The sequence below is a fragment of the Streptomyces sp. NPDC040610 genome (genome assembly GCF_055594065.1).
In genome coordinates this window covers 57,672-115,342 of the sequence record NZ_JBVIXA010000016.1, presented here as the reverse complement: position 1 = coordinate 115,342, position 57,671 = coordinate 57,672, and the positions used below count along the sequence as shown (strand labels likewise).

General features: G+C 69.9%; 46 protein-coding genes and 4 pseudogenes (2 of these 50 cut by a window edge). 34 read left to right on the top strand and 16 right to left on the bottom strand.

Annotation, left to right across the window (positions count from 1 at the left end; translation table 11 throughout):
- The 6 genes from ACZ6AA_RS36055 to ACZ6AA_RS36030 all read left to right on the top strand — a co-directional run.
- A protein-coding gene (locus ACZ6AA_RS36055; protein WP_471462744.1) for a serine hydrolase domain-containing protein crosses the window boundary here: on the top strand, nucleotides 1-538 show its end. Its footprint begins 713 nt before the window's first position; only the last 538 of its 1,251 coding nucleotides appear in the window; its start codon lies off the left edge, out of view; its stop codon occupies nucleotides 536-538.
- Between the two features lie 94 nt (nucleotides 539-632).
- Nucleotides 633-1,664 (top strand): ABC transporter permease, encoded by a 1,032-nt coding sequence (locus ACZ6AA_RS36050; protein WP_468461374.1) that lies wholly within the window; start codon nucleotides 633-635, stop codon nucleotides 1,662-1,664.
- A gap of 66 nt (nucleotides 1,665-1,730) precedes the next feature.
- Nucleotides 1,731-3,500, top strand: coding sequence for an ABC transporter substrate-binding protein (locus tag ACZ6AA_RS36045; protein WP_471462686.1), 1,770 nt, complete (start codon nucleotides 1,731-1,733; stop codon nucleotides 3,498-3,500).
- Nucleotides 3,501-3,504: 4 nt separating this feature from the next.
- Nucleotides 3,505-4,503: an ABC transporter permease gene (locus ACZ6AA_RS36040; RefSeq protein ID WP_468461378.1), complete on the top strand. Its 999-nt coding sequence runs from the start codon at nucleotides 3,505-3,507 to the stop codon at nucleotides 4,501-4,503.
- On the top strand, nucleotides 4,500-5,537 hold the full coding sequence (locus ACZ6AA_RS36035) for an ABC transporter ATP-binding protein (protein WP_468461380.1): 1,038 nt from the start codon (nucleotides 4,500-4,502) through the stop codon (nucleotides 5,535-5,537). Before ACZ6AA_RS36040 ends, ACZ6AA_RS36035 begins: the two co-directional genes overlap by 4 nt.
- A 23-nt stretch (nucleotides 5,538-5,560) precedes the next feature.
- A complete protein-coding gene (locus ACZ6AA_RS36030; RefSeq protein ID WP_471462683.1) occupies nucleotides 5,561-6,688 on the top strand; it encodes an ABC transporter ATP-binding protein in 1,128 nt (375 codons plus the stop codon).
- A gap of 78 nt (nucleotides 6,689-6,766) precedes the next feature.
- Here the strand turns inward: ACZ6AA_RS36030 and ACZ6AA_RS36025 are convergent, their stop codons facing one another.
- Entirely contained in the window at nucleotides 6,767-7,108 is a 342-nt protein-coding gene (locus tag ACZ6AA_RS36025) for an ArsR/SmtB family transcription factor (protein WP_468461384.1), read from the bottom strand.
- 171 nt (nucleotides 7,109-7,279) lie between these two features.
- Between ACZ6AA_RS36025 and ACZ6AA_RS36020 the strand changes: the two genes are divergently transcribed.
- From ACZ6AA_RS36020 to ACZ6AA_RS36010, 3 genes are all read left to right on the top strand, one after another.
- Nucleotides 7,280-8,422, top strand: coding sequence for an FAD-dependent monooxygenase (locus tag ACZ6AA_RS36020; RefSeq protein WP_471462681.1), 1,143 nt, complete (start codon nucleotides 7,280-7,282; stop codon nucleotides 8,420-8,422).
- A gap of 424 nt (nucleotides 8,423-8,846) precedes the next feature.
- The gene (locus ACZ6AA_RS36015) at nucleotides 8,847-9,884 is read left to right on the top strand and encodes an AraC-like ligand-binding domain-containing protein (RefSeq protein WP_468461388.1); all 1,038 of its coding nucleotides are present in this window, start codon (nucleotides 8,847-8,849) and stop codon (nucleotides 9,882-9,884) included.
- 122 nt (nucleotides 9,885-10,006) lie between these two features.
- Nucleotides 10,007-10,381 carry a peptidase inhibitor family I36 protein gene (locus ACZ6AA_RS36010; RefSeq protein WP_468461390.1) on the top strand — a complete coding sequence of 125 codons (375 nt, stop codon included), beginning with the start codon at nucleotides 10,007-10,009 and terminating at the stop codon, nucleotides 10,379-10,381.
- Between the two features lie 1,007 nt (nucleotides 10,382-11,388).
- Here ACZ6AA_RS36010 and ACZ6AA_RS36005 read toward each other — a convergent pair.
- The 3 genes from ACZ6AA_RS36005 to ACZ6AA_RS35995 all read right to left on the bottom strand — a co-directional run bounded on the left by ACZ6AA_RS36005 (nucleotide 11,389) and on the right by ACZ6AA_RS35995 (nucleotide 14,276).
- A complete protein-coding gene (locus ACZ6AA_RS36005; protein ID WP_471462679.1) occupies nucleotides 11,389-12,372 on the bottom strand; it encodes a helix-turn-helix transcriptional regulator in 984 nt (327 codons plus the stop codon).
- Between the two features lie 151 nt (nucleotides 12,373-12,523).
- Nucleotides 12,524-13,651 (bottom strand): FAD-dependent monooxygenase, encoded by a 1,128-nt coding sequence (locus tag ACZ6AA_RS36000; protein WP_471462677.1) that lies wholly within the window; start codon nucleotides 13,649-13,651, stop codon nucleotides 12,524-12,526.
- 97 nt (nucleotides 13,652-13,748) lie between these two features.
- A complete protein-coding gene (locus ACZ6AA_RS35995) occupies nucleotides 13,749-14,276 on the bottom strand; it encodes a DUF4231 domain-containing protein (RefSeq protein ID WP_471462675.1) in 528 nt (175 codons plus the stop codon).
- Nucleotides 14,277-14,629: 353 nt separating this feature from the next.
- Here ACZ6AA_RS35995 and ACZ6AA_RS35990 point away from each other — a divergent pair, with 353 nt between their 5' ends.
- Nucleotides 14,630-15,781 (top strand): terpene synthase family protein, encoded by a 1,152-nt coding sequence (locus ACZ6AA_RS35990; RefSeq protein WP_471462673.1) that lies wholly within the window; start codon nucleotides 14,630-14,632, stop codon nucleotides 15,779-15,781.
- Between the two features lie 43 nt (nucleotides 15,782-15,824).
- Here ACZ6AA_RS35990 and ACZ6AA_RS35985 read toward each other — a convergent pair whose 3' ends face one another.
- The 3 genes from ACZ6AA_RS35985 to ACZ6AA_RS35975 form a co-directional block, all read right to left on the bottom strand.
- Entirely contained in the window at nucleotides 15,825-16,652 is an 828-nt protein-coding gene (locus ACZ6AA_RS35985) for an SAM-dependent methyltransferase (RefSeq protein ID WP_471462671.1), read from the bottom strand.
- Complete coding sequence (locus tag ACZ6AA_RS35980) at nucleotides 16,649-17,932, bottom strand: cytochrome P450 (protein ID WP_468483824.1); 1,284 nt, start codon at nucleotides 17,930-17,932, stop codon at nucleotides 16,649-16,651. The genes ACZ6AA_RS35985 and ACZ6AA_RS35980 overlap by 4 nt, the downstream gene beginning before the upstream one ends.
- A 227-nt stretch (nucleotides 17,933-18,159) precedes the next feature.
- A complete protein-coding gene (locus tag ACZ6AA_RS35975; RefSeq protein WP_471462670.1) occupies nucleotides 18,160-19,488 on the bottom strand; it encodes a cytochrome P450 in 1,329 nt (442 codons plus the stop codon).
- A 341-nt stretch (nucleotides 19,489-19,829) separates the two neighbouring features.
- Here ACZ6AA_RS35975 and ACZ6AA_RS35970 point away from each other — a divergent pair, with 341 nt between their 5' ends.
- The 6 genes from ACZ6AA_RS35970 (at nucleotide 19,830) to ACZ6AA_RS35945 (ending at nucleotide 25,499) form a co-directional block, all read left to right on the top strand.
- Nucleotides 19,830-20,657 carry an SAM-dependent methyltransferase gene (locus ACZ6AA_RS35970; protein WP_468461406.1) on the top strand — a complete coding sequence of 276 codons (828 nt, stop codon included), beginning with the start codon at nucleotides 19,830-19,832 and terminating at the stop codon, nucleotides 20,655-20,657.
- A 59-nt stretch (nucleotides 20,658-20,716) separates the two neighbouring features.
- The gene (locus ACZ6AA_RS35965; protein WP_471462669.1) at nucleotides 20,717-21,139 is read left to right on the top strand and encodes a hypothetical protein; all 423 of its coding nucleotides are present in this window, start codon (nucleotides 20,717-20,719) and stop codon (nucleotides 21,137-21,139) included.
- 234 nt (nucleotides 21,140-21,373) lie between these two features.
- On the top strand, nucleotides 21,374-22,276 hold the full coding sequence (locus ACZ6AA_RS35960; RefSeq protein WP_471462668.1) for an SAM-dependent methyltransferase: 903 nt from the start codon (nucleotides 21,374-21,376) through the stop codon (nucleotides 22,274-22,276).
- Nucleotides 22,277-23,373: 1,097 nt separating this feature from the next.
- A complete protein-coding gene (locus ACZ6AA_RS35955; RefSeq protein WP_468461473.1) occupies nucleotides 23,374-24,627 on the top strand; it encodes a serine hydrolase domain-containing protein in 1,254 nt (417 codons plus the stop codon).
- 212 nt (nucleotides 24,628-24,839) lie between these two features.
- Nucleotides 24,840-25,214 carry a VOC family protein gene (locus ACZ6AA_RS35950; protein WP_468483831.1) on the top strand — a complete coding sequence of 125 codons (375 nt, stop codon included), beginning with the start codon at nucleotides 24,840-24,842 and terminating at the stop codon, nucleotides 25,212-25,214.
- Nucleotides 25,215-25,223: 9 nt separating this feature from the next.
- Nucleotides 25,224-25,499 (top strand): DUF1905 domain-containing protein, encoded by a 276-nt coding sequence (locus ACZ6AA_RS35945; RefSeq protein WP_468461418.1) that lies wholly within the window; start codon nucleotides 25,224-25,226, stop codon nucleotides 25,497-25,499.
- Nucleotides 25,500-25,572: 73 nt separating this feature from the next.
- On the opposite strand, the pseudogene ACZ6AA_RS35940 reads toward ACZ6AA_RS35945, so the two are convergent.
- Nucleotides 25,573-25,823, bottom strand: a pseudogene (locus ACZ6AA_RS35940) (transposase family protein); the annotation flags it as partial.
- A gap of 298 nt (nucleotides 25,824-26,121) precedes the next feature.
- Between ACZ6AA_RS35940 and ACZ6AA_RS35935 the strand changes: the two are divergent.
- Both ACZ6AA_RS35935 and ACZ6AA_RS35930 read left to right on the top strand, forming a co-directional pair.
- Nucleotides 26,122-26,445: a hypothetical protein gene (locus ACZ6AA_RS35935; protein WP_471462665.1), complete on the top strand. Its 324-nt coding sequence runs from the start codon at nucleotides 26,122-26,124 to the stop codon at nucleotides 26,443-26,445.
- Between the two features lie 343 nt (nucleotides 26,446-26,788).
- Nucleotides 26,789-27,279, top strand: a pseudogene (locus ACZ6AA_RS35930) (IS701 family transposase); the annotation flags it as partial.
- A gap of 390 nt (nucleotides 27,280-27,669) precedes the next feature.
- Here the strand turns inward: ACZ6AA_RS35930 and ACZ6AA_RS35925 are convergent.
- Nucleotides 27,670-28,161, bottom strand: a pseudogene (locus ACZ6AA_RS35925) (transposase); the annotation flags it as partial.
- Nucleotides 28,162-28,468: 307 nt separating this feature from the next.
- On the opposite strand from ACZ6AA_RS35925, the gene ACZ6AA_RS35920 reads away from it, so the two are divergent.
- A complete protein-coding gene (locus ACZ6AA_RS35920; RefSeq protein WP_471462663.1) occupies nucleotides 28,469-28,663 on the top strand; it encodes a hypothetical protein in 195 nt (64 codons plus the stop codon).
- Between the two features lie 46 nt (nucleotides 28,664-28,709).
- Here the strand turns inward: ACZ6AA_RS35920 and ACZ6AA_RS35915 are convergent, their stop codons facing one another.
- From ACZ6AA_RS35915 to ACZ6AA_RS35900, 4 genes are all read right to left on the bottom strand, one after another.
- Nucleotides 28,710-29,138 carry a DUF6069 family protein gene (locus ACZ6AA_RS35915; protein ID WP_471462661.1) on the bottom strand — a complete coding sequence of 143 codons (429 nt, stop codon included), beginning with the start codon at nucleotides 29,136-29,138 and terminating at the stop codon, nucleotides 28,710-28,712.
- A complete protein-coding gene (locus ACZ6AA_RS35910) occupies nucleotides 29,135-29,746 on the bottom strand; it encodes a TetR/AcrR family transcriptional regulator (RefSeq protein ID WP_468461426.1) in 612 nt (203 codons plus the stop codon). Before ACZ6AA_RS35910 ends, ACZ6AA_RS35915 begins: the two co-directional genes overlap by 4 nt.
- A gap of 48 nt (nucleotides 29,747-29,794) precedes the next feature.
- Complete coding sequence (locus ACZ6AA_RS35905; RefSeq protein ID WP_468461428.1) at nucleotides 29,795-30,004, bottom strand: hypothetical protein; 210 nt, start codon at nucleotides 30,002-30,004, stop codon at nucleotides 29,795-29,797.
- 136 nt (nucleotides 30,005-30,140) lie between these two features.
- Nucleotides 30,141-31,586, bottom strand: a complete 1,446-nt coding sequence (locus ACZ6AA_RS35900) for an MFS transporter (RefSeq protein ID WP_471462658.1) — start codon at nucleotides 31,584-31,586, stop codon at nucleotides 30,141-30,143.
- A gap of 785 nt (nucleotides 31,587-32,371) precedes the next feature.
- On the opposite strand from ACZ6AA_RS35900, the gene ACZ6AA_RS35895 reads away from it, so the two are divergent.
- From ACZ6AA_RS35895 to ACZ6AA_RS35840, 12 genes are all read left to right on the top strand, one after another.
- The gene (locus ACZ6AA_RS35895) at nucleotides 32,372-32,740 is read left to right on the top strand and encodes a hypothetical protein (RefSeq protein WP_471462656.1); all 369 of its coding nucleotides are present in this window, start codon (nucleotides 32,372-32,374) and stop codon (nucleotides 32,738-32,740) included.
- A gap of 134 nt (nucleotides 32,741-32,874) precedes the next feature.
- Nucleotides 32,875-33,132: a hypothetical protein gene (locus ACZ6AA_RS35890; RefSeq protein ID WP_471462654.1), complete on the top strand. Its 258-nt coding sequence runs from the start codon at nucleotides 32,875-32,877 to the stop codon at nucleotides 33,130-33,132.
- A 785-nt stretch (nucleotides 33,133-33,917) separates the two neighbouring features.
- A complete protein-coding gene (locus ACZ6AA_RS35885; protein ID WP_471462652.1) occupies nucleotides 33,918-34,997 on the top strand; it encodes a polyprenyl synthetase family protein in 1,080 nt (359 codons plus the stop codon).
- A 159-nt stretch (nucleotides 34,998-35,156) separates the two neighbouring features.
- Entirely contained in the window at nucleotides 35,157-36,551 is a 1,395-nt protein-coding gene (locus ACZ6AA_RS35880) for a cytochrome P450 (RefSeq protein WP_471462650.1), read from the top strand.
- Nucleotides 36,548-36,721, top strand: coding sequence for a hypothetical protein (locus tag ACZ6AA_RS35875; RefSeq protein ID WP_471462648.1), 174 nt, complete (start codon nucleotides 36,548-36,550; stop codon nucleotides 36,719-36,721). The genes ACZ6AA_RS35880 and ACZ6AA_RS35875 overlap by 4 nt, the downstream gene beginning before the upstream one ends.
- Complete coding sequence (locus ACZ6AA_RS35870; protein WP_468461440.1) at nucleotides 36,718-37,800, top strand: terpene synthase family protein; 1,083 nt, start codon at nucleotides 36,718-36,720, stop codon at nucleotides 37,798-37,800. The genes ACZ6AA_RS35875 and ACZ6AA_RS35870 overlap by 4 nt, the downstream gene beginning before the upstream one ends.
- A complete protein-coding gene (locus tag ACZ6AA_RS35865) occupies nucleotides 37,797-39,278 on the top strand; it encodes a hypothetical protein (RefSeq protein ID WP_468461442.1) in 1,482 nt (493 codons plus the stop codon). The genes ACZ6AA_RS35870 and ACZ6AA_RS35865 overlap by 4 nt, the downstream gene beginning before the upstream one ends.
- Before the next feature lie 448 nt (nucleotides 39,279-39,726).
- A complete protein-coding gene (locus ACZ6AA_RS35860) occupies nucleotides 39,727-40,071 on the top strand; it encodes a hypothetical protein (protein WP_468461446.1) in 345 nt (114 codons plus the stop codon).
- A gap of 638 nt (nucleotides 40,072-40,709) precedes the next feature.
- A complete protein-coding gene (locus tag ACZ6AA_RS35855) occupies nucleotides 40,710-42,158 on the top strand; it encodes an MFS transporter (protein ID WP_471462742.1) in 1,449 nt (482 codons plus the stop codon).
- Between the two features lie 444 nt (nucleotides 42,159-42,602).
- The gene (locus ACZ6AA_RS35850) at nucleotides 42,603-43,163 is read left to right on the top strand and encodes a transposase family protein (protein ID WP_471462646.1); all 561 of its coding nucleotides are present in this window, start codon (nucleotides 42,603-42,605) and stop codon (nucleotides 43,161-43,163) included.
- A gap of 120 nt (nucleotides 43,164-43,283) precedes the next feature.
- Nucleotides 43,284-44,030: a hypothetical protein gene (locus tag ACZ6AA_RS35845; RefSeq protein ID WP_471462644.1), complete on the top strand. Its 747-nt coding sequence runs from the start codon at nucleotides 43,284-43,286 to the stop codon at nucleotides 44,028-44,030.
- Between the two features lie 254 nt (nucleotides 44,031-44,284).
- Complete coding sequence (locus tag ACZ6AA_RS35840) at nucleotides 44,285-44,752, top strand: hypothetical protein (protein ID WP_471462642.1); 468 nt, start codon at nucleotides 44,285-44,287, stop codon at nucleotides 44,750-44,752.
- A 490-nt stretch (nucleotides 44,753-45,242) separates the two neighbouring features.
- On the opposite strand, the gene ACZ6AA_RS35835 is transcribed toward ACZ6AA_RS35840, so the two are convergent.
- The 3 genes and pseudogenes from ACZ6AA_RS35835 to ACZ6AA_RS35825 all read right to left on the bottom strand — a co-directional run bounded on the left by ACZ6AA_RS35835 (nucleotide 45,243) and on the right by ACZ6AA_RS35825 (nucleotide 48,558).
- On the bottom strand, nucleotides 45,243-45,845 hold the full coding sequence (locus tag ACZ6AA_RS35835; RefSeq protein WP_471462640.1) for a HutD/Ves family protein: 603 nt from the start codon (nucleotides 45,843-45,845) through the stop codon (nucleotides 45,243-45,245).
- Between the two features lie 421 nt (nucleotides 45,846-46,266).
- Complete coding sequence (locus tag ACZ6AA_RS35830) at nucleotides 46,267-47,736, bottom strand: MFS transporter (RefSeq protein ID WP_471462638.1); 1,470 nt, start codon at nucleotides 47,734-47,736, stop codon at nucleotides 46,267-46,269.
- A 191-nt stretch (nucleotides 47,737-47,927) separates the two neighbouring features.
- A pseudogene (locus tag ACZ6AA_RS35825) lies at nucleotides 47,928-48,558 on the bottom strand (transposase).
- A gap of 1,315 nt (nucleotides 48,559-49,873) precedes the next feature.
- On the opposite strand from ACZ6AA_RS35825, the gene ACZ6AA_RS35820 reads away from it, so the two are divergent.
- The 3 genes from ACZ6AA_RS35820 to ACZ6AA_RS35810 all read left to right on the top strand — a co-directional run.
- Nucleotides 49,874-51,037: a cytochrome P450 gene (locus tag ACZ6AA_RS35820; protein ID WP_468461451.1), complete on the top strand. Its 1,164-nt coding sequence runs from the start codon at nucleotides 49,874-49,876 to the stop codon at nucleotides 51,035-51,037.
- 91 nt (nucleotides 51,038-51,128) lie between these two features.
- Complete coding sequence (locus ACZ6AA_RS35815) at nucleotides 51,129-52,478, top strand: serine hydrolase domain-containing protein (protein WP_468461453.1); 1,350 nt, start codon at nucleotides 51,129-51,131, stop codon at nucleotides 52,476-52,478.
- 121 nt (nucleotides 52,479-52,599) lie between these two features.
- On the top strand, nucleotides 52,600-57,671 hold the 5' end (the start) of the coding sequence (locus ACZ6AA_RS35810; RefSeq protein WP_471462635.1) for a non-ribosomal peptide synthetase. 13,723 nt of this gene lie beyond the right edge of the window; the window shows 5,072 of its 18,795 coding nt (coding positions 1-5,072); it begins with the start codon at nucleotides 52,600-52,602; its stop codon lies beyond the right edge, outside the window.

Sequence of the window (57,671 nt, the reverse complement as noted above, 5' to 3'; positions counted from 1 at the left end):
CCTGGCCGGACTGATCGTCACCGAGGTCACCGGGCGCAGCATCGGCACCGAGATCGAGCAGCGGCTCATCAAGCCCCTCGGCCTGCGCGGCACCTACTGGCCCGGAGACCGCGTCACGCTCCGCAAGCCCGACCTGCGCGGCTACGTGGTCCAGGACGGGAAGCTGGTGGACAAGACGGAATGGAACGTCTCGGCGGCCGACGCGTCGGGTGCGCTGGTCTCCACCAGTGCCGACGCGACCGCGTTCTGGACCGCGCTGTGGTCGGGGAAACTGCTGGCTCCGGCCCAACTGGCCGAGATGAAGAAGACCATTCCCGATGACCTGGGCGAAGGCTACGGCCTGGGAGTCGAGCGCTATGAGCGCACTCCGGGCTTCGTCACCTGGGGCCACAGCGGCTATATGGAGAGCGGCCACAAATTCAGGAACGCCGTCACCGAGGACGGCCGCCGGGCCGTGACCCTGATGGTCGGCTCGGAAAGGTTCGACTCGGAAAAGGTGGATTCCATCATCGGGAAACTCATCCACGACATCCGCTGACCGTTTTCTGTCCTCTTCGGTGACGCACGGAAAGCGTGTACCGGCCAGGTTTACCAGAACTCCCGCCAACGCCGGTTGAGAGGGGCCCTTGCCCATGAAAACGCCATTCCCCGAGCCAACCGTGGAAGCAGCCTCCCACGCGACCGAAGGAACGGCGGTGGTCGGCTCGGACGGCCCCGAGGACAGTGCCGCGGACAGCGCGTCCGTGCAGGGGCGCTCCCTGGGCCGGATCGCCTGGGAGCGCCTCAAGAGCGACAAACTCGCCCTCGCGGGCGGCATCGTCGTCCTCCTCCTCATCGTCGTGGCCCTGCTCGCCCCGGTGCTCACCGCCCTGGTCGGGCAGGACCCCGAGACCCACCACGAGGATCTGATCAACCCGCTGTTCGGCACCCCGACCGGCTCCCTCGGCGGGATCAGTGGCGACCACCTCCTTGGCGTCGAACCGGTCAACGGCCGCGACATCTTCGCCCGCATCCTGTACGGCGGCCGGATCTCGCTGCTCGTCGGCTTCCTCTCGGCCGTGGTCGCCGTCGTCCTCGGCACCGTCCTCGGCATCCTGGCGGGCTTCTTCGGCGGCTGGGTGGACACGGTCATCAGCCGCGTCATGGACGGACTGCTCGCCTTCCCGCAACTGCTCTTCATCATCGCGCTGGTCTCCGTCATGCCGAACGACATGCTGGGTCTCACCGGATCCAGCGTGCGCGTCTTCGTGATGATCCTGGTCATCGGCTTCTTCGGCTGGCCCTACATCGGCCGGGTCGTGCGCGGCCAGGCACTGTCCCTGCGGACACGGGAGTACGTCGAGGCGGCCAGGTCACTGGGCGCCGGGCGCTTCCACATCCTCTTCAAAGAACTCCTGCCCAACCTCGTCGCACCGATCATCGTGTACACGACGATGATGATCCCCACCAACATCCTGACCGAAGCGGCACTCAGCTTCCTGGGCGTGGGCGTCAAGCCGCCCACGGCCTCCTGGGGTCAGATGCTCTCGCGGGCGATCGACTACTACGACTCGGACCCCATGTACATGGTCGTGCCCGGCATGGCGATCTTCCTCACGGTCCTTGCCTTCAATCTCCTCGGCGACGGCGTGCGCGACGCGCTCGACCCGAAGGGCTCCCGCTGAACCGCGGTGACCCCAGCGGCCCGTGGCACTCACACGGTGTTTCCCATCAATTCCGGAGGAACCGAGATGGCGACTACCCAACGCACCCCAGGGCGGCGCAAGCAGATCATGGCCGCTGCCACGGTGGCCGCCGCCCTGCTGACCACGGCGGCGTGCGGCGACAGCGAGGAGGGCGGGGCCGGATACGACGCCGCGAACAACAAGGTCCTCAACGCCAGTTCGCACAAGGGCGGTGAGCTGAAGTTCGCCGGTTCCCAGGACGCCGACTCCTGGGACACCACACGGGGCTACTACGGCTTCGCCTGGAACTTCATGCGCTACTACAGCCGTCAGCTGCTGTCCTACAAGACCGAGCCCGGCAAGGCGGGCGCGGAGCTGACGCCGGACCTCGCCACGAACGCGGGCAAGATCTCGAACAACGGCAGGACCTACACGTTCGACCTGCGCGACGGGATCACCTGGGAGGACGGCAAGCCGATCACCTCCAAGGACATCAAGTACGGCATCGAGCGCCAGTGGGCGCAGGACGTGCTGTCCGGCGGTCCGGTGTACCTCAAGGACGTCCTCGACCCCGAAGGCCGGTACCCGGGCCCGTACAAGGACAAGTCCGCCGACAGACTCGGCCTGAAGTCGATCGAGACGCCCGACGACAGGACGATCGTCTTCAACCTGCCCCGGGCCAACAGCGACTTCGCACAGATGCTGGCGACGCCGTCGGCCTCCCCGGTGCGCCAGGACAAGGACACCAAGTCCAAGTACACCCTCAGGCCCTTCTCCAGCGGCCCGTACAGGTTCGCGTCGTACGCGCCGGGCAAGAGCCTGAAGCTGGTCCGCAACACGCGGTGGAAAGCCGCGTCCGACCCGATCCGCAGGGCGTACCCGGACACCATCACCGCCAAGTTCTTCGCGAACGCGGGCGACATGGACCAGCGCCTGATCAACGGCGACTACCACCTGGACATCAACCAGACCGGTCCGTCGCCGCAGGGCCGCACCACCGCCCTGAAGCAGCACAAGGGAAACCTGGACAACCCGCTCAGCAGCTACATCCGGTACGCGGTCTTCCCGCGGAGCGTGGCGCCGTTCGACAACATCCACTGCCGCAAGGCCGTGATCCACGGCGCGGACCACGTCTCGCTGCAGAACGCGCGCGGCGGCCCGCTCGCCGGAGGTGACATCGCCACCAACATGCTCCCGCCGTCGATCCCCGGTGCCGAGGGCCAGAAGTACGACCCGTACGGCATCGCCGGAAGCGGCAAGAAGGGCGACATCGCGAAGGCCAAGGAGGAACTCAAGGCCTGCGGCCATCCGGACGGCTTCCGGACCACCATCGCGGTCCGCAACAACAAGCAGGCCGAGGTCGCCACCGCCGAGTCCCTCCAGGCGTCGCTGAAGAAGATCGGCATCCGGGCCGAGATCGACCAGTACGACGGCGCGCAGACCGCCGGCATCGTCGGCAGCCCCGCCAACGTCAAGAAGAAGTACGGCATCGTCATCGACGGCTGGGCGCCGGACTTCGGCACGGTCCAGGGCTTCGGGCTGCCGCTGTGGAGCAGCAAGTACATCCTGCAGAGCGGCAACAACAACTTCGCCCTGATCAGGGACAAGGCGATCGACGGACTCTTCGACTCCTACGTCAAGGAGCTCGACGAGGCCGGGCAGGCCACGATCGCCAAGGAGATCAACCACAAGGTGATGGCGGGCGCGTACTACCTGCCCTTCACCTTCGAGAAGTTCCTCAACTGGCGGTCCCCGAAGCTGACGAACGCCTACACCTCCGACGGCTTCAGCGGCATGTACGACTTCGTCAACCTCGGCCTGAAGAACGCGAAGTAGCGCCATGCTCGCTTACCTCACCAGGCGCCTTCTCGCCGCCGCGGTGATGCTGGTGGTCATCATCATGGTGGTCTTCTGCATCTTCTTCCTCGTCCCCACCTGGGCGGGCGTCGACATCGCCTCCAGCTTCGTCGGCAAACAGGCCGACCCGGGCGCCGTCGCGGCGGTCCGCGAGAAGCTCGGCCTCAGCGACCCGATCCACATCCAGGTCTGGGAGTTCTTCAAGGGCATCTTCGCGGGCCGCACCTACGCGGCCGGCGGCGAGGTCACCCACTGCGCGGCGCCGTGCTTCGGCTACTCCTTCCGCAGCGAACAGGCCGTCTGGCCGGTGCTCACCGACCGGCTGCCGGTGACCCTGGGACTCGCGCTCGGCGCCGCCGTGCTGTGGGTGATCGTCGGCGTCGCGGCGGGCGTGCTCTCCGCGCTCAAGCGGGGCAGCCTCTGGGACCGCGGCGCGATGGTCGTCGCCCTCGCCGGTGTCTCCCTGCCGATCTACTTCACCGGCCTGCTCTCGCTGGCGGTCTTCGCCTTCGGCCTGAAGTGGCTCGACGCGCAGTACGTGCCGCTCGGTGACAGCTTCACCGGCTGGCTCGGCGGCATGATCCTGCCCTGGATCACCCTCGCCTTCCTGTACGCGGCGATGTACGCCCGGATCACCCGGGCCACCATGCTGGAGGTGCTCGGCGAGGACTACATCCGCACCGCCCGGGCCAAGGGGCTGCGCGAGCACACCGTCGTCGGCAAGCACGCCATGCGCTCCACGATGACGCCGCTCCTCACCATGCTGGGCATGGACCTCGGCGCCCTCATCGGCGGCGCCATCCTGACCGAGTCGACGTTCAACCTGCCGGGCCTCGGCCGGGCGGTCCTGGACGCCACCCGGAACCAGGACCTGCCCATCGTCCTGGGCGTCACCCTGATCACCTCGCTCGCGGTGCTCCTCGCCAACCTCGCGGTGGACGTCCTGTACGCCGTGATCGACCCCCGAGTGAGGCTCGCATGACCGCCTTCCTGGACGTGCGCGACCTGAAGGTGCACTTCCCGACCGACGACGGCCTGGTGAAGTCCGTCGACGGACTCAGCTTCCAACTGGAGAAGGGCAGGACCCTCGGCATCGTCGGGGAGTCCGGCTCCGGCAAGTCCGTGACCTCGCTCGGCATCCTGGGCCTGCACACCGCCGGCCAGTACGGCAAGCGCAAGGCGCGGATGTCGGGCGAGATCTGGCTGGACGGCACCGAACTGCTCTCGGCCGACCCCGACCGCGTACGCAGGCTCCGCGGCCGCGAGATGGCGATGATCTTCCAGGACCCGCTGTCCGCGCTGCACCCGTACTACACGATCGGCCGGCAGATCGTGGAGGCGTACCGGATCCACCACCACGTCACGAGCAAGGCAGCCCGCCGCAGGGCCGTCGAGATGCTCGACCGGGTGGGCATCCCGCAGCCGGACAAGCGTGTCGACTCCTACCCGCACGAGTTCTCCGGCGGCATGCGCCAGCGCGCGATGATCGCGATGTCGCTGGTCAACAACCCCGAGCTGCTCATCGCGGACGAGCCGACCACCGCCCTGGACGTGACCGTGCAGGCGCAGATCCTGGACCTGATCCGGGACCTGCAGAAGGAGTTCGGCTCCGCCGTCATCATCATCACCCACGACCTGGGCGTCGTCGCCGAGCTGGCCGACGACATCCTGGTGATGTACGGCGGCCGCTGCGTCGAGCGCGGCCCGGCGGACGAGGTGTTCCACGAGCCCCGGCACCCCTACACCTGGGGTCTGCTCGGCTCCATGCCGCGGCTCGACCGCGACCAGCAGGAACGCCTCATCCCGGTCAAGGGCTCCCCGCCCTCCCTCATCAACCTCCCGTCCGGCTGCGCCTTCAACCCGCGCTGCCCGTACGCCGACGTCCCCAAGGACGACGTCACCCGCACCATCCGCCCCGAGCTGACGGAGGTCGGCGGGCGGCACTGGGCCGCCTGCCACCTGTCGGCCGAGCAGCGAATGCGCATCTGGGACGAAGAGATCGCGCCGAAGCTGTGAGCGAGAACCCCAAGGACGCAGCCATGACCATTTCCGAGCGGAGCGACGGTGCCGCCCCTGCCGGGTCCGGCGGGGCGGCACCCGCCAAGCCCCCGGGTGAAGCCCTGCTGAAGGTGACGGGACTGCAGAAGCACTTCCCGATCAAGAAGGGCCTGTTCCAGCGGCAGGCCGGTGCCGTACGCGCGGTCGACGAGCTGGACTTCGAGGTCCGGCCGGGCGAGACCCTGGGCGTCGTCGGCGAGTCCGGGTGCGGCAAGTCGACGATGGGCAGGCTGATCACCCGGCTGCTCGAACCGAGCGCGGGGACGGTCGAGTTCGAGGGCACGGACATCACGCACCTCGGCGTCGCCGCTATGCGGCCGCTGCGCCGCGACGTGCAGATGATCTTCCAGGACCCCTACTCCTCGCTGAACCCGCGCCACACCATCGGCACCATCGTCGGCGCCCCCTTCGCGCTGCAGCACGTCTCGCCCCGCGGCGGCGTCAAGAAGGAAGTACAGCGGCTCCTCTCGGTCGTGGGGCTCAACCCCGAGCACTACAACCGCTACCCGCACGAGTTCTCCGGCGGCCAGCGCCAGCGCATCGGCATCGCCCGCGCGCTCGCCCTCAAACCGAAACTCGTGGTCGCCGACGAGCCGGTCTCCGCCCTCGACGTGTCGATCCAGGCCCAGGTCGTCAACCTGCTGGACGACCTCCAGCAAGAGCTCGGCCTCACCTACGTGATCATCGCGCACGACCTCTCGGTCGTCCGGCACGTCTCCGACCGGATCGCGGTCATGTACCTCGGCAAGATCGTCGAACTGGCCGACCGGGACTCCCTCTACCAGGCCCCGATGCACCCGTACACCAAAGCCCTGATGTCCGCCGTCCCCATCCCGGACCCCCGCCGCAAACACACCAGGAACAACCGCATCCTCCTCAACGGCGACGTGCCCTCCCCGATCTCCCCACCGAGCGGCTGCCGCTTCCACACGCGCTGCTGGAAGGCGACGGAGCTCTGCGGAACGACCGAACCACCCCTCCTCGAGCTGCGGCCCGGCCAGCAGGTGGCCTGCCATCACCCGGAGCCCGCGGACCGGCTTTCGCCGGTGCGGGCCGTGATGCCTCCGGCCGGTCGGGGGTCATCGGCATCGCGCCCGGCGCCGTGTTGACGGCCATGCTCGCGCGCTCGGCGCCCAGGGGAAGCCGCGGACGGAGGCGGCCCTGGGATCGTGCTCACGGGGTACGTCTCACCGTGGCCGCGGAGCGGTATCGCCCGGAGGTTCTGCTCCCAGGAGGGCGAGCAGCCCGGGAAATCTCTTCTCGATGTCCGCGCGTCGCAGACGGACGCCCTTGCGGTTGCCGTAGTCGATCTCGTCGATGAGACCTGCCTCGCGCAGGACGCGGAAGTGGTGGGTCTGGGTCTGCTTCGAGATCGGAAGATCGAACGAGTTGCAGCCCCGCTCGCTGTCGCCGCGGTCGGCGACCAACTGCGTCAGCACCGAACGGCGGTGCTCGTCGGCGAGGGCGCGAAACACCGCACCCAGATCGAGCGCGTCGGCCTCCGGGCCGACCAGGTTCTTCCCGGTCACGCGGCACCCCCTTCAGGTACGACTTGAATCGTACCTGAAGGCTGTGCTCCACTGAGGTACGAAATGTTTCGTACCTTGGTCCGATCGCGCTGCCCCGTGCCGCCGCTCCCTGAGACCCGGCCCGGCGCTCACCGGGGGACCTGGCCATCGACACTCCGAGAGGTCATCGTCATGAAGAAGCCCGAGGTGCTGATAGTCGGTGCCGGAATCGCAGGGCCCGCACTCGCGTACTGGCTCTCCCGGAACGGCTACCGGCCGACGGTCGTCGAACATGCCCGGCAGCTGCGCTCCGGTGGCAGCGCGATCGTCGTGAAGGGGCCCGCGATCCCGGTCGCCGACCGCATGGGCATCCTTCCGCAGCTCCGGGGGCTCGCCACCCGCAATCGGTCACTCACCCTGCTCGACCCCGGCGGCAGGCGAATCCTGCAACTCCCGCTCCCCTCGGACGAGGCGCCGACGGTCGAGGTGACCCGAGCGGACCTGTCCGAGGTGCTCCACCGGTCGGCGCAGACCGAGGCCGAGTTCTTGTTCGACGACACGGTCACCGCTCTCGACCAGGACGGAAGCGGGGTCGACGTGACCTTCCGGCGGTCCGCGCCCCGGCGCTTCGACTTGGTGGTCGGTGCCGACGGGATGCACTCCACCGTGCGACGCCTGGTATTCGGCCCCGAGCGGCAGTTCGCGGGCGACCTGGGCCTGTACGGCGCGACCGTGCCGCTGGAACCCGACGCCATCGAGGACCCGAGCGAGATGACGATGCTGACGGTGCCGAACCGGATGCTGGTCGTCCACCCCTCGCGGACCACTCCGCTCGCGATCTTCACCTTCAGGGCCGCACAGCCGACGCCCCACGACCGCAGGAACATCGCCCTTCACAAGCAGACCGTGGCCGACGCCTACGCCGACGTGCGGTGGCGGGCACCGGAACTCGTGGCGGCGTTCCTCGACCACCCGGCTCCGTACTTCGACCCCCTGACCACCGTCCGGGTGCCCTCGTGGTCCCGCGGACGGGTCGTACTGCTCGGGGACGCGGCGGCGGCGACAGCCCTGCTGGGTGACGGGTCCAGCATGGCGATGGCGGGCGCGTACGCCCTCGCGGAAGAGCTCGCCGCCCATCCCGGTGATCACGCCCGCGCCTTCGCCGCCTACGAGTCGCGGCTCCGCCGTGAGGTAGGTCCGCGGCAGCGGCGCGTCGGTCTGCTCTCCAGGCTCATGGTGCCCCGCACCCGGCCGGGCCTCGCGGTGCGCAACGCGGTGGGCCGCGCGGTCGGTCGCACGAACCGGTTCGCCTCGCGCGAAGCCGCGAACCGGTAGACCGCGTCCGCACCGACCGGCCACCGGTCGGTGCGCGGCTCCGCGGCAGCTCTCAGCCGGGTCGGAGCCGCCCGTCCGCCGAGCCCGGTTCTTGACGCGGTCAGCCGCTGGTGCAGGGGCATGTGGGGCCTCATAACCGGCCTACCCCCGTGGGACTGGTGCCGTATCTCCGTACCTCTCTGGAGCATCCAGCCCAGATCCTCGATCGCCTGAGGAAGGTCCACGAGCCCTCAGAGCCGGTCTATGAACCCCCGTCGTTCGCGCGAAGCGCGGGCGCAGCGGCGGCCGGTGCGTGCGTCGGCGTGCGCGCCGGGCGTCGGGGCGCGGGCGGAGGTTCAAAGACCGGCTCTGGGGCACGGTCGGGGCGATGAGCGACCGGCGGAGCCACTTGGTGCCCGGTCCGACTGTGCGGGATCATCGTGGGATGTCCACTCTCGATGAGACGTCAGGGCAGCAGGGGGACGTGGCGGGACCGGTGCTGACGGTGAGTACCGACAGCATCCCGGCACTGGACCGGTTCGACTGGTGGGTCGAGATGGTCGGCAACGAAGTCATGCCCGTGACCGTGCGCAGCACGCACGCGGCCGTGTTCCAGGGCCGGGCCAACGCCGTCGAACTGCCGGACAGCCAGGTGGCGTTCTTCAGTTTCTCCCCGATGACAGCCCATCGCTCGCCCGCGCAGATACGACGGTCCGACCCCGAGGCGTACTACCTCGTCCTGGTGCACGGCAGTCCGATCCGCCTTGAGCAGGAGCGTGGCATCGCCTGCCTCGGGCCGGGCGACATGACCTTGTTCTCCACCTCGCACCCGCTGGCGTGCGACTTCCTCGACCACGGCCGGCAGATCCGGCTCACCCTGATGAGGCTGCCCCGGTCCCTGCTGCCGTTGGCGAGCGGCAAGGCGGACCGCTTGCTGGCCGAGCCCCTGTCCACCCGGGCCGGTTCGGCGAGGCTTCTTGGCCCCTACCTCGCGGGGCTGCCCGACGCCGCCCGCGCCGGCGGCCCAGGGGAGCGGGCCCGACTCGGCCACATCGGCGTGGACCTGGCGGCCGCCGTGCTGGCGGGGCATCTGGGCGCCCAGGACCGCCTCCCCGCCGCGAGCCGTAGATCGGTGCTGCTGGCCCGCATCAACGCGTTCATCGACCACCACCTCGGCGACCCCGAGTTACGCCCTGCCGCCATCGCCGCTCACCACCACATCTCCTTGCGAACCCTCCATCTCCTCTTCCGCGAAGAACCGGACACCGTAGCCACCACGATCCGACGCCGCCGTCTGGAGCGCTGCCACGCCGACCTGACCGACCCCGGCCAGCGCCACCGCACGATCACCGAGATCGCCACCCGATGGGGCTTCCACCGCCCCGCCGACTTCAGCCGGGTGTTCCGCACCGCCTATGGATTTCCTCCGAACGAGGTGCGGGCGCTTGCGCTGGATGCGAAGGATTCCTGCGCTGGTTGCTGAAGACCCCGTGGCCGACGCCGGGCCACAGTTGAGCCAGGCGCGGAGCACCCGTACACCGACACCGGAACATCGCACCATCCGGATCCGCGCCCCAACCCGCAGTCGAGGAAGGGAAGTCACCTATGCGTGCGACTCGTTCGCTGGTCGTCGCCTCCATGGCCCTGGCCGCCACGCTCGGCACCGTTCCACTCGCGTCGGCGTCCCCGGCCCCCGCCCCGGCGGCGTACAACTGCCCCGCCGCGTACTTCTGCATCTACAGCGGCTGGAACGGCACCGGTGAGCGCTGTATCTGGCAGAGCGCTCAGCGCGCCAACACGGCCGATGACTGCGGCTTCATCCAGCGAGGGGCGAACGTGTTGTCGGTGGCGAACAAGACCACCCATCGCAAGCAGTACTACAAGGCCACGAACTACAACGACCGTGTGGGCTCCACTCCGTCGAACGCGGAGGGAAACCTCATGGGCAATTACCAGATCCGCTCCTTCAGGCCGCAGTAACCCGCGGCACCGGACCCCGGGGGGCTTGTCCGGGGCCTGCTCAACCTCTGCCACCCCTCTTCGCGGTCTTGCTGTGCAACCAATTGTGAGAGGCCGGGTCGCCCGGGATGAGATTCCCCCGGGCGACCCGACTTCCGTATGTCAAGTGCCATGGCCACCGTTGTGCCATGTCGGCCTTCTGGGGCTTCTTGGAGTTCGGTACGTGAGTAGTTGTCAGTTTCGCAGTCGGGCTTGAGCGAGGACTGCTGGTCGACCTGGAATGCACAGGCAAGCCACAGCCCTTCCAGATGATGGCTGAGCGACGCGGCGGTCTCAGCGCCTATCGCCACTCCTGTGTTGTTCGCTCGATGGTCTGACGGCGGGGTATCACTACGGGTTGTCAGTGGGACTTCCTGCCCACGACATGCCGCCGCCAGGCACGGTGAAGTACTACTTCTGTCTCTGGCGCGACGGCGGCACCGACCGGACCGTCCATGACCTGCTGCGCTGTCAACTACGGGAGAATGAGCAGAGGTTGGCCGACCCGAGCATGGTGGTCCTGGACAGGCGGAGCGTCCACGCTGCCGTCGGCGTCCCCGCCGAAACGACCGGACGGGACGCCGCGAAGAGAGTACCGGGCAGGAAGGGGTGCCTGGCCGTGGAGGTGTCGGGCCTGGTCGTCGAGGCCGTTGCGCTGCCGGCCTCCGCGCACGACAACGCCCCCAGGCATCGCCCTGCTCGACGGGGTGGCCAAGCAGACCGGCACGGTCGAGAAGGCTCTGGTCGACCAGGGCTTCAAGCGGCGCGTCGTCGACCACGGCCAAAGCCACGGCATCGCCGTTGAGATCGTCGACCGCAACCCCGCCGGCCAAGAGCTTCGTCCCGAAGAACACCGAAGGCATCCGCTCCAAGCTGAAACGCCTGGTCACCAGGGGCATCCTCACCGAACCCGAACCCGGCCTGTTCGCCCAGCCCGGGCACCTGAGTTGCACCGCATCCCGGCCAGCGGCCCGCGGGAGGTCGTCGGGTCATCTGCGGCCTGCGGTGTCGGAGGGCAGTTCGGCGAAGCGGGCGTGGTAGTAGCTGGCGAATCGGCCAAGGTGGGAGACACCCCACCGGTAGGCGATCGTGCCGACCGGGTCGGTGGAGGCGAGGATGTCCTGGCGGATGCGGTCGAGCCGCAGGTTGCGGACGTAGGCCATGGGGGAGAGGCCGAGGCGGTCGCGGAACGCGGAACTCAGGGTCCGCGGGCTGCAGCCTGCGGCGGCGGCGATGCCGTCGAGGCTGATGCGCTCGGCGAGGTTCGCTTCGATGAACGCGAGGGCTTCCCGCAAGGGGCGCGGATAGCCGGGGCGCGGAGCGTCGTGCAGCGCGCCGGTGTGCGAGTGCGGCTGGGCCAGGAGCAGGGCGGTGACGAGGCAACGCAGCTGGCCGCGCTGCAGCTCCGGGCGTTGGAACAGGGGGTCTTGCGAGTCCAGCTGTTCGAGGAGGGAGCGGACGAGGAGCCGCACCGCCCGCCCCTTGGGCTTGGCCAGGTCGAGGGCGAAGTCGAAGCGCACGGTGGACACCGGCGGCTGCCCGGTCAGCGCGGCGTACTCCTGGTCGACCAGGGCGGCGTCGATCCGCAGGCCCAGGAACCGGGATCGCCGACCTCGCAGGGGGCGTAGTTCCTGGGTGTCTCCGGGGTTGGCGACGCCCGCCGTCGCCGCGTCGAGGGTCGCCCGCAGACCGCCGCACGAGGCCGAGACGGCACCGGAGACACCGATGTTGACGAAGTAGGAGCGACGGCTGCGGCCCCTGGCCGAGGCGACGCGGACGCCGAGCGGCGAGACGAAGTAGCCCACCGCGAAGTCGTGTGCGGCGACGCCGCGCAGTTCGTGGACGCCGTCGCCGGACAGCTCGTCCAGAGGCGATGTGGTGATCGAGCCGCCGAACAGGCGGGTGGCGGCGTTGAGCAGGTCAGCGGGGTTCTGGGAACTGGTGATGAGGTGGTTGCGCAGCGGCGTCGGCACGATGGTGGGGTCACCTCCCTGGGAGCCCATGGTGAGGGATGCCTGTGCAGTGTGGCTGAGCGGGCCGGTGCAGCGGCTTGGCCCGGACGGGCGGCGGGGCCACGAACAGCCCCGGGGCGACGTCGTTGTGGGACTTGGTGGCGGAGGGGGGTTACGCGGGCTGAGCCATGAGCTGGTGGCAGGAGTCGGTCAGCGCGTACGTCTCCTGGTGGCGCCCCGCCTGCTCCAGGCCGACGATCGCCTCGGAGGTCTCCACGAGCGTGCGGCACCGTCGCGTGCGTCTGCCGGCGAACGCCTGGAGCGCCGCGCCGACAGAGCCGTGCCGCCCGAGTTCCTGGGCAAGGACGAGCCCGTCCTCGATGGCCAGGGCGGCGCCGCTTGCCATCTGCGGCGCGGGCGCGTGCGCGGCGTCACCGATGACCACGGCGCTGCCCCGGCTCCAGGCGCCCTTCAGGAGGGCCGTGAGGACCGGGCGGCGTACCACCGATTCCGACGCGGACACCAGGGAGCGGATCTCCTCCACCCGCCCCGGCAAGGTCTGCAGGAGCTGACGCAGGCGCGGGGCGAGTCCGGCATCGGGCAGGACGCTCTGCTCCACTCCGTTCTCCGTCAGGAACACGTACGCCTGCCCGGGGGAGAGCGGCACGAGTCCGGCCGTGTCGTACTTCCCGGCGAAGTGATGGATTCCGGTGGCCCACGACGGTCGGGGCACCAGAGCCCTCCAGACCATCTGCCGGTGAAAGGCGAGCGAGGCCTCAAGCCGCAGCAGGCCCCGCGTCGACGAGCGGATGCCGTCCGCGCCCACCAGCAGCGCGACCCTGTGGACCGTCCCGTCCGACAACCGCGCCCGGACCAGCTCCCCCTCCTGATCCATCGAGGCGACGGTCACTTCATGGCGTACCACTGCGCCGCACCGCTCGGCTTCCGCGTACAGGATGCGGTGAAGGACGGGGCGCGCGATGCCGGCCATCGCCGGGCGCCGTGCCCCGATCAGGCGCGGCAACCGCACCTCGCCCGCAGGTTCCCCGTTCACGTCCACATGCGTGACCGTGCGCATGCCGTAACCCTCGGCCAGACACGCGCCCGCGAGCCCCAGCTCGTCCAGCACGCGCAGCGAAGGACCGGTCAGACACAATCCCCATCCGGAATCCGCCCGGGGCGGGTGGATCTCGGCGATCTCCACCTGCCATCCGCCGCGTGCCAGGGCGATGGCCGCTGTCAGACCAGCCACTCCCGCACCCACGATCAGGGCCGTCCGCTCACCGCGACAACTGTCCATGTACGCCTCCAGAGCACCGATTTCCCCGAAACCGTAGGACGCGTGGGCACTCGGCCTTGTCCGCATCGGGCGGCCGTCATCCGCTGTCGGCAAGCGGTCATCCGACGGGGACGCCGGTGTGGTGGGCCACCGTCGGCCCTGTGGTCGGGCAGATCGTCCTGCGCATTCCATGGCGGCCCCGGCCTGCGTCCGGCACCGCGCAACGACCCTGGTTCTCGGCGTTGCTCCAGCCACACGCGACACAGGTCATCCCACATATCCTGATAGCTGGGGAAGATGGCGTTGACTTGGGCGTGTGTGAGATCGCCGGGAGGTGTTGATGCCACCAGGTGTTCCAGTCGTCGGCCAGACGCCGGAATCGGTACTGCGTCTCCTCCATCAGCGCCCATCGGGAGCGCCAGTTGAAGAACGGCTCGACGGCCCCCAGCAACGTCCCTGGAGCCACCAGAGCAAAGGCAAGACCGGCCCATGTGTCGAGGCTTTGCAGGCCCCGGATGATGGTGGACGCCGCGGACAGCGTCAGTGTCACCAGCTTGATCACTGAGGCGAGTCGGCGGAACTGCTGCTTCCTCCTATCGGCGTAGTCGTCGCCCCGACGAATCTTGCCCAGCAGGAGAGCAGCCACCTCCTCCGGGCTGAGGCCTGCGCTCAATTCGCCAGTCGGCTGCACTCTGTCCGCCCCCAAGACAACCCGCCGTCACCTCGCGACTCCCTACGTCAGACACTGCCTGGCGACAGCCGAAGGCTGGCCAGGGAACGGACTGCCGAGTGTGACTGCTGGGTGGGGAAGCGAGCTGGCCGTACGCGGGGAATTCCCCTCTGGCCGCCGCGAACCCTCGCTGGCCTCGGTGTTCCCGCGTGCTCCGATCGCGTGCGGGGTACCGGTATGACAGAGGGCTTCGACGAGGGGAAGGCAGCTCAAGGGTGAGTGCTGTTCCTGGGGATCTGTCGGTGCATCCTGTCTTTCGTCTGCCGGACATGACCCGTCTGCTGCCGGGGCGGCTGCACCCTGATGCGGCGCGGATGCATGAGGCGGTGCACGAGTGGTGTCGGTCGGAGCTACGTGCGTTCTTCTCCGACCAGGTGTCTTTCCACCAGTTCCTCGAGCACCACGTCGACTTGTGGACGTATCTGACGGTTCCGGTGGGGGACACCGATGTCATCGAGGCGACATGCGAGCTCACCTTTCTTTTCCTTGTCCTGGACGACAAGCACGGTGGCGACGTTCCTGGGTCCGCGCACGGCGACGAGGGGCTCAGTTTCCGTGGCGACGCCAAGGCGTCGTGGACTGTCGCCGACCACCTCGCGGCGATCATGCACGGAGGCGCCGCCGATCCCGCAGTGCCGTTCGCGGGGGTCTTCCAGCGGCTGTGGAAGCGGCTGACCCGCGGGATGCGCGAGCCGTTGCGTGAGCGGTTCGCCGACTGCCTGAACGCCTTCATCGGCGGCGCGGCGGCCGAGGTGGCTCCGCGGCCGCAAGGCTCCCATCCCGACTTCGACCATTTTCCCCAGTACACGCGGGCCGGCTTGGGGGAGTACCGGAGTTTCGAGGAGTACCGCTCGGTGCGGGAGCACTCCATCGGCGCCCGCTATCTGTACGTCCTGCACGAGCACGCGCTCGGCATCGACATGACCGAAGTGCTGCGACGAAGCGCAGACTTGCAGCGCGTGGAGCGGGCGGTGGTGCACCAGCACTTCCTCCACAACGACCTGTTGTCCTATCGCAAGGAACTGCTCGCAGGACAGCGGGACAACACGCTGGCAGTGCTACAGGACACTGAGGGGCTGTCCCTTCAGCAGGCAGTGGACCGTCTGTGGGCCTGCGCGGAGGAGGCCGAGGACGTTTTCCTGCGGGTCCGGGAGCGAATTCTGCACAACGCGCTCGGGCGGCGCGGGGATGTACGCCGGTATCTCGAACAGATGTGGTGGATGATTCCCGGGAGCATCGAATACCAACTGATGTCGCCCCGCTACCACGGCCTCGGCTATTGCTGGAGCGGTTACGCCTGCGGGGAGTTCGTCCTCCACCCCGAGCAGACCGTTCTGGTGCCTCCTCCCGGGGCGCGTCCGGTCGTTCCGGCCTGGCGCTCCTTCATCCGCATCACGCCCGCGCCCGGACACGCTGGCTGACCTTCCCTCTGCCGGGAGTGCCGAATGCTTCCCGCGACAAAGGTCACCTCGTGTTCCTGGAGGCGGACGTGGTGATCACGGCGTAGCCGTAGACGGCGCCGACGGCCGGGATGGTCTTTCCCAGGATGCGGGCGAGCGCGTCGGCTGCTGGACCGCCCGCGTCGGCGACGTGCTCGCGATGGTGGTCGAGATCGGTGCTCAGACGTTGGAGCGAGCGCAGGAGGTGGTCGTCGAGATCGGTGTGTCCGGTCACCTCGAAGCCGGTCTCCTCCAGCAGGGACAGCAGGGTTTCGAGCGGTTCGACCGAGGAATGGGCGTGGGGTTCCGGATCGGGCGCTCGCAGGATCATGTCACTGATGACGAAAGGACCGCCGGGCGCCAGGATGCGGTGGATCCCGGTCAGGGCCCGGCGGGTGTCGGGGATGTGCAGGAGGGACTCGATGGCCCAGGCGGCGTCGTAGGACCCGTCGGGGAAGGGCAGGGCGGTGGCGTCGGCGAGCTGAAAGCCCACAAGGTGGTCCAGGCTGGCCGCGCGGGCCTGGTCGGTCGCGAGACGGACCTGGATGCCGCTGATGGTGATGCCGGTGACCTCGGCTCCGGTGGCGCGGGCCAGACGCAGGGCGGGCCGTCCGACTCCGCAGCCGACGTCAAGGAGCCGTTGGCCAGGGGCGAGCGAGAGTTCTTCCACGAGGAGGTCGGTGAGGCGGTCGCTGGCCGTGCTGGCCTCGGCGAGTCGGCCGTCACGATCGGCGTCCTCAGGGGGCGTTGCCCGATCGGGCCAGAGGCCGATATGGAAGTTTCCGCCCCACAGCCGCTGAAGGAGAGGGGTGAGCAGGTCGTAGTAGGCGCCGACGTCTTCGGTACGGGTCATGCGGACTCGCCCTCCTCAGGGACGGTGGCCGGTGGCGAGTTGTCGAGGGTGATCTCCAGACTTGCCGGGATCGTCATGGTCGGACCGTTCTTGAGACGCCGAAGGCCCCGGTCCGCACCGAGCAGCCGGAGACCGGGGGTGCGCAGCAGGCGGGCCAGGGCGATGCGGAGTTCGAAGTCGGCCAGTTCGGCCCCGGGGCAGCGGCGGGTTCCGGTGCCGAAGGGGAGGTAGCGGCTGCCACTGGGCTTGTGGCGCAGGAAGCGGCCGGGATCGAAGCGGTCCGGGGCCGGGTAGAGGTCCGGCCGGTGGTGCACCAGATGGATGGCGGGGACGAGTTCGGTGCCGGCCGGGATGTGGTGGCCGTCCCAGTCGAAGTCCTCGGGGACGACGCGCGCCAGACCGGCGGGGACGACGGAGCCGTGCCGCAGGGTCTCGGCGCACACCGCGCCGAGGTAGGGGAGGCGGGCGATGTCCGCGTGGGCAGGGTCGGCACCCAGGGAGTCGATCGCCCGCACCAGCCGCCGCCGGATGCCAGGGTGGATTTCGAGCTGGTACAGGGCCCAGGCCAGGGCGCTGGCGGTGGTGTCATGGCCCGCGATGAGCAGGGTCATGATGTGGCCGCGGATCTGTTCGTCGGGTTGTGCGGGCTCAGCGGTGGCCAGATGGAACAGCAGATCGGTGCGGGAGGAGTCAGGGACGGTCCGCGCTGACGCGGTCTCCTCCGTCACGATCTGCTGGAGCCGGGCCAGCAGCGGGTCCATCCGGTCGAGCAGCTGCCCGCGGTCGGCGTCCCGTGCGGTGCCCGGCTCATACATGAGGTCCATGACGTCGATGAGCAGGCCGGCGCACTCCTCGCGACGGGCCTCGGGCAGCGGACCGAAGCACACCCGGACGATCAGACGCAGGGTGATCTCGTGAGCGAGACGGATCACCGGGCGGGTACGCCCGCGCAACCGGGCCATCACACCGTCGACGATCTCGTCGACGGCGGGCCCCAGCGCCCGCAGTGGCACCCCGTGCAGCGGGGGCGCCAACAGCAGCCGGACCGCCCGGTGCTCCTCCCCGATGAGATAGGGCAACGCCTGAGCACCGATCACCGGACGGAAGTAGAGCGTGCCCCGCGCGTCCCAGGGCGTGCGATCACCGATGAACAGCGCCCGGACGGCGTCGGGATCACTGATATAGACCCGGGGTGGCTCACCCTCGGCCCGCAGAGTGAACACGGGTCCGAAGACGCGGGCGTACTCCTCCCAGGCCAGGAGTTGCCGTTCGCTCTCCATTCGGCTCAGCTCGCGGGACGTCAGGCGCGGTCCGTCGGGCAATCCCGCCCCGGCCGGGCACACCGCTGACGCACCCGGCCCCGGACGGGACCGGGAAGGAAACCTGTTCTGCTCAGCCATGAGCGGGTCTCACCTCCGTAAGAACAGCACCCACAGGGCCGCCCCCACCCGCCCGCTTCAACGCCCTGCCACACCGTTGGAACCCGAACTGCCGGTGGCACGGGTGTCTACGTTGCTCGGGGTTTCGCCACCAGGCGGATACGGGCGTTCGCGGGGCTCTGAGTGATGCGCACATGGGGCCTGACCGCCCGCCCGGAGGCCGGATGGATCTGCCAGCGTTGCAGGAGTGCGGCCAGCACGATGCCGGTCTGGGTGAGGCCGTAGGCCTCTCCGATGCACTTGCGGGCGCCGATACCGAATGGCATGTACGCGGCGCGCTGCGGGCGGCCGGTACGGCTCTCGGTCCAGCGGTCGGGGTCGAAGCGGCCGGGTTCGGGGAAGGTTGCGGGATCCCGGTGCAGGACGTAGGCGCTGAGGAACACGTCGGAGCCGGCGGGCAGCAAGTGCTCGCCGAGCGGCGCCTCGGTGCGGGTGGTCCGGCTGACCAGCCAGACCGGAGGGTAGAGGCGCAGTACTTCGCTGACGATCCGCTTCAGCAGCGGCAGTCGTGCCAGGTCGTCGTAGGTGGGCGGTTTGCCGCCGAGTACGTCGTCGATCTCGTCGTACGCGCGGGCTGCTGTCTCCGGATGGGTGGCGAGGAGGTGGAGCGCCCAGCCCATCACCGATCCGGTCGTCTCGATGCCGCCGATCAGGAAGCCGAAGAGCTGGTCGCGCAGGGCGGTGTCGTCCGGGGCGAGATGGGTGTGGCCCTCCGGGGAGAGCAGGAGTGACAGGAGATCGGGGTGGTCGGTCGCGTCGGTGCGGCGCATCGCGATCATGTCGGTGATGGCCCGGTGGATCGTGTCGATGGAGTGCCGGAACCGCCGGTTGCCGGGGGTGGGCAGCCGTCCGGCCGCGGGCGCCAGCATCTGGGTGGCCAGCCCGGAGATGACCACGGGGAAGTGGCGCTGGAACACCTCGGCGGCCTCGGCCGAACCGGGCCCCAGGAAGAGTGTGCGGGCCAGGGCGTCCATCGACAGTGCGGTCATCTCCTCGGCGGCGTCGATGACGGTGCCGTTGGTCCACCGGGTGACCCGGGCCAGGGCGACGTCGCGGAAGGTCTCGGCGTAGCCGGGCATACGGGAGTGGCGGAACGCCTGCTGAAGGATGGGGCGCTGGCGGCGGTGGGCGGCGGCCGGGCAGGTGGGCAGGCTGTCGCCGACCAGGCGGATGAACAGGTCGAGGACGGGTCCGCCCACGTCGAAGTACGTTCCGTTGCTGTCCAGTTGGACCTGCCGGGCCAGGGCCTGGGCGGTGATCACGTAAGCCGGCCTGCGGCCGAGAGAGATCCGCACGAGCGGGCCGTGACGGCGCTGGGCGTCGAAGAACCCCATCGGATCTCGGGCGAGGGAGAGGACGTGTCCGACGAGGGGCAGCCCGCCGGGGGACCTGGGCACGGGCACTGTGGAGTTCACATGAACCTCCGCCTCGGTTGTCCGCAGGCGTCCGCGGGAAGACCCGGTCCGGGAAGGTGCGCGAGCTTGGCTGCTCCCAGATCCGGCCCTACCCCGTTCCCGACGGCCGTACATGTCCAGCGGGAAATACTCGGACGCACGATGGGCGCACAACCCGTCATATTCGTACGCCCGTTGATGCCACGGTGCGCCGTTGTGTGCGCATGGCTCCGGTTCGGACGGTGGTTTCCCTGGCTTCGGTTGTCGGCGTGCAACCGCCACATGCCAAGGCCGACGTCGGTTCACTGCCTCTTCCCTGTCTCCAGCGACGAAGGGCGACCGTCATGTCCGCACCCGTACCCCCCACCCCCGAGGACGTCGGCGCCATGTACGACGCCCTCACCGATCTGCTGTCCCAGGCCCTCGGCGACAACATCCACGCCGGCTACTGGCAGGACGCGCAGGACCCCAGCGATGTGGCGCGGGCCGCGGACCGGCTCACCGAGCTGGTGGGACAGCGGCTGCGGGCCGGTGCCGGGCGGCACGTCCTCGACGTCGGCTGCGGCAGCGGCCGTCCCGCCGTCCGGGTCGCCGCGGCCTCGGGTGCCCGGGTCACCGGCATCACCGTCAGCAGGCACCAGCTGAGCCTGGCCCAGGCCCGGCCCGAGACGTCAGGCCCGGACGGCATGCTGGAGTTCCGGCAGGCCGACGCCATGCAGCTGCCCTTCCCCGACGCCTCGTTCGACGCCGCGTACGCCATCGAGTCGCTGCTGCACATGTCCGACCAGCGCGCCGCCCTGGCACATCTGGCCCGGGTCCTGCGGCCCGGAGGGCGGCTCGTGGTGGCGGACCTGTGTCTGAGCGGTGTGCCACAGGGCACGGACGCGGACGACGTGGCCGCCGCCACTCAGGTGTTCCGGGTCTCCTCGATCGCCTCCCCCGACGAGTACCGCGCCCTCCTGGAGGAGGCGGGCTTCAAGGTCGAGGAGTTCTCCGACATCGCCCCGCACGTCCGCCGGACCTACGCCGTCGTCGCCCGCACCATGCGCCGAGCGGGCGAGAGCATCGGCGGTGAACTCGCCGCCCAGCTGGACGGCGCGGCGGCCTCGGTCGAACGGTTCGGCACCCTGGACTGTGTCGGCTACGCACTGGTGACCGCTGTCCGCTCCTGACCTCTGCCCAGGACAGGCCCAGTCCTTCCCTCCTGCCGCCGATCGCTTGAGAGGGCGCAATGCCCACCGCTCCATCGCCGTTCCACTGCCCCTTCCCCTCACGCACCCACCCGAAGAGCGAACTCCTGGAGTGCTCGGCGGTGTCCCGGACGGTCTCCCACGGTCTGTACGCCGACGAAAGTCCCCTGGGCCATGACCCCGGCGTGAGTCCCCTGGGCCGTGACCCCGGCGTGCTCGCAGTGGCCCTGGCTCTGCTGCACCACGCCGAGGCCCCTCAGCAGACCCCACAGGATGCCGCCGGACACGCCACCGCACTGCGCGAACTGCAGCTGCGAATCGAGGAGTACACGCCTGCAACACACTTCTACGCGCGCTCCCCGCCGGTCCGCACGCTCACTGAGGCAGCCGCGCTCTCGCGCAGCCCGCGCACCGACATCGCCTCCTGGGGGCGTACATCCGAGGTGCGGTCGCCTGGAGCCTGAGCGCCCTGCGCTACACCCGGCCGACGGTGACGGCGATGGCGCGGCCCCGGCCTTCCGTCCTGGCGGTTGGGCCGACTGCCCCTGCGGCCGGCTGCCCGAGCCGCTGCCCTACCCATCGGTGTCCTGTTGGTGGCGGCACGCCCCTGGCGTACCCGGGTGAGCACACCCACCCCACCAACGACCAAGGGAACCTCCATGCCCCAGAGCTCTCGGTCGGCCTTACCGGCCGTACGCGTGATCGACAGCCCCCGCGTCGATTCGTATCGGGCGAAGGTCGAGTACACCTACGACGACCCTCCCTGGATGTGGGAGAAGGCACTCGGCCCGGATAACCTGCTCTTCCAATTCGGCCTCTTCCCGCCGGAGGAACTCGCTGCAGGGCCGGTGCGCGGCTCGGTCGGGCCGTCCGAGGTGCGGCACTTCGAGAAGCAACTGCAGATTGCCGGTCTGACCGGCCCGGGCCGGCCCCACCTGCACCGGATTCTGGACCTGGGCTGCGGCTGGGGGTTCATCTCCCGCTACCTGGCACGCCGCTTCCCCGAAGCCGCGCACATCGACGCGGTCAACATCAGCGCACGGCAGCTGGAGTACTGCGCCGGGAAGCTCGCCGCCGAGCCGGAACTCGCCGACCGGGTACGGCTGTTCCTCTGCAACGGGCAGGACGTCGATCTGCTCCCCGACCCCGAGCTCCCCTACGACCTGGTCGTGGTCCGCGGCGTCTACACACACTTCCTCCACGACGTCTTCGAGGCATCGACCGACGCGGTCGCAAGACGGCTGCGCCCCGGCGGCCTGCTGGTGGTCTCCGACACCCTCTACAAGACCGACCTGCCCGCCTACAGCCCCGCGATCCCCGACACCGTCGACCGGCTGGCCTGCGGCAACCGCAAGTCACCCGCCTACTTCGCCCGGGTCCTGGAAGAGCACGGCCTGATCCTTGAGGACATGCGGATCACACCGTCCAACGCCGAGATCATCCACTGGTTCGGCAAGGTCCGGCTCAACATCGACCACCACTTCCCCGACGGCGCCACCGGCCCCATCGAGGAACTCCGGGAAATGTCCATCAGCTTCTCCGCCGCCCTCGCCGCAAACAAGGCATCGGTGTACTCGATCATCACCAGGCGCACGGCATGACCTCCGCAACCACCACCGCGCAGGCCGCGCACGGCCCAGAGCCGTCGGCCGCACGAGATGCCACCGCCCTGCTCACGATGGCCCGCGCCGCCGTAAGGCCGGTACCGCGGGTGGCAGTGGACACCCTGCCATCCGCCATGAGGCTGGTCGCCGGAAACCACCCGGGTTGGAACGACGAGCACGGCACACCGGACACGGCAACGCGCAAGCTTGCGCAACTGGGTGCCGAGTAGGCAGCCGAGTCCGAGCGTTGGCCGGAGTCCCCAGCGGGCTGTCGCCCGCGCCTGGACTAGTGTCAGATCCCAAGTTCGGGAGACGGAGCAACGCGCGAGGGGCGAAGTCAATGCGCGTCCGCGTGCCGAGCCAACACGGCCCCTGGCACTGACCGCACCACAGCGATCTCTGCTCTCCTCACGCAGGAGCGGCGTGGGCGAGCGGGTGCCGATGTGCACGGTTAGGTTCGGTTCATGGCGTACGACAGGGCGTTGGCGGAGCGGTCCGGGTGTCGAAGGGCTGGGTGTACGTGGCCGGGGAGGCCCTGGACGACGACGTGCTGGAGGGGTGGCTGCGGGCGGCCTTGGACGCGACGGCCGAGCCGCCGCCCAAGTGATCCGGGCGGCGGGCGTGGGCGGTCCGTGATTGGCCCTTCGTGGCAGGGGCGTGGGGCTCGTCCGGTGCGCCGGCAGTGGTGAGCGCGCGGGTCACGTCCTGCAGGAGCTGTGCGAACTCCGCCAGGTGCGGGGCGAGTTCGGAGCTTCCGTGGAAGGCGCTGCCAGGGTCGGTGAGCCGGTCCACGCGGAAGGTGCGCCAGTCGGTGTCGTAGGCGATCAGGTCCTCCAGCCTGCGGGCGGCAGTTCGATGTGGCCCTCCGCCGACAGAGCGACGGGCAAGTACCCGGTGCGGGCCACGGCGATGGCGTACGACTCGTTCGGTGACAGCGGGCCCAGGCCCCCAGGTCTGGCCGTCGGTGTTCCAGGTGCTGGGGAGTGGGGGCGGGTGTATCGCGGGTGTATCGAAAAACGCATACGTCACCGCGACAGTCGTCCGTCTTGAGTGGGGGGCACGGCCGGTTCGTCGATCAGAAAAGGACCGTGATCATGGATTCGGATTTCGTAGGTGGCGTCGACCGGCGGCGGCTGCTGGGATGGGGCGGGCTGGCGGCCGCCGGGACGGTCGCGGCGGGCGCGCCGCTGGTGGGCGCCCAGCCAGCCCGTGCCGATGCGGCCCCGACGGGCTCCGGCGTCCCGCCGGACACCCGGCCCGGCGGAGCCTACGACCGGTACGTGGCGAAGCTGGCCGCCGAGGGCAGGTTCTCCGGCGTGGTGCTGCTGTCGCACCGGGGCCGGACGGTGCTGTCGCGCAGCTACGGCATGGCCGACAAGGAAAAGGGGATCCCCAACGGCGAGAACACCGCGTTCAGCCTCAGCTCGGCGGGCAAGCCGTTCCACGCGGTGGCCATCTTGCAGCTGGCGCAGCAGGGCCGACTGAAGTTGTCGGACACGGTGGGCACGCACCTGACGGGTTACGCCAAGGAGATCGCCGAGCAGATCACCATCCACCAGATGCTCACCGGCACCTCCGGGATGAAAACCCCGGATGAGGACGTGCAGCGCATCTTCCAGAGCCGGAAGGAGGTGCACGAGTTCTACGAGCGGTGGGCCCGGCAGGCGACGCAGGAGGCCCCTCCCGGCACACCCAGCAGCCACTCCGGCGCCGAGGTCGCCATTCCCGCGCAGATCATCGAAGCCGTGACCGGCCAGACCTATTGGGACTACGTCCAGGAGAACATTTTCAAGCGCTGCGGCATGACCGGTTCGGGGTTCTACACCAGGCCGCAGTGGCTCACCGATCCGAACATCGCGCACCCGTACATGGTGCTGGCCGACGGCAGTCACGTCGACGCGGTCCGCAATCTGGACAAGGGCAGTGCAGACCCGTATGTACGGGGCAAGAACCCGGGCCGCGCCTTCATCGATGCCCCTGGGGACGGCGGCTTCGCCACCGCGCCAGATCTGGTCCGGTTCGCGCGTGCGCTGGGCGACGGCACAGTGCTGGACCGGCACTACGCCGAACTGTTCACCGGACCCAAGATCCCCCTGGCTCCCGAGGGGGGCGGTCTGGCCCGCCGGGCAGCCCCCGCCGACGCGTCGTTCGGGGCCTACCAGGTGCCGGTCAGCCTCGCCGGCGGCCAGTGGGTGTGGAGCCGCGCCGGCGCCAACCCCGGCGTCGGCGCCAGCTGGACCATCTATCCCGACACTGGCTGGGTCGGCGTCATCCTCACCAACCACGACGGCGCACCGTTGTGGGAGATCGTCGAGCAGGAGACCCGGGCCGTCATCGCCCCAGACTGATGCGCGGCCACCGCAGACTGACACGCGTCCAGTCAGCTCCGGGGCTCGCGTCGACTCGCTCGAACATCGGATGCCCTGCGTGGCAGTGAGCGGCCGCCGACGGCCGGGATATTCCGGTGATTTCGTGGGATGGATTTCGGGGGTCGGAGCGATGAGTTCTGCCGGGCCCGTCGGTCTTAGAGGGTGAATCCACCACACCGGGGAGAGCACAGATGACTGAGCACGACCAGGCCCGTATCACCGGCATCGGCACCGTCGCCGTTCCCGTCAGCGACCAGGACAAGGCCGTCGAGTTCTACGTCGTCGTCCTGGGGCTGGAGAAGCGGATGGATGTTCCGCTGGAGCAGATCGGCGGGCGCTGGATCACCGTCGCCCCCGTCGGGGCCGTGACCAGCATCGCGCTGATCCCCGGCGAGTCCACCGGCGTCGACACCGGGATCAGGCTCAACGCCGGCGACGTCCCGGCCGTCCACACACGTCTCAAGGAGCAGGGGGCCGACGTGGACGACCTGCTCCAGTGGCCTGGAGTGCCGCCCATGTTCACCCTTCGGGACCCTGACGGCAACATCCTGGTTGTCGTCGAATAGGAGCGCGCCATGACCGCACTGGACAAAGAGTTCACCGCGACGCTGCAGAAAAGCCCGAACAAGGGCGGCTGGACCTATGTGGTGATGCCCGGATCGGCCGAATACTTCGGCACCCGCGGGCTCGTGAAAATCCGAGGGACGATCGACGGTCACCCATTCCTGAGCTCCTTCATGGCGCTGGGCGACGGCACGCACAAGCTGCCCGTCAAGACCGCCGTACGCGAGCTGCTCGGAAAGGGCCCCGGTGACGAGGTCACCATCCACCTCGAGGAACGCATCAAGTGACGAGTTCCCGGGCCACGGCGGTGACCGTCCTGCCCGCGGAATCGACGGGCGCGATCGCGTCCCGCTCGAACTGGGCACGGGCCGCAGTGAGGTCGTGCGTACGGCCCGGCAGCGCGCGGGAGCACCACAGCGGGGTGCCATCCGGGCGCGCGACGACCTGCACTGTCATGCCGTGCTTCTGGTGTTTCCGGGAGTGGTGCGGCTCGTCCACCTTGACGCGGTCGGCGGGAACGAGTGTCCCGTCGACAATGACGAAGTCGCCTTCGCCGAGCCCGACGAGCGCCTCGCTCAGACCGGGGCCGCCCAGGACACGAGGACCTCGATTCGGCCTCGCGCCGCTCCGCGTCGGCGATCGCCTCGTCGAGCCTCCGGATCCACATGGCGTGCCAGGTCCGCACGGCGCGGAGGTGCAGCAGACCTGAAGGCAAGTCGATCGCGCGTTCGGTGACATGCCGACCCTCACCCCCACGTAATCCAAGGTTTCGGCGCAGACGCATCTCGCTACCCCGTCGGCAGAGCGAACCTCACGCTCTGTGCGGCTATGTTGAGACTCGCGCACACAACGTAACCAGACGAACACGTGGAGAGTCCTTTGCGCCGCTCGCTCACCGTCCTTGCTGCCATGACCACCGCACCCCTCATCGCCCTGACCCTCGCGGCCGCTCCAGCTCAGGCGGCTCAGGGCACCGCCAACTTCCGTAACACCAAGGGCATGGACATCACCCTCACCGATCCGGTCAACGGCCAGTGCTACAAGCTGGCAGAACCCTGGGAGGAAGGCGCCGCCTGGCGAAGCAACGACACCGACACCGACGCCACGCTCTATCACGGGGCCGACTGCGCCCAGGACATGCTGACGGTGACGCTGAAGTCCCACCGTCGGCTGGAGCCAATGTGGGGGCACAACACGATCATGTTCCCGCCCCATTCGGTGAAGTTCGGCTAGCCGCAGACGCGCGGGCGCCCCCGCCGCGCGAATCGAGGCGGGGGCGCACGCATGCTCAGCTACTCGACTGGGTCCCCCCGGCGCGCCGGACGGCCTTCTACGTGGCCAGATCTTAGGCCTCGCCAGCCGCATCGCCGGTACGGCTTACCGCCGACACGAGTGCCACTCCTCCAGGATTCGCCCGACGGGCAAAAACCCCGGTCAGACGCCTTCTTTCGTGCCTCTGGAAGAAGCCGGGCTTCTTCGGCGAGTACGACAGCAGGAGGTTCTTGGGCTACTGGCGGTACAGCCGCTGCGCCCGTGTTGACCAGGCCAAATGGTAGTTGGTGCAGCCTGCGAGCAGCACTACGGCTGGGCCCAGGTCGACATCCACGGCCAGACCGATCGGCACGGCCACTGGCGCCTGCTGGTCCGCCGCAACCGCCGGACCGGTGAAGTCGCCTTCTGCCGTTGCATCTCACCCCGCCCGATTCCGCTGTCCACCCTGGTACAGGTGGCCGGACGGCGTTGGACAGTGGAAGAGACGTTCCAGTCCAGCAGGGGCCTGACCGGCCTGGGCGAGCACCAGGTCCGCCGCTGGACCTCATGGCATCGGTGGGCCACCCTCGCCATGCTCGCCCACGGCTTCCTTGCCGTCACCGCAGCCGCCGAACGACAGACCGTTCTACCGCCGGCGGCCTGTTTCCCTTGGCCGGAAATGAGATCCAGCACCTCTTCGCGGCACTGAACAGTCCGGTCCGTGACCTCTCGCACCGAGTGCGCTGGTCACAGTGGCGACGACGCCACCAAGCCCGCGCCCGCGACTGTCACTACCGACGGCACGCAGCCGCCCAACGACGAGGATCACGATCTGCAGCTGGAGTGTTAACAGGCCGTCTCGTTTGGTTCAGCGTGTGGACCGGGGGACGGTGCCCGCGATGTGGAGTCCGGCTCTGCGAGGGGAGACGAAGCGATGACATTGCGTTCCGATGTGGCTGAGTTGCTGGCGGGGGCCGGCATCGTCGACGTGGATGTCGATGGTGCCCTCGCGGACGAGCACGTCCGGTCGTCTGCGTACCAACGTGTCGTCTCGGTGACGGCTTCCTCCTGCTCGCCGGGTCAGGCTGCAGCAAGAAGATACGAAACATCGCGACAGGCCGGGCCGGAAACCGCACGCTGAGAACGCGATGAGTCAAAAGTGGCGATGGGCGGGCGCGGAGAGTCCGTCTCACCACGTGACAACGTCTAACTCAGCGTTTGTTCCGCTGATGGGTGTCTGGTCCCGGTAGGTCGGGTGCCACGCCAGTTTGGGGTGGTTTCGCTGGTGAGGCGGCGGGTCATGGGGTCGATCATCGCGAGGTGGATCATGGCTTCCGAGCGGTGCGGGTGTCGCTCGTAGTCACGGGCGAGGCGGCGGTGGTGCATGAGCCAGCCGATGCCCCGCTCGATGGTCCAGCGGCTCGGAATGATCGTGAACCCGCGGACGCCCGGCGGGTTTTGGGCGGGCTGGACGTCGAGGCCCAGGCGGGCGCCGTGCTCGATGGCGGTGGTGCGGTAGCCGGCGTCCACCCATGCCTTCGTGATGCGAGGGTGAGCCGCGGCGATGCGCGAGAGCAGGTGCACGCCGACCGCCGTGTCGGAGACGCTTGCGGCGGCGACCAGCACGGTCAGCAGCAGGCCGAGCGTGTCGCAGCCGAGGTGGCGCTTGCGGCCGCCTGATGAACCGGCAGTTCCGTCTCCTGCGCTCCCTCCTGGACGAGGTCCTCGCCGCGAGTAGTCAAGGCGCCTGCCGTAAGGCGGTGTTGCAGCAGATCTGGCAGGCCACCGGGCACCCGGAACGCGCCGGGCCGAACGTCTGGCGCCCCTTCGAGCAGCTGCGAGAAGACGTCCGTGAGGCGATGTGGGACGCCGCCGCGTTCCAACTGGCCGCCGACGGGCTGATCAGCGCCCGGGGGCGCCTGGGGTCCGCGCTCCAGTTCCAGTTCCCCTACGTCTGCGACGGCGACGAGCCCTCCCCGTTCCAACACACGCCTGGCAGGGCGCTATGGCCGCGTGGGAGGAGACACTCACCCAGGCCCGGTCCGACCCGGCCACCGCACGGCAGCTCCTCGGCATCCCCACCGGCGGCTGCCGCACCCTCGCCGACTACGAGAAGGAACGCGCTTGCCTGTACGGGGAGGGAATGCCCGCCGATGTCCTGCCCGGCGCCCGCGAACTGGGCCGCCCCGACCTCATCTGACGGTGTTCCACTTCCATGGAAGTGGAACACCGTCCCCGGCGGTTCGTCAGGAGACCCGCATCCTGGGCCACCTAGCGGCATCGGCTCCTGCCCCGGGGGACCTGCCGCCCAGCCCCGGGATCAGCACCGCCGCCACCGCCAGATGCATCAGAGCGAGGGAGACCCGGGTGCCGCCGTCCATGCCGTCGCCGATCAACGGCAGGAAAGACACGGCCAGTACAGCGCCGGCCACCCCGGTCCAGATGGCGCGGGCACGCCGCACCCCAAACCGCTCCAGGGCGGCCAGCAGTCCCCAGCCGGAGAGCGACGCGAGCAGGGCGACCACCGCCACGGGCACGGCGCCGATGTCGAGTGTCTGCTCGCCGTCGGCGATCCGCAGTCGGTGCCCCAGCAGTGGGTCCGCGACGAGCCACACGAGGACGGGGGCCAGTACGGCGAGGGTCGTAACCCGCAGGCGCCTTGTCCGCGCGCTCACTTGACGCCCCCCGAGAGCGCCCCGTGCAGGAAGACCTCCACCAGCTCCTGCGGGGTCAGGTCGGGCTCGTCCTCCGTACGCGGCTGGGTGAAGAGCAGCCCGAAGAAGAGGGCCGCGATCTGCTCCGGCGGCCGACGCAGGGCGGCCTTGTCGGGCTCCAGCAGCTCCGCGAGGGCCGCCCGGATGCGGGTCGTCGACTCGTGACGGCCCGCGCCGCGCACCGGGCCGGGGTGCTTGCCGCCACCATGCCCCAGCGAACCGAGGATCGCGCCCATCCTGTCCATGTGTGCCTGCAGCGCCTCGGCCGCCTCCGCGAGCCGGTCGGGCAGCGGCTGGGACACGTCGATCGCGTCGAGCTCGCGGATCGCGTGCTCGGGGGAGAGCGCCTCGGCCACACAGGCTTGCAGCAGCTCGTCCTTGTCGGCGAAGACCCGGAAGATTGTGCCCTCGCCGATGCCCGCGGCGCGGGCGATCTTCGCAGTCGTCACCGCGGCGCCGTACTCGGCGATCAGGGGGATCGCGGTCTGGATGATCATCTCGCGGCGCTGCTCCGGCGACATGCCGGGGGCGCGGCGGCGGGTGGTCTGGTTCTCCTTGGGTGCTGTCATGACCGCAAGAGTACGGAGTGAGTACTCACTCCGTCAATGAGTGAGTACTCACTCCGAGGGTCGTGCCGACGGCTCGCTCCCGGCGGGGGCCTTCGCAAACCAGACGGGTTCGCGGTGATCCCGCGCGACAAATGTCGCCGAAAGAATCGCGACATGAGTGGCCAGGGCGTAGGCGGCGTGGATCCACTGGAGAGCCGCGGTGGTGGCGGCGATGGAGGGCGGCGCGGTGTAGACGACGGACCCGTCGAGGGCGTTCATCAGCTCGGTAGTCAGGACGACGGCGCGGGCCCGGCGCGGGGCCGGGGCTCCGGCGCGCGGTGGGTCGCTAATGGTGCGCTCAGACCCTGCGGGGGTCGGCGGCCCCGCCCGCGCAGGACGGGCCGCCGACCGTGATTCAGGCGGCCTTGACCGGCTTGGGCAGTAGGAACATCAGCGCCCACATCACCACGAGCGCGGCAATGACGTACCAGATGCTGTCCGCGAACGCCTCGGTCACGGTGGTGCCGTGGCTGCCCGCGGGGGCGTGGTTGAAGAACACCACGGAGGCCATCGCGACACCGAGTGCGGTACCGAGCTGCATGGCGGTGTTGAACAGTCCCGCCGCAGATCCGGGGTCCTCATGGCCGACCTGGCTGAGGGTGAGACCGGCGAGACCCGCGCCGACCATGCCGAAACCGGCTCCGACGAGGATCATCGGGGCGAGGGCGGCCACGAACGGCATCGAGGTCTCCTGGGCGGAGACCAGCAGCTGGTAGCCGACCAGAGTTGCGGCGATGAGCACCGCCCCGGCCTGCGGTACGCGCCGCATATGGGTGCCTGCCCACTTCGAGGCGAGCATCGCGCCGGCCATGCCGCCGATGGAGATGGCGACGGACGCCGGAGCGAACTGCCCGGGCGAGAGCCCGAGGCCGGACTGCATGAACAGTACCCACGTCAGCAGGAACACGCCGGACATGAGGCCGAAGACCAGCTGGGCGGCGAGCCCGCCGGCGACCGCCTTGCTCTGGAAGAGGGACAGCGCGACCAGGGCGGAGCCGTCCTTGCGGGTCTTCGCCCGCTGCTGAGCCACGAATGCCGCCAGTACCAGGGCACCCGCGACGAGCATGACGAAGCTCCACATCGGCCAGTGCTTCTCGCCGCCCACGGTCAGCGGGTAGGCGAGAAGGAGCAGGCCCGCGCTGGAGAGCAGCATCCCCAGCGGGTCAAGACGCCTGGCCTGCTGCTCGCGGGACTCGGGGATGAACCGGAGGGCGAACAGCACGGTGGTCAGGCCGATGGGCAGGTTGATCAGGAAGATCGCCCGCCAGCCCAGACCGGCGATGTCGGTGGAGGTCAGGACGGCGCCCAGGACGGGCCCGAGGACGCCGCCGAGCGACATGATCATGCCGTACATGCCGAACGCCTTGGCTTGCGACTCGCCCTGGAAGGTGACCGCGATAGTGGCCATGACCTGCGGCACCATCGCCGCCGCGCCGGCGCCCTGCAGGGCCCGCGCGACGATCAGCAACTCCGGGCCGGTTGCGATCCCGCAGAGCAGCGACGCCAGCGTGAACAGCACGGTGCCGGCGATAAAGACCCGCTTACGCCCGAAGAGGTCACCCAGGCGCCCGCCCGTGATCAGGGCGAGGGCGAAGGTGAGGGTGTAGGCGGCGGGGACCCACTGCACCGCGGCACTGGAGGCGCCGGTGTCTGCCTGGATGGAGGGCAGGGCGGTGTGGACGATCGAGCCGTCGAGCGCGTTCATCAGCTCGGCGATCAGCACCACGGCCAGGATGGTCGTGGCGGCACGGCCGGCGCCTGTGGGGCGTGGCTGACCGTGGGTACGGGTGTCGGTTGACACGAGGAAGATTCCTGTTCGCGTACAGAAGAAATAGGGGCAAGGGCAGGCCTGGGCATGCCCCTGCGCGCCTACAGCGCGACAGGGGAAAGCAGGGTGCAACGAGCCCAGGCCATTGGGGAGCACCGCCGTCGAGGCACGCGTCGGAAGCCCGCCATCGCGGACAGCCGGAAAAGAGCCTCGGAACGAGCGGCTACTTACTTGGCCTGGGAGATACGTCATCACCTCGAAACACAGCGCCGGGCCCCGGAAACGGGCACCGACGGAACCACACGAGGCTAAAATCTTCCCGGGCATCCCCGCAACGCAATAACGACTCGGTACGCGATTGAGGTCGGGGTGTGCTGGCCTGGCGGTTCGGCTGGCGGGTGATCAGTAGGCGGTCTGCCGCGCGAGTACGAGCTCGGTGCTCGTGCTCCGCCGGGCGGGCCTGCGGGCCTGCGGGCAGCGCGGTCGCAGTCCGGTCCGGCGACGACGGCGTGCGTTTCGGCGTAGGACTCGCGGCGGCCGAGGTAGCGCTGGAGCGGCCGCCACTTCTTCTCCTCGCCGATGGTGTGCTCCGCGCAGGCCCGTGCCGAGGACTGACGGCGGTGCTCCTCGCGCCAGGCGTACCTCTCGCCCAGTGGCGCCCCGTCCTGACGTCCGGGGGGAACCGCAGCTGTTCGGCGATGCCCTCGGTGCGCATCGCGGTCTGGTCGTGTATCCGGCCGGGCCGGTCGGCCCCGGACCACAGCAGGCGCCCCTATCCGTTGTGGTCTCTCGGGGCTCTCATCATCACGGCACTCGTCATGGCGGTCATCGGAGCCGGTTTTAGGGGAAGACGGTCCTGCACCGATGCCCGTATCTACGGGTCAGGTTTGTGGGCGGCTCTGGTCCAGCTGCTGCGCCTGTCGGGCGAGGACCAGGCGCGCGGTGCGCGGCACTGGATGCGTTTGTCCGACGACCTGGCCGCGAGCACCGCGTGTGTGGTGGTCCGTCTGCCGCTGCACTGGCTGGGTTCGGACAAGGAACGCGCGGCTCTGGCGCATGCCGTTCATGCGCGGCTGCCCGGTGAGTGGCTGGCGTGCTACAGCCAGCGTGGGCACGACCCGTACGTGACGTTCACACCGCGCCGGCCGGCCCCGCCCGCGCCGGAACTGCCCACCCGGGTGGAGTGAATGCCCTCGGCGGACCCGGCCCGGGTGTATGTGGGGGAGACCTTCCGCGGTGCGCGTTATGTCGACACCGAGACCGAGACGCCGCACTGGGGCATTTCCGGCGGTACGGGTGATGGTAAGACGACCTGCCTCTTATGCCGGTTGTCCACGGCCGCCAGCACGGCGCCCTGGTCGACTGCATCACCATGAAGGCCGCGGCGTTCAAGGACATTGAGGGGGAGAGCGGTATCCGCGTCCACAAGAGCGGACGCCGGGCCGTCTCTGCTTTGGCGGAGTTCTACGTCTCGATGAAGGCCGCTGAATCCCTGCAGGGCACCCCGGCGGGAGACGAACTGTCCGGCCGGATCTTGGTCAGGCTGCGGGTCCAGTCCGGTACGGCAATTCCGTTGTGATGTGCTCGCGGTCGAGGACCTGGACCAGCCGGGAATGCACGCTGGAGGACACCGCCATGACCACCGGGGACACGTCGGCCCCGGCCATCAGATCCACGTCGACGAGCGGGCGGGTCTCAGTCCGCGCGTTCCATGAGCTGGACAGGAGCGGACGGCGGCGTCGTCTGGTACCGCGCGGGATGTGCGGCAGCGCAGAGCGTGTACCGCGCTCAGCGGTGATGCGGTCGTTGGCCTTCCGCGAGGGGAGACCGTTCGGGCCGTTCGAAACAGACGAGGGTTGGGCTGCCCACCAGCTGTACCGACCGGCACGGGTACGGGGGTGAAATCCCGGTGAAACCGCATGTGAAACAGGACCGGGGTCTACCGACTGGACCCAACCGCATCAGGCTGGTCCGTGTGCCGTGAGCAGCGCCTGCGTTCGCCTGGACAGAGATGGTCAGGCTGCCGCGGTGATCGAGTCTGCCCCGCTCCCCGGCCACCCGCCGATCTGCATCGTCGTCGTGTGCCCGACAATCATCGATGCCCTGTCCGGCGAGGCGAATGCGCGCGGAGGGCCGCCCTCATGGTCAGTGGTCACTCCGCAGAGCGACCGCAGGGCCGGGCGAGACGTTGTGGATCAAGACCGAGGCTCGAGCCCCTTTGTGTATCGCGGGTGTGACGCGCCGCTTCGGGCGGCGGTGTGCTTCCGTGCGACCCCCGTGCCCAGCGTGTCGTGCGCCGGTCAGGGGGGAGGTGCAGGGTGTCCGGATGTGTGCTCGCCGGTTTGCTGGTCGAAGGAGAATCGATTGTCCGAGACCACTGTCGCGCTCCCTGCCTGTGTGTTCGACCCTGCCGGTGTGCGGAGTGCAGTCGAGGAGCGGCTGGCCGCCTTCCTGGATACCAAGGCGCGTCTGGCGGCCGCGCAGGGCTTCCCCGCAGAGATCGTCGAGGTGCTGCGGGATCTGGTGCTGGGCGGTGGTAAACGAGTCCGTCCGGTGCTGTGCGTGGCTGGCTGGTGCGCGGCCGGTGGACGCGGTGATGAGGGCCCGATGTTGCAGGTGGCCGCGTCGCTGGAGATGTTCCACGCCTTCGCCCTCGTGCACGACGACGTCATGGACCGCAGCGCCACCCGCCGGGGTCGGCCCAGCGCCCATGAGGCCTTCGCCGCCCGCCATGTGGGGCGTCCCGGCGCGGCGCGGCTGGGCGTGGATGCGGCCGTGCTGCTCGGGGATCTGGCTCTGGTGTGGTCCGACGAGCTGCTGCACACGGCCGGACTGGGTGCGGACCGGTTCGCTGCGGCGGCCGTGGTGCTGGATGGGATGCGCACGGAGCTGATGTACGGGCAGTACCTCGACCTGCTGGGTACCGGCTGCCCGAGCACTGATCTGGAGGGGGCGCTGCGCATTGCCCGGTTCAAGAGCGCGAAGTACACCGTGGAGCGGCCGCTGCAGCTCGGGGCGGTGCTGGCCGGAGCGGATGCCGGGGTGTGCGCGGCTCTGAGCGCGTTCGGTCTGCCCCTGGGCGAGGCGTTCCAGTTGCGTGATGACCTGCTCGGCGCGTTCGGCGACACACCGCAGACGGGAAAGCCAGTGGCCGAGGATCTGCGGGAGGGGAAGCACACCGTGCTGCTTGCCCTGGCCCTGCGCCGGGCCGTCGGAGGCGAGCGCGATCTGCTCACGAGCCTGAGCGGGGGGATGCCGCCCGGGCCGGGGCAGGTGGGGCAGATCCGTGCCGTGCTGGAGGGCACCGGTGCACGCGCCGAGGTCGAGCGGCTGATCGAGGAGTGCCGCGGCCGGGCCTTGCGGGCGCTGGAGGACGTCGGCCTGCCGCCGGACGCGGGTGCCGTTCTGCGCGCGGCCGCCTCCACCCTGATCGGATCGCCCTGATGGCCATGGGCGAGTCCTGGCCCCCGCAGGGTGGGGGAGGGCGTCCGGTCCGTGCCGGGTGGCCCGCACGCACGGCCGCCGCCCCGGATCATCGTCCGCCGCGCAACTCCTCGATCCGTTACGCGACTTCACCTGTGCGCAGCTCCCGGAGGCGACGCCATGACAATGACCTGCCCCCCGCCCACCGCCCCCATTCCCCGCGCCGCCGGCGCGCTGCCGCTGCTCGGACACGCCGTTCCGCTGCTGCGCGATCCGCTGGGCTTTCTGCGGTCGCTCCCGCAGCAGGGCGACCTGGTCGCCGTCCGCCTCGGCTCCCACCCGGCGATCGCTGTGTGCGATCCCGAGCTGCTGCACCAGGTTCTGGTCAACGACCGCGTATTCGACAAGGGCGGCCCGATCTACGACCGGGTCGGCGACTTCCTGGGCAACAACGTGGCCCTCTGCCCCCATGCCCAGCACCGCCGACAGCGTCGGCTCCTGCAGCCGGCGTTCCACCCCGAACTGCTGCGCGGCTACGCCCGGACGATGGCCGTGCAGATCGACGAGGCCACCAGCGCCTGGCACGAGGGCCAGATCATCGATGTCCTGCACGAAACCACACGTATCACCTCCCGAGCGCTGATCGCGACGCTGTTCGGCACCGGACCCGACACCACCGCCATGGAGCAAGCGACCGCCGACATCGCCACCCTGGTGGCCGGCACCTACCGCCGGACGCTCCAGCCGGACTGGCTCAACGCCCTGCCCACCCCGGTCAACACCCGGCACCGCCGCGCCTCCCGACGCCTGCGTGCCATCATCGCCGCGTACATCGCCGAGCAGCGCACTCGCGGGGGCACCGGTCGTATGCTCTCGATGCTCCTGGAAGCCCGCGACAGCGAGGGCGACGGTCAGGGCATGTCGGATGCCCAGTGCATCGACCAGGTCATGACGTTCTTCTTCGCCGGGACCGAAACCACTGCGGTGGCACTGGCCTGGTCCCTGCACCTGATCGCCGCGCATCCCGCCCTCGCACAGCAGGTGCGCGATGAGGCCGACCGCATGCGCGAGGCCGGTGACGCCGACGCCGACCAGCTGCCCCTGACCCGCGCCGTCGTCACCGAAGCCCTGCGCCTCTACCCGCCCATCTGGCTCTCGACGCGACTCACCACGGCCGACACCGCCCTGGGCGGCCACCCCATCCCGGCCGGCACCACCTTCGTCTTCAGCCCCTACCTCCTCCACCACCGCCCCGACCTGTACCCCGATCCCGAACGCTTCGAGCCCGGACGGTGGATCGGCGCGGCGCAACCCGCCGCGGCGCGCCACGCCTTCGTGCCGTTCGGCGGCGGCGCCCGCAGGTGCATCGGCGACCAGTTCGCGCTCGCCGAATCCGTCCTCACGCTGGCTGCCATCGTCGGTCTCTGGCACCTGGAACATCCCGGATCAGCTGGCTTCCGCACGCCCAAGCCGCGCATGACGTTCCAGCCCAGGGGCCTGCGACTGCGTCTTGTCTCCCCGCCAGCCCGTCCTGGCCCGCGCGGCCAGGCGCCGTCGGCGCCATCGCGGGGATGAGAGCCGACCACAGCGCCGCGCCCCACGGCGCCCTGGCCGGTACTGCTCCGGGCAGCCGGACAGTGTTCCCGCCCACGGCCCGCGACAACCTGCGCCCCGCACGCCAGCAGCGGCACAAAGGCCTCACGAACCCCACCCACCCGCACGGCCGCGGCATGGAGGACAGATGACCACGGACATCACCATCCCCACGATCGACCTCCCCCTCGCCGTCTCGCAGAACAACCCCCTGCAGGACCAGCTGTACCCCGCCACACTGGAGTGGGCCCGCCGCTTCCACCTGGTCACCACCGAAGCAGCCGCGGAACGCCTCAGGCGGTACCGCCTCGAACTGTGCTCCTTCTACGCCCCCACCCTCGACAGCCGGCCCGCGCTGCAGCTGCTCACCGACTGGATTACCTGGGCCGTGGTGTTCGAAGACCAGATCGATGAAGCCACCGCCGGCCTGCGCCCCGACCGACTGGCCCCGGTACTGGACGAATTCCGCGCCGTCCTTCGTGGCGACGCCGGCCCAAAGACCCCGCCGATCCCCGCCATGGCGGCATTGGCCGACCTCTGGCAGCGCACCGCTCCTGGCAGCGGGGCCCGGTGGCGCCAACGCTTCTACGATCATCTCTCCGAGCAGTTCCGGGCCGAGCTACGGGCTTCTCTCCACCGGGCCACTCACACCCCGATGGACATCGCCACCTGCATCGAACTCCGCGCCAAAACGGGCTGGGTCACCCTGGTCCACGACCTTCAGCACCACATCCACCAGGTATGGCTTCCCGACACCGTCTACTGCAGCACCCCCTACCAGACCCTGCTGTGGAGCACGGCCGACATCGTCATGTGGACCAACGACATCTTGAGCTACACCAGGGAGTCAGCCTTCGGAGAACTGAACAACCTGGCAATCGCCCTCCAGACCCAGCGAGCCCTCACCCCCCAGCAGGCGGTGGACCACGTCCGCACCATGATCGCCAACCGGGTCGAGGACTTCCTCAAAGCCGGCCAGGAACTGCCTGATCTCGTCCGTTCCCTGCAGCTTCCCCCCGACGTCGAACATGCCGCTGAGCACTGCCTGACACACATGAGGACGCTGCTTCGCGGCAGTCACGACTGGCACATGAGCTGTGAGCGCTACCACCACGGACCCGACATCGCCGCGAACCTCCACACGCTCGAAGATGTCTTCGGGATCGCTCAGGACACCACCAACGCCCACAGCGAAGGTGCCCCGCAGAAGGGGAAGGGTGAGGCGCTGTGAAGAGCGAAGTGCCCCAACTCCTCGACCTGTCACCGTCCGTGTACGACATCGCGGCCGTCTCCCTGGTCTCCGGACCTCAGCAACCCCTGTGCCTGGACTGGCTGCTGACACACACGACGGGCCCTGATACCTGGGGAGCGCCGGCACACCGGTGCTGGTTCGACGCCTACATCTCCACCTACGCCGCCGCCGTCGCCCTGCGCAACGCCGGAATGCACCAGTCGGCCGACCGGGCCTGCGGCTCCCTGGCGGGCATGGTGCCCGCCGGCCCTCCGCCCGGGCCGGAAACCCTGACGTTCGGCGGGCTCGTTGACGTACTCGACCGCATCAGCACCGCACGAGGCTGGCCCGCCCCCGCCCACCCGGCCCTCGTCCGCAGCATCACCGAGCGCGAACGCGCCAAGTGGGAACACATGCGCATATGGCCGGACTTCTACGATCCGTCGCTGTCCATCGCCGGCTACTGCGCCGAACGGGTCTACGGAGACCCGGCCGTCGACACGGCCCGGTTCCTGGAGGCATTCCAGGCCCCCAACGGCTCCATCGCCAACTCCCCGGGCGCTTCCGCGGTCTTCCTCCTCGAATACGAACGCCGTGGCCGGCCGCTCAACGGCTGCCGCCTCGCCCAGCTCCAGGAATACCTCCACTCACGGGTTCCCGAGAACACCGCCTATCTGGACCAGGTGCCGCACTTCGTCACCGCATGGACAGTCATGTTCCATCACGAACTGGACACCCCGCAGGACCCTCCCTGTGCACCGCGCGCCCTGGACGAACTCTCCCGGGACCTACACCATCCCTCCGGGCTGCTGTGCACCGTCGGCGCCGGAACCACGATCCCCGGCGACACCGACAGCACCGCATGCGCAGCCGTCGCCGCCCGCATCACCAGCCGGCCCGCGCCCAGCGCCGCGACCCTCGACCGCATGATCGAGCCCGGTGGTGACGCATACCGGACCTTCCTCTTCGAACACGACCCCTCACTCACCACCAACATCCACATGGCCGCGCTCCTCAACCTCGAACAGGACCACGAGCGACTGCTCCCTGTACTGCGCTGGCTGCAGACCCAGACCACCCAGCACCGCGCCCGGACCTGCAAGTGGCACCTCTCGCCGACCTACGCGCTGGGAGAGATGGCGCGCGTCATGTCCAGAATCGAGCACCCCCTGGCCCACTCCCTGTGCGCCAGCGCATCGGCACAGATCTCCCGCACCCAGAACAGCGACGGCGGATGGGGGGCCGACGGCTCAACGGCCGAAGAAACCGCCTACGCGGCCATCGGCCTGGCAGCGGCAGCGGAACGGGGCCTCGCCGGCGCGGACTGGGAAAGCACACTGCGAAGAGCCCACACCTGCCTCTCCACACACCCGCCACAGTTGACGCCCCTATGGCTGGGCAAGACCCTCTACTGCGTCCAGCCGCTCGTGCACCTCCTGCACACCGTAGCGATCCGCCGCATCGACACGATGAGCTGATGCGGGCGGTCATCGGGGCGGCCCCGCACACGCCGCAGCCGCCCGCCGCCTCAAGGACTTCCGCACCTGCCTCGGTCTGCCCACCCGGCTGGCGAACGTCTCCTGGGCGCCCCCGCGAGCAGCACATTCCGCCGCGCGTCGAAGCCACGCTGCGTGCCCGGGCCCACGGCTCCGCCATCAGCTCCGGGCCACGGCTGCCGCCGGGGTGTTTGGCAATCAGGATGTCTTCGCGAACTCGAACCCGGCCGCACGGCGACACCGGGAAACTCGTGCCGTCGCTCACCAGCGACGAACTCGTCTCCTGCGAGCAGGTCGCGGGGGAACTGGACGACGTGACGTAGCGCGGCGGCTGCTGGGGGCCTTCGCCGGCCAGTGCAGTCGCCTGAGGTCCGGGGGGTGAGTATCCGTACTCATGCCTTGCTGCCCGTGTGGGGGCAGGGTGACTGTCATGTACGAGACGGGCACGACGGGGGACGGTGTCGGCTGGTACCGGCGCATACGGCGCGCTGACGCCCTGGTGGCGGTGTTGGTCGGGGTGGGCGACGTCCTGCTGTGCGGGATGCTCCTCATGATGGTCATGGCTTCGGGGATCACCTTCGGTGCGCCCGATGCGACCCAGCAGGCAGAGATGGACGCCACCAACCACCTGGCCAGGCAGCTGTACCTCGGCTGGCTCGCGGGCGGCCTGCTACTGCTCGGCCTCTTCCGTCTGCCTCGTTCGGCCCTCGCCCACCTGCTGTGCATGGTCGTACCTCCGGCCGTGCTCTTCGCCCTCGTCGCGGTGGACGGGTGACGGCCACCCCGTAAGAACCTGAATTCAGACCCAGACTTGCAGGCCGTGAGGCAGTGGCTGTACTGGAAAGCGGCGGCATGACGAGGATCTGTGAATTCGGCCAGTGATGTTCTTCCTTCCCCAGTTAGTCGCTGTCGGCAACGAGGGTCGGGGGCGCCGGCAGGAACCGTGTCACCAGCCGGAAGGGAACGGTCAGGGTTTCGTACCCGCAGCCTTCTCGGCTGGGCACGGCGCGATCTTTGCTTGTCGAAGCGTGAGGAGCCCGTACCGCGCCGGGTAAATCTGTTTGCGTCCCCGGCTGGCTGACCTACTCTGTCGGAGGTCATGTGCGGCGGGGCCCCTGCCGCACCACTCGGCGCGTTCGGCGTCGATGCGTACCGCGTGCCCGGCGGGGAGGAGGTGGGAAACATGGACTGGAACTGGACAACGAGTGTTGCGGCCATAGTTGCCCCCGGCCGTGTGCCCCCGTTCGGCGCGCGGTAGGACTCTCCCCCCCCCCTTGCGGCACCTCATGGTGGTGTCCGCTGCTCTCGCGATCCCTTGTGTCGCGTCCCGGGGTGTAGGACCGCGCGTCTGCTCCTACACCTTCGACACGGAATGTGATCGCCTTGACCGAGAAGTCCTCCCCCGGGGACACCGTGCCCACGCCGGTCCCTCACACCACCGCGAACGCGGCCGAGTTGCCCGATCCGAAGCGGTGGTGGGCCCTCGCCGTCATCGCAGGCGCCCAGCTCATGGTGATTCTCGACGGCACGATCGTGAACATCGCCCTGCCCTCCGTCCAGAACGGACTGGGCATGTCGGATGCGAACCGGCAGTGGGTGATCACCGCATACTCCCTGGCCTTCGGCGGCCTGCTCCTCCTCGGCGGCCGGATCGCCGACCTGGTCGGCCGCAAACGCACCTTCATGATCGGCCTGGTCGGATTCGCCGCCGCGTCTGCGCTCGGCGGCGCGGCCGACGGCCCCGGGACGCTGTTCGCGGCGCGGGCCCTGCAAGGGGCCTGCGCGGCCGTCCTGGCCCCCTCCGCACTGTCACTGCTGACGACGACGTTCACCGACCCCGCCGAGCGCGGCAGAGCGTTCGGGATCTACGGCGCGCTCGCCGGGGGCGGCAGCGCCATCGGGCTGCTGGTGGGCGGCCTGCTCACCGAGTACGCGACCTGGCGCTGGTGCCTGTACGTCAACGTCCCCATCGCGCTGGCTGCCCTCGGCGGCGCGCTGGCCCTCCTCAAGGACAGCCCCGGCCAGCGCGGGGTGCGCCTCGACGTCCCCGGCGCGCTGCTCGCCTCCGGCGGGCTCGTGGCGATCGTGTACGGCTCCAGCGACGCCGAATCCGCCGGTTGGGCCGACCCGTCGGTCCTGACCCTGTTCGCGGCCGGTGTGGTCCTGCTCGCCGTCTTCGTGTGGTGGCAGTCCCACGCCGAGCATCCGATGCTGCCGCTGCACATCGTCAGGGACAGAACCCGTGCGGCGGCGCTCGCGACGATGGGCCTGGCCACCGTCGCCATGTTCGGCGCCTTCCTGTTCCTGACCTACTACCTCCAGGCCATCCTCGACTACTCACCCGTACGGACCGGACTGGCGTTCCTGCCGATGTCCGTCACGATCGTCATCGGCGCGACGCAGATCGCCGCCCGGTTCCTGCCCCACACCGCCCCCCGCAACCTGATGGCCCCCGGCATGCTCCTCGCGGCCGTCGGCATGCTGCTCCTGACCCGCCTGAGCATGAACTCCGCCTACACCACCGGGGTGCTGCCCGCGCTGGTGCTGCTCGGCCTGGGTATGGGACTGACGTTCATGCCGGTTTACGCGACGGCGACCGCCGGGGTCGCCCCGAAGGACGCCGGAGTGACGTCCGCGACCGTCTCCACCTTCCAGCAGATCGGGGGCTCCCTGGGCATCGTCCTGCTGAACACGATCGCGTCGTCCGCCGCCACCCGCTACATCGACGCCCACCCGTCCCTGAGCCGGGGCCTGGGGGAGGGTATGGTGCACGGCTTCACTGTCGCGGCCTGGTGGTCGGCGGGCGCCCTGCTCCTTGCAGCGCTGGTCGCGGCCATGGCCAAGACGCCTGAGAAACCCTGACGAAGTGATCTCCGAGGTCGTTGGACCACTCCGGATCGGATGGTGTTCCATGGCGTCCCGTTCGCGCTCCACCCCGGGATCGCCGGGGAGCACCTGCCGCAGGAAGTCGGTGTCGGCTCCGGCATGACCTGCTGACGCCGTCTGGCCAAGTGGCCCGAGTGGGCCGACGCGGGAATGTGGCCCCGGAGGGCCTCTTCGCCGAGCTCCGCAGCGCGAACGTCGCGGACTTCCCCCGGGCCACGGTCGACGGCTCTCCCGCCCCGCGTTGAAGGGCGAGCCAAGACCGGACGAAGTCCCGTCGACCGGGGCAGGACGGGCAGCAAGCATCACCTGATGCGCCCACGCCATACCGGCGGCTTTGAGGTGGGGAGTCAAGGTGGGCAAGTCTGTCCCACCCTCGAGCGCAGGGTGGGGAAGTTCAAGGGTCTGCCAGCGATCTCGTGAATGCCGAGGTCAAACGGCTACGCAGACGGGAATGCCCTGGCGATGGGGGATGTCTGCTTATCGGCCGAGGGCGTGTTCTTTCCCGGGACTCGTGGGGTGCGGGTGGAGTATGTGGAGGCGCTCGGGACTTTGGTCCAGCTGTCCAGTACATGCTCGTCGAGAGCGTGTCCGGACTGCGGTGTCACATCCCGCCGGGTCCACAGCCGTTACGGTCGTCAGCTGGACGACCGTCCCGTTGCCGGCAGGCCGGTGCTGGTTCGGCTGACCGTCCGCCGGTTCTTCTGCGATACCCCAACCTGCGGGCGGAGGAACTTTGTTGAACAGGTCGACAGTGTGAGTGAGCCCTACCAGCGGGCCAGCTCCGGCCTGCGCGTCGTGCTTCGTTCCGCGGCGGCAGAGCTGGGTGCACGGCCTGGTGTCGGCGTACTAGCTCATCTGCAGAGCGGAGTACGGGGTCAATTGCAGAGGTGTGTACGAAGCTTTTTGGCCGGGTCGAGGGCGTCAGCCCTCGTGGTCAGCGTCGCGCATGCTCAGTCGGGCGATCGCCGCAGTCCCAACTGACGCCTCTTATCGCCCCAACCTCCATCCGCAGCCCCCGGCCACCAGTTCCGGCCGCAACCAGCGGGGCGGGCCCGGCGTCCGGCATGGTGTGCGAGCACACGCTGATCCGAAGGGGAGCACTTGAGTTACCACCAGCCTCCACAACAGCCCGGGCCGTACGGCCCGCAGGGGCAGCTGCCTCCTCCGCCCGTGGGCCCGCCGCCCCAGGCCGGCAAGGGCGGCGGTAAGACGGTCGGCGTCGTCGTCGCCGGGGTCCTCGCGATCGCGCTGGCGGGAGGTGGCGCCTGGTACTTCCTTGGCGGCGATTCGGGTGGCCCGGCGCTGAAAGACGATGGGAAGGACTACGAGCTGGCGGTGCTGCGGACCGTGCTAGGCGAGTACAAGTTGGACAACCCGGGCGAGACCGACGGCGAAGTCAGCCATGACAACATGAATCATGTGGGGGTCAAGCGGGCCCACGGCATAAGCCCCGTCTACCGCACCAAAGAAGGCGACGACCGCTCGCCGTCGATCGATTTCGAGGGAGTCTGGGGTGAGGTAGCAGATCCACAGCGGTCCCTCGACCGGGTCATCGCCGACCCCGGCTGGATCACGGGCTGGGTCGGTATCTCGGAGCATGGTGCGAAGGCTGTGGGCAAGCCGCAGCGGGTGATCCCCGAGGGCCTGGACAACGCCGTGATGAAGTGCCAGGTCTTCGAAGAAGCGGGGAACGACGACAAGACCGTGTGCGTCTGGGCCGACTACAGCACCATCGGCGTGGTGGAGCCGAAGAACGACGGCGCTCAGGGCGCGGAGAAGGTATCCGTCGAGGAAACCGCGCAGATCGCAGCGGATCTACGCAACGAGGTGCGTCGGGAAGTGAAGTGACGTCCTCGGCGGGCCGTGTCACCGGTCGGCACGGCCCGTCTCGTTCACGACTCTCAACCCAGCGTCGCTGACGCCCCTGCCGGATTCTTCGGCGAACGGACTGGTCGAACCCCGCCCATTACGGCAGCCGCATGGGGGCGTTCAGCCTGCACTGCCCGTACGCACAACCCGCATACGAGACGCCCAAGACCAACCCGATCGAGTGTGTACGTGAGCCCGTACCCGCCCTATGTGTATGAGCGGCTCCGGCAAGAATGTTCGACCGGTGGGGTGTGTGGGATGTGCTTCCGGACAGCGGGAGGCGGCGTTGGTCGCTGGAACCGTTCGAAGGTGTGGGGCCGCTGCGTTTCGGGATGCGGTCCGAGGAGGTCACCGCCGAGCTGGAGGGCATCGTGCGCAACCCCCAGCGTCACACGCGCGCGGCCCTGTCGCCGGATCGGTACGGCACGGTCAAGGGGGAGTGCTGGGAGCTGGGGCTGACGTTCTATTACGGACTGGAAGAGCGGCTGCGGGGAAGAGCTGCCGATGCTCTGAAAGGACCTCAGATCTACGCGGACGGCGTCGCGTTGGTCGGCCGGACTCCCTCGGACCTCGAACAGTGGATCGTCGACCGTGCCGGAATCCGCGAGCCCTTCTCCGATCTCCGAGCTGTTCTACGCGAACCTCGGCCAGCCCGGATCACGGAGCCTCGGCGTGGTGATCCGTGTCCAGCGGGCTGGTGACCGCCTGCTCACCCGACCGGCGTTCCTCCCCGCACACGACCTCGACGCGCCGGTGAGCTTCCTCCCTTCCACGGCGTGGGCAACCCAGTGACCACAAGTCGGGTCGCCCGGGGATGCGTTTTCCCGGGCCGACCCGACCCCAAAGCGCGGCTGCGTGTGCGTGATCCTCATTCCGGCTGCTGATGATGCGTAGACTCGCTGCCTTGTGAGGCGTCGTGTCACCGAGGGGTCTTCGACCAGTCGGTGCGGCGCCCGCTGCGGGTCAGCCGTCGGGTCATGAGCGTGATGAACGCCCAGTTGAGGTGGGGTCCTTGAGCTGGTTCTCGCGGCGACCCCTCCTGCGAGGGATGGGGGTTCACGAGAGCCACTGATCAGGCGCGTCTGGACAACCTTGAAGAGCACGTTGTTCAGAGCACGTCCCGAGGGAAAGGCCCCGCCTGCCACCACGGTGTGACAGGTGCCCGGCATGCGTATGAGCACGCCGGGGCCGTCAATGCGCCGGGGTAATCCTGATCTCGGCCACGATGCCGTCGCCGCGCAGGGCCAGCGGTCCCGGCCCTTCGTGACGTACGCAGTCGAGACGGCCGAGTGTGGCGTCCGGTGCGCCCGGTGTGGTGACGGTGATCTCTCCGGTGACGGCCATGACGAGGAGGATCTCACCCACAGTGCACGCCACCGTGACCGTTCGCGTGGCGGTGACGGGGAGGATCTGCACGTGTGCCGTTGCCCGGCCCCTGCGGGTCATCACGTTGACGTCGCGGACCGCGCCCGCCGTCAGCTCGCAGTCTGTTGCTGCGTCACCGGAGAAGGAGAAGGGGGCCAACGGCGCGACCGGCTGTCGTGTGCCGTCCACGGTGAGGACCATGCCTTCCCCTTCGACCAAGGTGATCACGCGATCGACCCCGGGAAAGGAAGAGAAGGGCCCCTGTGCGTCCACGTCCGCGACGCTCACCCGCCAGTCGAAACCGTCCACGGGCTCCACCGAGGCCGACGGTGCTTGCATCGCACCTGATGCGACTTCGTGGGTCACGCCGCCGCCGTTCTTCCACGGCACGCAGGGGTATTCGCTCCAGCGCAGGACATCCGTGCCCATACGACGCCGCCTCCCGTTTCCGCGTCGGTTGCCTTCACCACCGCATCTGGGCCACTGCCGCCCGGCTTTGTGTCCATCGGATGGCAGGAGCACGCCGGGGCAAATGGCCACTGATCCCCGGGGCAGCCTAAGTGCCGGCCCGGGTGCACAGAGCAGAGGACGCCTCGCCACCGGGTGCACGACAGGGCCAACAAACCGGACGCCAAGCCGCGAAGGCCCAGGCGCATGCGCCGCCCGGGCGACGCATGCAGCACCGGGCGGTGCCGACGGCGCCAGGCAGCGCTGGGCCTACCCGGCGGGGCCCGACGGTGGGCTCGCCACCAGTGCGGCTCACATCGGCGTAGAACTAGCCGTCAGGCGTATCGGCCCGGCCGGCCAGCCAGTTGGTGGCCAACGCGGTCGATGAAAGGTGACGGGGGACTCACGCGCTGCGGGTGCGGGCAGCCAGCAGGGCAGCCAGGACGCACGGCGCGAGCAGCAGTCCGAAGGCGGCACCGTAGCCGACGGCGTCGGTCAGGCCGGTGCCCAGGCAAGCGTTGAACACGGCCGAGGAGAGACCCAACACGGTTGTCTGGCCCAGGTTCTGGGTGGTCTGCATCGCGCTGCTGGCATAGCCCTGCCGGCCGGGCGGACTGTGGGTGAGTGACAGCACCGTGAGGGAAGGGGCATACATGCCCATGCCGATCGCCGCGATGACCATGGCGGACGCGGCGGTGTACGCGGGCGTCGCGGGACTCGTTCCGACGACCGCGACGACGACCGCAGTTGCCTGCACGAGTGCACCGGCCACGACCAGGCGGTGGCGAGGACAGCGCTCCAGCAGACGGCCTTGCACCCAGGAGAAGCCGGCCCAGGCCACGGCGGCACCGGTGAAGGCCAGGCCGATCACCAACGGAGGCGCGTCCCGATCGGTGACCAGCATCAAGGGCACGTAGGCCTCCAAGGTGAAGAACACCCCTGAACCCAGCCCACACAGCAGCACCGTGGCGGGCAGGCCGCGGGCGGCACGCCAGGTGTCCGGAGGCAGCAGCCGTGACGCGAAGGCCACCAGCAGGGCGAAGCCGCCCGCCGCGAAAAGCAGGTGGCGTACGTCCCAGCCCGAGACGCCGTACTGGCCCAACGCCGCACCCAGGCTTACCGCTGTCGCGACCAGCAGCGCCGGGCGCGGCGGCCGATGGTCCGGCGGGGCGAGCGTGGCCGCCCAGGAAGGGCTGCGCGCCACGACCACCACCGCATACGCGGGCAGCACGGTGAGCGCGGCCAGGCCGAAGAACACCGCGCGCCAGGACCACCACTCGGCCACGAGTCCCGCCAGCGGAGGACCGATCAGCGACGGGACGACCCAGCAGGCGCTCATCAAGGCCAGCGCGCGCGGCCGCAGGCGCTCCGGGTACGCCCGGCCGATCGCGGTGTTGATCGACACCGTGACCATCCCGCCCGCCAGCCCGTCCAGGAAGCGTCCGGCCGCCAGCTGCCAGATCGACGTGCTGGCGCCCGAGACCAGCAGGGTGACCACGGCCAGCGCAATGCCCGCCGCCAGTGGACGCTGCGGCCCGGCACGGTCTGCCCAATGACCTCCCAGTACTCCGCCGAGCAGACTCGCGGCCACGAAACACCCCGCCACCAGCGGGTAGAGCGACACCCCGTTCAAGTCTCGCGCGGCCGTCGGCAGTGTGGGTACGACTGCCAGCGCGGCGAGCCCGGTCAGGAACATCACCGCGGCGAAACACAAGGTGGCGGCACGGTACGTCCCGGAGAACAACCCCTCGGCTGTTGGGGACTGCGCAGGCGGACGCTCAGCCGCCGCCGTGGTCGTCGTGTCGAAATCCTCCACGTTCGGTTCGGTCAATGGAGACGGGCCACTGGACGAACGCTCCGGATCATCAGTCACGGGCCCAGAACGTATGCGGAGCACGCGAATGCGTGCCACGCCTTTTCGGGCTGCCCCGCCCTCGGACGCAGATGGACCGCCTTCCGCATACGGGATGAGTGGTCCGCCACCCGCATACGGGATGAGCGAGATCAGCTGCCCGGCGAGGCGGGGGCACGCTGCTCAGGACACCACTCTCGTACTGAGCTTCTTCAGCGTTGCAGCTCCAGTGTGAGGACGGCCTTGGCGATTGACGTCATGCGGTTGGGACTGCAGCGGGCTTTGCGGAAGATCCGCCAGGATTTCAGGCGGGCGACGCCTCGTTCGACGGCTGCCTGTGCCGCGGCCAGGGCCCGGTTGCGGGTCTTCTCGGTGGGGGTCAGTTCCTGCAGGGGCTTGCGTTTGATGCCGGTGGTCAGCCGGGGGCCACCGCCCTGGTAGGCGAGATCGGCCAGGATGGGGACGCCCTGGCGCTCGCAGATGCGGATGTTCCGGTGGGTGCGGGCGGTGGTCAGGTCGTGGGTGCGGCCCGGCAGGGCGGGTGAGAGCCACAGCAGTCGGCCGCCGGGGTCGGTGACGGCCTGTCTTGGGCAGGCCCGGTGCACGTTCGGCGAGCAGGTGGATGACCGTGCGGGTGTAGGCGTGGGCGGTGGACTCGCTGATCCCGAACCCGGCGGCGATCTTCGCCAGGGTGGTGTGTTCGCGCAGGTACACCAGTGCCGCCATCGTGTGCTGGGACGGGCGGAGCTTGCAGCGCCGGTCGCCCGCGCGGGTGACGATCAGCATGGTGACCCACTCCACGAGCGCGTGCGGCAGGTCGGTTGCGGCAGGATGTATTACCAACGAGGCCCCAGAGCAGCGTGGTTGAGACGTCAGGCATCTCGATCAACAGCCCGGGGGCCTCGCTCGTTGCGCCTCAAGGACTGCCACCCGATCGGCGGCCAACTCGAAGAAGCTCACTGGTGCACCGATGGCCCGTCATCTGGGTCTGAGGGCGGAGCGGAACCGATGGGGCGCACGGGGGCGCTCGCACCGTGCGGCCGTGACCGGAACGTACGCCACCTCCGTCAGGGGCATGCGCCCGCGCACACTGTGTGACGATGCGCCCCTAAGTGCGCCCCCCTCGGGCCGGGTGGAGCCGCCCTTCGGGCCTGTCGTTCGTGTCCGGGCGCACCGCAATTGACCCGCCCGTGTCAATGCCGCGGGTCTTGCCGAGGGCTCGCAGGCTCATGGATCCGGCCAACTGGTGTTCACCGGCTAGTTGTTCACGGGGTGAATCCGGAATCCATTGCTGGTCAGATGGGTTTTCGGTCACTTGTCCGCAGGGTAGAACGCGCCGTGTTCCGCAGGCGTGTGTTTGAGGAGGTGGCAGCCGGGCACTTGGGGCAGGCGGTGGCCCGGCCATGGCTGTCGTGCGAGGTTGAGGCCTCGCGGAAGCTACTCACCGGTTACTGCGCGCGGCAGCAAGAGCACTATCCGTTCAACTTTAGGGGGTTGCTATCCCGTGACCCACCGTGAAGACTGTGGCCGAGTTCCACCGGGACGAAGGGGGTTCGAGTGCGCGCTGAGCAGAGCGTCGGACAGGTTCCGGCAGGGTGTGCGCACCGCCTCACCCCGTTCCCGGGTATTCGGCCTCAGGGGGGCCGCCACCAGTTCGTAGGTGCATGGGGAAGCACGCGCCCAGCCAGCGGCGCGGAACGTTTCACTGGGGGATGAGTGATGTCGGCAAGGTTCGCACCAAAGGTGCCGTCCTTCGTCCAGGGGCGGGTGAAGCACCGAAGTGCGCCGTGGCGGCTGTGTTGAGCCCGGCCAACACGGCCTCGTTGACGGACGGATGACAGCCGAACGACCCGGCGGGCACGCCACCAGCGCCTAGACCCGCGCAGGTGTCGGCCCGCACGACGTGCGTGCCCAACTGGCCCGCAAGCATGCCTGATCGAGCCCGCCGGTGCAGCGGAGGCAGGCATGCCCGGCCACCACCGTTCCCGTCCGCGCGCGTTGCCGTCCGACCGGAGGCGTACCACGCCCACGTCCGGCGTGCCGAACGCGACCGCCTCAGCCGCACCCCGCCCATGGCCCCACTGCGCCCGCACGCGCCATTCAAGGGAGAAATGTGACCAGCAGCGAAACGATACGGCCGGACTTACCCTTCGCGGCCTTGACCGACCGCTGGCAGGCCCTGCGCGAAGGCGGGCCCGTCAGCTACGAGGAAGCGCAGGGCGTGTGGCGGGTCGTCGACCACCAAGGGGTCGCCGCCGTGCTCGCCGACCCGGCGACGTACTCCTCGGACATGACCCCGATCGCCCCCACTCAAGAGGATTTCGCAGCCTTCACCCAGGGCAACTTCGTCGGGATGGATCCGCCGGAGCACCGCAAGTTCCGCACCCTGGTGAGCCAGGCGTTCACCCCGCGCGTGGTGCAGGGCCTCGAACCCCGCATCGAAGCCGTGTGCAGGCGTCTGCTCGACACCGTGGCTGACCGAGACAGGTTCGATGTCGTCGACACCCTGGCCTACCCCCTGCCGATCATCGTGATCGCCGAGCTCCTCGGCATCCCGGCGGACGATCACCCGCTGTTCCAGGAGTGGGCCGCCACCCTCTTCGGCGGCGACCAGCTCAGCGAGGCGCCCGACGCGGCCGACCTGGAGCGCGCGCTCGAAGCCATCGCGCCGACCGTGCGCGAGATGAACAGCTACGTCCTCGACCACATCCGGCACCGCCGCGCACACCCCGCCGACGACCTCATCAGCGAGCTCATCGCCGCCGAGGTGGACGGCGTGCGGCTTGAGGACCAAGAGATGGTCGGCTTCGTCGCCCTCCTCCTGGTGGCGGGCCACGTCACCACCACCGCCCTCCTCGGCAACGCCCTGGTGGCCTTCGACCAGCAGCCCGGCACGCTCACCGCCCTGCGCGCGGAACCCGACCGGCTGCCGGTCGCCGTCGAGGAAGTGCTGCGGCTGCTGCCGCCCTTCCCCGAACTGGGTCGCCGCATCACCAAGCCCGTGCGGCTCGGCGACCATGAACTGCCCGTCAACTCCCTCGTGATGGCCCACCTGGGTGCCGCCAACCGCGACCCGAGCCGGTTCACCGCGCCCGACACCCTCGACATCCGCCGCAGCCCCAACAACCACCTGACGTTCGGCCACGGCATCCACTTCTGTTTCGGTGCGCCGCTGGCCCGACTGGAGGCCCGGATCGCGCTGCGCATGCTGCTCGACGACTTCCGCGATCTCGTGATCCCGTCGTACGCCGACGTCACGTACCAGAATCCCGCCGTCATCATCGGCGTACGTCACCTGCCGGTCGAGGTCAAAAGGCCCTAGCGACCGCACCTCGGCGCGGCCGGCCGCCGCCCATCCCGCCCGGTCGGCGTGTCACCTTCCACGAGCCACAGCCCACGGGAGTTCCCTTCTCATGCCGTATCCCACAGCCACCCCGGTCGCCGACCGGCAAGCACCGCTCCTGCGCCAGGAGTTACAGGACCGCCTCGACAGCCTCGCCCACGCCCACCGGGTGCCCGGAGCCCACCTCGCCGTGGACACCGGCACGGAACTCATCAGCGTCCACACCGGCACGGCCGACGCCGCCACCGGCCGGGCGTACACAGCCGACACGGCCGTCCCGCTGGGCTCCGTCACCAAGGTCTACACCGCCGCCGCCGTCCTCCTCCTGGCCGACGACGACGATCTCGACCTGGACGACCCCGTCGCCTCGTACGTCCCCGAACTGCGCGAGTTACCGGAGGTGACGATACGTCACCTGCTCGGCCACACCGCCGGGTTGCCCACGGGACCGGACTCGGACACCGCTGCCCGCACCACCGCGTCGCGCTATCTGTCCGGGCTCTGCACCGCACAGGACGCGCTGTTCGCACCCGGCACCGGCTTCTCCTACTCCAACGCCGGCTACATAGCCGCCGGCCGCCTCGTGGAGCTGGTGACCGGCATGACCTGGCAGGAAGCCGTCCAGGCGCTGCTCCTCGACCCCCTGGGCACCGAGCCCGCCTTCCTCGGCGAACCCGCTCCCGCCCGCCCCGGCGCCGTCGGCCACGCCGTGAACACGGCCACCGGCCGACTGCGCCCAACCCATCAGAACCTGGCCCCGGTGGAGGCACCGGCCGGCGCCCTCCTTGCCGGCGCGCTCGACCTGGTGGACATCGGACGAGCCCTGGCGGGCCGCTCCGCCGTACTGCCGCCCGACCTCGCCGCCCGCATGCGACGGCCCGAACCCGGCGCCGCCCCGGGTGCCTTGGCCGACGGCTGGGGCCTCGGCGTCGCGCTGTTCGACCAGGACGGGCAAAGGTGGTGCGGCCACGACGGCAACGCGCAGGGCACCTCCTGCCACCTGCGGGTGGAACCGGAAAGCGGTGTGGTCGTCGCCTTCACCGGCAACGCCGGCGGTGCCACCAAGCTCTGGCAGGACCTCGTCGACGACCTTCCCCGGCTCACCGGCGCGCGCGTGCCGACCGCTCCGGCGCCCGCTCACCGCGGCGACCCCATCGCCCTCCCCGAATGCGCGGGCGCCTACCACAACGGCCCGACCGAATACCTGATCACCCTCGACGCGGACGGTCGCCCCACGCTGTCCGTCGACGGTGACGCCCCGCTGCCGCTGGTCTGCTACCCGGACCTGACGTGCGATCTCGTCGACCCCGCCACCGGCCGCCTCGAGCCCGGCGGCCGGTTCCACCGCGACCCCGCCACCGGCGTCATCGAGCACGTGCAGATCTCGGGTCGCGCCGCCCGCCGCACCGGCACCGTCTGACGTACACCGCACCGCCGTCCTCCTGTGCCGTGCGGTCGCGGCACCCCCATGACTCCGCCGTCCGGGGGCGCCTTCCGCAGCGGCGCGCCCAGCACCGTCCCCGTACTGAAGGACTGCCCCCATGAACGAGCCGCACGACACATCCACTCCGGCGTCTTCGCATCCGCGGCCCCCCGAGGCCGCCGCGGCCACCGGGACAGAGGGGACGGATCCGGCGCCGCACCGGACGCTGGCCGAACTGTTCGGCGCCTGGGTGACGCGCACGCCCGAGGCGCCCGCGCTGACCGACGGCCGACGGACGTGGTCCTACCGTGAGCTGGCGGCCCGGAGCGGGCGGCTCGCCGCCGAACTCATGCGGCGCGGAGCGGGCCCCGAACGGACCGTGGCCCTGGTCCTGCCGCGCTCCATGGAACTGATCGCCGCCGAACTGGCCGTGTCCCTGGTGGGCGCGGCCTTCCTGCCCGTGGACCCCGACTACCCCGCCGAGCGGCGCGCGTTGATGCTGGACGACGCCGGGCCCGCAGTGGTCCTGGACGACCTGCGCCGAGTCCGCGACGTGATGGAGACCGCGCAGAGTACGGGCGAGGCGCGGGGTACGGACGATGCGCAGGGTATGGCCGTCGCGGACGGCACGGACACCGGGGGAGCGCACGCCGGAGTGCCGGGCACGTCGGTCGGCGCCGACCATGCCGCCTACGTCATCTACACCTCCGGTTCGACCGGCAGGCCCAAGGGCGTGACGGTCACCCACCGGGGCATCGCGGGCTTCGTCGAGGCCGCAGCGGAGCGGTACGCGGTGGGGCCGGGCGATCGCGTGCTCCAGTTCTCCTCACCCAGCTTCGACGCCTCCGTGCTCGAACTGTTCATCTCGGTGCTGACCGGCGCCACCCTCGTGGTCCCGCCGGACGGGCCGTGGCTCGGCGACGAACTCGCCGCTGTCCTGGACGAGTTCCGCATCAGCCACACCCTCATCCCGCCGGCCGCCCTCGCCACCCTGCCTCCCCCCGGCCCCGGCGGCGCGTCCCACCTGCGGACGCTCATCGTGGGCGCCGAGGCCTGCCCGGCGAACCTCGTCGACGCCTGGGCACCCGGCCGCCGGATGATCAACTCCTACGGTCCGACCGAGGCCACCATCGTCGCCTCCTGGACCGGGCCCCTCGCCGCCGGATGCGGCACCCCCACGATCGGCGGCCCGCTGCCCGGCACCCGCGCCCACGTCCTGGACGCGGACATGCGGCCGGTGCCCCCCGGCGGTGACGGCGAACTGTTCGTGGGCGGCGACGGTGTGGCCCGCGGCTACCTCAACCGGCCAGGACTGACCGCGGGACGCTTCGTCGCCGACCCCTTCGGCCCGCCCGGAGCCCGCCTCTACCGCACCGGGGACCGGGCCCGCTGGACCGCCGACGGCGAACTGGAGTACCTCGGCCGGGTCGACCGCCAGGTGAAGGTGCGCGGCTTCCGCATCGAACCCGGCGAGGTCGAGGCGGCACTCCTTGCCCACACCGGCGTCCGCGAGGCCGTGGTCGTGGTGCGCGAGGACGAGCCGGGACGGCGCAGGCTCGTCGGCTACGTCACGGGGGTCGGCGGTGCCGAACAGGCCCCGGGCCCGGCGGAGTTGCGGGCCTTCGCGGCCGCGGCGCTGCCCGCGCACATGGCGCCCTCCGCAGTCGTCGTCCTCGACGAACTCCCGCTCACCCCGCAGCACAAGATCGACCGGCGTGCCCTGCCCGCCCCCGTGCATGCCTCCGCGCCCGGCCGCGTTCTGCCGCGTACCCCCGCGGAGCAGGCCCTCGCGGGCATCTGGGCCGACGTCCTGGCCGTCGAAGCCGTGGGCGTGGAGGACGACTTCTTCGACCTCGGGGGCGACTCGATCCTGGCGGCGCGGACCCTGTCCCGCATCCGTGACGAGCTGGGCGTCCGCCTCCTCCTACGGGACGTCTTCACCGCACGCAACGTCGCGGCGCTCGCACCCCTGCTCGGCGACCCGGCCGCCGCCGTGGCCCCGGAGCCCATAGCGGCCGCCCCGCACGACCGGCCGCTCCCGCTGTCGAGCGCGCAGCGGCGCCTGTGGTTCCTCGACGACCTCAGCGACGGCGGCACCGAGTACAACACCGGCGTGGCGGTGCGGCTGCGCGGAGACCTCGACACCGCGGCACTGCGCCGGGCCCTGGACCGTCTTGCCGCCCGCCACGCATCGCTGCGCACCACGTTCGCCACCGTCGACGGGCAGGGCGTACAGCGGGTGAGCCGCGAGTCCGTCCTGCCGCTGCGCACCGCCGACGTGCGGCAACTGCCCGCCGAGCAGCGCGCCGAGGCCGCGGAGCGGCTCCTCGCCGACGAGTTGAGCCGCCCCTACGACCTGGAGGCGGGGCCGCTGACCCGGGCCCTTGTCGTCCACCGCGCCGCCGCCGACCATCTGTTGCTGCTTGCCCAGCACCACATCGTCACCGACGGCTGGTCGGTGGGCATCCTGACCCGGGAACTGACCGCGCTCTACCGCGCGGAGGTCGCCGGCACACCGGACACGCTGCCCGCGACGGGGGTGCAGTACCCCGACTTCGCCGTGTGGGAGCACGAGCGGTCCGGCGGCGACGGCCAGGCCGAGGACCTCGCGTACTGGAAGCGGCACCTGACGGGGATGCAGCAACTGGAGCTGCCCACCGACCGGCCGCGCCCCGCGGTGCGTACCACCGTGGGCGCCGCGCACCGCCACCGGCTCCCGGCCGGACTGATCGCCGATCTGCGGAGGCTCGCCGGAGGCCGCGGCACCACCGTCTTCACGCTGTTCGCCGGAGCGGCGGCCGTGCTGTTCTCCCGCTACTCCGGACAGCGCGACGTGGCGTTCGGCACCGTCACCAACGGCCGAGGTCGCCGGGACCTGGAGGAGGTCACCGGCTTCTTCGCCAACACCGTGGTGCTGCGCGAAGAGGTCGACGACACGATGACCGTCGACGGGTTCGTGGAAAGCATGCGCGCGACCGTCCTCGACGCGTTCGCTCACGACGGGGTGCCGTTCGACCGCGTAGTCGAGGAACTCGCGCCGCTCCGCGATCCGAGCCGCACCCCCTTGGTGCAGGCCCTCGTCGTCCAGCAGACCGCCGCGGACCTTCCCGCGGACTGCGGTGGGGTGCGCGTCGAGGAGCACCCGCTGCCGCGCCCGGCCGCGCGCTTCGACCTGGTCCTGGAATTCTCGCCGAAGCCGGACGGCGGCTGCGAGCTGACGGTCGAGTACAACACCGACCTGTTCGGGGAGGCCACGGTCGCCCGCATGAGCGGTCATCTGCACCGCCTCCTCGAAGGCATGGTGGAGGGCCCGCACCGGACCCTGGCCGAGCTGCCGCTCCTGTCGGAGGACGAGCGGCGCACCCTGCTCGAATCCTGGAACCCGCCCACGCCCGCCGGTCAGGATCAGCGCGGTGACGGCGCGCTGCCGTCACTGTTCGAGGCGCAGGTGGCGCGCACCCCCGACCGCACCGCCGTACGCTGCGGCGCAACGCGGCTGGACTACGCCGAGGTGAACCGGCGCGCCAACCGGCTCGCCCGCCTCCTGGTCGCGCGCGGCGCCGGACCCGAGACGCTCGTGGCGATGTGCCTGCCCCGCACCGCCGACCTCCTGCCCGCCCTGTGGGCGGTCCTGAAGTCCGGTGCGGGCTATCTGCCCGTGGATCCCGCGTATCCGCGCGAGCGCGTCTCCTTCATGCTCGACGACTCCTCGCCGGCCCTCGTGCTGGCCGCCCGGGAGACCGCGGACGCGCTGCCCGACGGATGCGCTCCGCTGATCATCGAGGAGTGCCTGGCCGACGAGACCCTGGACCCGGCCGACGCCGCCCTCACCGACGCGGACCCGGCCGACGCGGATTCGACCGATGCCGACCTGACCGACGCCGACCGCCTGCGGCCCTTGCTCCCCGACCACCCCGCGTACGTCATCTACACCTCGGGCTCGACCGGCCGCCCCAAGGGAGTCGTGGTCACCCACCGCAGCGTCGCCGCGCTCGCAGCCTGGGCGGGGGAGCGGTTCGGCGCCCACCGTCTCGCGCACGTGGTGGCCTCCACGTCCCTCAACTTCGACGTGTCCGTCTTCGAGTTGCTCTGCCCGCTGCTCGCGGGCGGAAGCGTCGAGGTGGTCGCCGACCTGACAGCGCTCGCCGACGCCGACGGGCCCGGGAGGGCCGGGCTCCTCAGCGGAGTGCCGTCGGTGGTCTCCCGGATGCTCACCGCGGGCGGCGCGCCCCTTGAGGCCGACACGGTCGTCCTCGCGGGCGAGGCGCTGCTCGCGCAGACCGTACGCGACCTGCGCGAGGCCATGCCGTCCTGCGAGGTGGCCAACATCTACGGCCCCACCGAGGCCACCGTCTACGCCACCGCCTGGTTCGCGGGCGAGGAGGTGCCCGGCCAGTCCCCGCCCATCGGCAGGCCCGTGGCCCGTACCCGCGCCTACGTCCTCGACCGGCTCCTTCGACCCCAACCCCCGGGCGTGACTGGCGAGTTGTACCTGGGCGGCGGCGGCCTCGCGCGCGGCTACCTGCGGCGCCCCGGCCTGACCGCCGCCCGCTTCCTCGCCGACCCGTTCGCGCTGCCGGGGGAGCGCATGTACCGCACCGGGGACCTGGCGCGCTGGACCGCCGACGGCGAACTGGAGTACCTCGGTCGGATCGACCAGCAGGTCAAGGTGCGCGGCTTCCGCATCGAACTCGGCGAGGTCGAGGAGGCGTTGCGCGGTTGCGCGGGCGTGGCGGAGAGCGCCGCCACCGTCGTGGAGAGCGACGGCCACCGGCGTCTGGCCGGCTATGTCGTCCCGGCTCCGGGGGCGCGTCCCGAACCGGAGGCGCTGCGCAGGACGCTCGGCCGTACCTTGCCCGACTACCTGGTCCCCGCGACCGTCACGGTGCTGTCCGCGCTCCCGCTGAACCCCAACGGCAAGCTGGACCGCGGCCGCCTCCCGGCACCGGCGCCCGCCGGGCACGTCACCCGCCACGTCGCGCCCCGCACCCCCACCGAGCGGGTACTGGCCGGGATCTGGGCCCATGTGCTGCGTGTGCAGCGGGTCGGCACCGACGACAACTTCTTCGCCCTCGGCGGCGACTCCATCCTCAGCATCCAAGTCGTGGCCCAGGCCCGGCAGGCGGGACTCACGGTGACCTCCCGTGACGTCTACCGGCACCAGACCGTCGCCGCCCTCGCCCGCTGCGC

Coding starts and splice junctions, on each gene's coding strand:
- ACZ6AA_RS36050 (WP_468461374.1), top strand. CDS start 633: ATGAAAACGCCATTCCCCGAGCCAACCGTGGAAGCAGCCTCCCACGCG.
- ACZ6AA_RS36045 (WP_471462686.1), top strand. CDS start 1,731: ATGGCGACTACCCAACGCACCCCAGGGCGGCGCAAGCAGATCATGGCC.
- ACZ6AA_RS36040 (WP_468461378.1), top strand. CDS start 3,505: ATGCTCGCTTACCTCACCAGGCGCCTTCTCGCCGCCGCGGTGATGCTG.
- ACZ6AA_RS36035 (WP_468461380.1), top strand. CDS start 4,500: ATGACCGCCTTCCTGGACGTGCGCGACCTGAAGGTGCACTTCCCGACC.
- ACZ6AA_RS36030 (WP_471462683.1), top strand. CDS start 5,561: ATGACCATTTCCGAGCGGAGCGACGGTGCCGCCCCTGCCGGGTCCGGC.
- ACZ6AA_RS36020 (WP_471462681.1), top strand. CDS start 7,280: ATGAAGAAGCCCGAGGTGCTGATAGTCGGTGCCGGAATCGCAGGGCCC.
- ACZ6AA_RS36015 (WP_468461388.1), top strand. CDS start 8,847: ATGTCCACTCTCGATGAGACGTCAGGGCAGCAGGGGGACGTGGCGGGA.
- ACZ6AA_RS36010 (WP_468461390.1), top strand. CDS start 10,007: ATGCGTGCGACTCGTTCGCTGGTCGTCGCCTCCATGGCCCTGGCCGCC.
- ACZ6AA_RS36000 (WP_471462677.1), bottom strand. CDS start 13,651: ATGGACAGTTGTCGCGGTGAGCGGACGGCCCTGATCGTGGGTGCGGGA.
- ACZ6AA_RS35990 (WP_471462673.1), top strand. CDS start 14,630: ATGACCCGTCTGCTGCCGGGGCGGCTGCACCCTGATGCGGCGCGGATG.
- ACZ6AA_RS35985 (WP_471462671.1), bottom strand. CDS start 16,652: ATGACCCGTACCGAAGACGTCGGCGCCTACTACGACCTGCTCACCCCT.
- ACZ6AA_RS35980 (WP_468483824.1), bottom strand. CDS start 17,932: ATGGAGAGCGAACGGCAACTCCTGGCCTGGGAGGAGTACGCCCGCGTC.
- ACZ6AA_RS35970 (WP_468461406.1), top strand. CDS start 19,830: ATGTCCGCACCCGTACCCCCCACCCCCGAGGACGTCGGCGCCATGTAC.
- ACZ6AA_RS35965 (WP_471462669.1), top strand. CDS start 20,717: ATGCCCACCGCTCCATCGCCGTTCCACTGCCCCTTCCCCTCACGCACC.
- ACZ6AA_RS35955 (WP_468461473.1), top strand. CDS start 23,374: ATGGATTCGGATTTCGTAGGTGGCGTCGACCGGCGGCGGCTGCTGGGA.
- ACZ6AA_RS35950 (WP_468483831.1), top strand. CDS start 24,840: ATGACTGAGCACGACCAGGCCCGTATCACCGGCATCGGCACCGTCGCC.
- ACZ6AA_RS35945 (WP_468461418.1), top strand. CDS start 25,224: ATGACCGCACTGGACAAAGAGTTCACCGCGACGCTGCAGAAAAGCCCG.
- ACZ6AA_RS35935 (WP_471462665.1), top strand. CDS start 26,122: ATGACCACCGCACCCCTCATCGCCCTGACCCTCGCGGCCGCTCCAGCT.
- ACZ6AA_RS35920 (WP_471462663.1), top strand. CDS start 28,469: ATGGCCGCGTGGGAGGAGACACTCACCCAGGCCCGGTCCGACCCGGCC.
- ACZ6AA_RS35910 (WP_468461426.1), bottom strand. CDS start 29,746: ATGACAGCACCCAAGGAGAACCAGACCACCCGCCGCCGCGCCCCCGGC.
- ACZ6AA_RS35905 (WP_468461428.1), bottom strand. CDS start 30,004: ATGAACGCCCTCGACGGGTCCGTCGTCTACACCGCGCCGCCCTCCATC.
- ACZ6AA_RS35895 (WP_471462656.1), top strand. CDS start 32,372: ATGGCGGTCATCGGAGCCGGTTTTAGGGGAAGACGGTCCTGCACCGAT.
- ACZ6AA_RS35890 (WP_471462654.1), top strand. CDS start 32,875: ATGCCGGTTGTCCACGGCCGCCAGCACGGCGCCCTGGTCGACTGCATC.
- ACZ6AA_RS35880 (WP_471462650.1), top strand. CDS start 35,157: ATGACAATGACCTGCCCCCCGCCCACCGCCCCCATTCCCCGCGCCGCC.
- ACZ6AA_RS35875 (WP_471462648.1), top strand. CDS start 36,548: ATGAGAGCCGACCACAGCGCCGCGCCCCACGGCGCCCTGGCCGGTACT.
- ACZ6AA_RS35870 (WP_468461440.1), top strand. CDS start 36,718: ATGACCACGGACATCACCATCCCCACGATCGACCTCCCCCTCGCCGTC.
- ACZ6AA_RS35860 (WP_468461446.1), top strand. CDS start 39,727: ATGTACGAGACGGGCACGACGGGGGACGGTGTCGGCTGGTACCGGCGC.
- ACZ6AA_RS35850 (WP_471462646.1), top strand. CDS start 42,603: ATGCCGAGGTCAAACGGCTACGCAGACGGGAATGCCCTGGCGATGGGG.
- ACZ6AA_RS35840 (WP_471462642.1), top strand. CDS start 44,285: ATGTTCGACCGGTGGGGTGTGTGGGATGTGCTTCCGGACAGCGGGAGG.
- ACZ6AA_RS35835 (WP_471462640.1), bottom strand. CDS start 45,845: ATGGGCACGGATGTCCTGCGCTGGAGCGAATACCCCTGCGTGCCGTGG.
- ACZ6AA_RS35815 (WP_468461453.1), top strand. CDS start 51,129: ATGCCGTATCCCACAGCCACCCCGGTCGCCGACCGGCAAGCACCGCTC.